Raw genomic sequence first — 57,005 nt, 5'->3', positions numbered from 1 at the left:
GAGCGCGATCACGGTCAGGGCGACCGCCACCACCCGGCGGATGCCGAAGCGGTCCATCAGCGCGGCGGCGAACGGCGCGGTGAGCCCGTACAGGGCCAGGTTGATCGAGACGGCCGCGCCGATCGTGCCGCGCGACCAGCCGAACTCCTGGTGCAGCGGGTCGATGAGCAGGCCGGGCAGCGAGCGGAAGGCGGCCGCGCCGATGATCGTGACGAAGGTGACGGCGGCGACGAACCAGGCGCGGTGGATACGGAAACGGGCGGGGGGCTTCTGTGCCTGTATGGCTGCGGGAGCCTCGCTTGTCTGGGTCACGTCACTAAGGGTCCGATGTCCGGCTCTCCGCCACCACTGGCCCGAAGGTCAGCGTTCGATAGGATCGGGCCATGAGCAGTCATGGCCGTGACGTCCGTCCGCACCGCGTCGTCGTCCTCGCCCTGGACGGCATCCTCCCCTTCGAGCTGGGCATCCCGCACCGCATCTTCGGCCGCCCCAAGGACGCCGAGGGACGCCCGCTGTACGAGGTCGTGACCTGCTCGATCCGGCCACCGGGCCCGGTCCACACCGACGCCGACTTCGCGATCATGGTGGAGCACGGGCCGGAGACCCTCGCCACCGCCGACACCGTCGTCGTGCCCGCCTCCTACGAACTCGGCCCGGTCTTCGAGGAGGGCGTGCTCACCGACGAACTCGCCGCCGCGCTCGCGCACATCCGCCCCGGCACCCGCCTCGCCTCCATCTGCACCGGGGTGTACGTCCTCGCCGCCACCGGCCGTCTGGACGGCCGCCCCGCCACCACGCACTGGGCCGACGCCGAGCATCTGCAGCAGCTCTTCCCGAAGATCGACGTCGACCCGGACGTGCTGTTCATCGACGACGGCGACATCCTCACCTCCGCCGGGGTCGCCGCCGGCATCGACCTGTGCCTGCACATGGTCCGCCGCGACCACGGCACCGCGGTCGCCAACGACGTCGCCCGCCGCACCGTCGTACCGCCGCACCGCGACGGCGGTCAGGCGCAGTACATCGAGCGGCCCGTGCCCGATCCGGAGCAGGCCGGCACGACCACCGCGCGCGCCTGGGCGCTCGGACGGCTGCACGAGCCGATCCAGCTGCGGGACATGGCCGCGCAGGAGTCCCTGTCCGTACGGACGTTCACCCGCCGCTTCCGTGAGGAGACCGGCGTCAGCCCGGGCCAGTGGCTCACCCAGCAGCGCGTCGAACGGGCCCGGCACCTGCTGGAGTCCACCGACCGGTCCGTCGACCAGGTCGCCCGGGACTCCGGGTTCGGCACCGCCCAGTCGATGCGGCAGCACCTACAGGCGGCCCTCGGGGTCACGCCCACCGCGTACCGCCGCACCTTCCGGACCGGCAGCGGCGGGACGGGCACCGGCGAGCGCGAGCGCCACGGCGGTGTCGGCGCCCCGAGCTGACCGGGCGGCGTGCCGGGCCTCGCCCCACCAGCCGATCCCGGTCAGCACCAACGTCAGCCCCACCCCGGCCAGGACGGCCGTGGACGGCGCCACCACCCGCAGCAGCGCGCCGGCCAGCGAACCCGTCGCCGCGTAACCCGCCCCCGCCGCCGCGTACATGACGGAGTAGCCCGCGGCCAGCGCGCCCGGCGGAAGGGCCTCGCGCAGGGACAGGTTGCGGGTGAGCATCGCGCCCGACTGGAGCATGCCGCCCACGGTCAGCGCCACCGCGATCCCCGCCGCGTGCGGTATCAGCGCGGCGGCCGTCACACACACCGAGGTGCCGGCCATCAGGACCGCGCTGCGCTCGCGCAGCCGCCCCGGCCAGGCCCGCAGTCCGTGGACGAACGCGCCGAGCCCGCCGCCCACCGCCATCCCGGTCAGCAGCGGGCCGGACCAGCCGACGCCGACGCCCCGCTGTTCGAGCAGGGCCGGCAGGACCAGTTCGGAGAGGCCGAGCAGGGTCAGGCTGGCCGCGCCCGTCACATACACCGGCCAGGCGCCGGCCAGGACGCGCGGCAGCGACACCCCCGGGCGGTCCGCGCCGGTGGCGCCGTCCGCGCCCCAGGCGGCCGGGAGCAGCCACAGGAACGCGACCGAGGCGGCCATCAGGGCGGCGGCGAGGAGCAGCGGGACGCGCGGCGCGACGCCGAGGGCCAGGCCGGCGACGGCGGCCGGGGAGACCGCCCACACGCCGGCCGTCAGTATCGACTCGGCGGAGAGCGCCTGCGCCGCCGCCCGCTCCGGGACCAGTTCGGTGAGCAGGGTGCGCAGGCCGCCGGTGGCGGCACCGGGCGCGGCACCGGCCAGGAACGCGAACCCGCCGAGCACGGCGGGATGCGCGCCCGGCAGGACACCCAGCCCGGCGAAGCCGACGGTCCCGGACCCGAGGCCGACGGCCAGGTGGGCGCGGGCCCGCTCGGGGCGCAGCCGCATCCCGAGGACGGGGGCGCCCACGATCTCGCCGAGGACGTAGGCCGCCGCGAGGATCGCCCCCAGGGAGTACCCGCCGGGGCGCTCCCGCACCAGGAACACCAGCGCGAGCGGGGCCATGGCGACCGGCATCCGGGCGCCGACGGCGGTGCAGGCCCAGGTCAGGACCTGTCGGGAGGCGAGGTCGCGGTAGCTCATGCTTCGACGGTACGGCGTGGGTCCGACAACGCCCCATGGATTTCCGGCCGGTCGTGGGGCCACCCGCCGTCACCCAGAACCTCACCCGACCCGCCCTCAGATGAACATGCCAAGATGCTTCTGCACCGGGGAACTCGCCCGGACTGGGAGCGCGAGCAGAGTCATGCCTGAGACAGAGACGATCCGCCGGTGGCTGCTCCCCGCACTGCTGGCGGCGGCACAGCTCGGCTGGCTGGCGATCGCGGGCCCCTGGCGGGACGGCGATCTGCGCGGAGCGGTCGCGTCCGGGGCGGTCGGGTGCGCCCTCGCGGTGGAGACGGCGGCCCTGGGGCGGCGCCGGCAGGCCCCGGTGAGCTCCCTGGCCTGGTCGGTCGCCACCATGACCGTCGGGCTGATCGCCTGGCAGGACGGCTACTTCGCGCTGGGCGCCATGGTGTCCCTGTACTCGGTCGCGGTGCGCTGCCCCCTTCCCGTGACACTGCGGGCCGTCGCCGCCGTCGTCGCCGCCGAGTGGCTCCTGTCGTTCGCGCGGGCGGGGTTCCGTACGGTGCCCGTGGCGGAATGGGCGGTCGCGGCCCTGCTGTACGTGCTCTGCGCGGGCCTGGGCGAGGCGCGCCGCAAGTGGCGAGCGAGGCGCCTGACCGCGGCCCGTCGGCTGGCGGGCGCCGAGGAGGGCCGGCGGCATGCCGCGGAGAACGAACGGCAGCGTCTCGCCCGTGAGTTGCACGATGTGAGCGCCCATCATCTGACCTCGGTGGTCGTCACCGTGGACGCGGCACTGAGGCTCGGCGGCACACGGCCGGAGCTGACGGCCGAGGCCCTGGAGTTCGCGGAACGCACCGGCCTCGAGACGCAGACGTCGCTCCAGCGGCTGGTGGGACTCATGCGGGACCCGGAACCGCGCGAGGCCGAATCGCTCACCGGCCGCATCCAGGAACTGGTCGCGGGCTTCGGCCGGCTGGGCCGCCCCATCGCCACGGAACTTCCCCCGGACCTGACCGGTCCGGTGGGGGAGGCCGTCCACGGGATCGTGCGCGAAGCCCTCACCAACGCCGTCCGGTACGCCCCCGGCGCGGCCGTACGGGTCTGTGCACGGCGCGACGAAGGGCGGTTGCTGCTGTCGGTGACCAACGGCCCCTCGGAGGCGCGGGGATCCCGTACGACCGGTATCACGGGGTCGGGTCGCGGCATCAAGGGCATGGGGCAGCGCGCGGCCGCGGTCGGCGGTGAGCTCGACGCCGGTCCGACGGCCGAGGGCGGCTGGCGGGTCGAGGCGGTGCTGCCCGACACGGGCCGGGCGCAGACCGCGCAGGGCTGGCAGCGGGACGTCCTGCGGGAGCAGTTGCTGGCCGACCCGGCCCTCGCGTTCACCGCCGCGGTGCTGCCGGTCTTCTTCGTCGTGGTCGGGGCCGAGGACTGGAGCCGGCCGGTCAGGCAGGCGGCCGTCCCCGGCATCGTCCTGGTCTCCGTTCTGTTCGCGCTCCACGGTCTTCCCCTGGTGTGGCGGCGGCGCGCGCCCCGGGCCGCGCTCGCGGGTGTCCTGGCGAGCTCCCTGCTCTGGCCCGTGGCGACCGCGCTGGCCCCTCTGTCGCGGTTGTCCCCCTACTTCGTCGTCGGGCTGGTCGCCGAATGTCTCGCGGTGAACGCGCTGGGCGCCTACAGCCATCGCGGCGCCCGCACCTGGCCGTGGCTGGTGGCGACGGGGACGGTGAGCACCGGTGCGCTGCTCGCCACGGCGGCCGCCGGCGGCGGTCTGCCGGCCGACCGGCTCACGTGGCTCACCGCAGCCGGGCTGATCGTGGCGTTCGGCGTGCCGGCGGGCGCGGGCTTCGCGCTCCTGTGGGGCACCGGACTGCTGGTCCGCCGGCGCCGGCTGCGCGTGCTCGCTCAGGACGACTTCGCGCTCGCCAGTTCCGCGTGGCAGGCCGACCGGTCCGCCGGAGCGGAACGGGAGCTGCTGGCCGGACAGTTGAGCGATGCCGTACTGCATCGCACGGCGCAGCTGGTGGAGCTGGCCCGCGCGAGGCGGCTGGACGAGGTCGCGGCCGAGGCCCGCTCGACGCTCGCCGCCATGCGCGAACTGCTGCACGGCCTCGACCGTCCGCCGCCCGCCTGACGCCCGTCTCCACCCACAGATACAGACGGGGTTCGTCCGCCCAGACGATGGGAACGGCTCCGTCCGCCGGAACACTGAAGGCATGTATCTCACCTTGGTCATCGTGCTCTGCGTCGTCGTGGCCCTCGCCGGCATCGTGGTGTGCGTCATCCACGAACCGCCGACGTGGGCCGTGGTCGTCGGCTTTGTGGGCGGGTTCGCCCTGGGCGCCGTGCTGTTGCGGATGCCGGCGTTCGCCGACATCGCGGCGTCCTCGGTGGGCTCCTGGAGCGTGCGGCTGGCCTCCTTCGCGGCGTTCGAGGCGCTGCTGACGCTCGCCGCGATCGCACGCGACCGCACCGAGCCGACCACTCCCTAGGCCGTGTCCGCAAAGTCCCGTCTGCCCCACGACGCCTGGTGCGCGGCCCGCCCTTCGGGCGGACGACGGGACTTTGCGGACACGACCTAGAACGTGAGCACCCCTCTCGCCACCCGTCCCGCCTCCGCGTCCGCCGCCGCCTTCTCGAAGTCCTCCACCGGGTAGGTCTGGGTGACGAGTTCGTCGAGGAGCAGTCGGCCCTCGCGGTACAGGTCGGCGTACAGGGCGATGTCCCGCTGGGGGCGCGAGGCGCCGTAGCGGCAGCCCAGGATGGACTTGTCGAGGTAGAGGGAGGAGACCAGGAAGGACGCCTCCGCGGTCGCCGGCGGCACGCCGAGCAGGATCGCCTGTCCGTGCCGGTCGAGCAGGTCGACGGCGGCCCGGATGAGCTCCACCCGTCCCACGCACTCGAAGACATGGTCCGCGCCCGTCGGCAGCACGTCCCGCACGCCTTCCGTGGACGTCAGGAAGTCGGTCGCCCCGAACCGCCGGGCCACCGCCTCCTTGGCCGGGTTGGAGTCGACGGCGACGATCCGCAGCGCGCCCGCGATCCGCGCGCCCTGGAGCACGTTGAGCCCGATCCCGCCCGTGCCGATGACGACGACGCTCTCGCCGTACCCCACCCGCGCGCGGTTGAGCACGGCGCCCACCCCGGTCAGCACCCCGCATCCGATCAGGGCGGCGGACGGCAGCGGGATGTCCTCGGGTATCCGCACCGCCTGGACGGCCTTCACGACCGTCCGCTCGGCGAAGGCGGAGTTGGAGGCGAACTGGTACACCGCCCGCCCCGCGCGCGTGAACGGCTTCTGCGGCCGTCCGATCGCCTGCCGGCACATCGTCGGCCGCCCCCGGTCGCACTCGGCGCAGGTGCCGCAGCTGGCGAGGGTGGACAGGGCCACATGGTCGCCGGGGGCGACATGGGTGACCCCGGCCCCCACGGCCTCCACCACACCCGCCCCCTCATGCCCGAGCACCACCGGCGCCGGGAAGGGGATCGTCCCGTCGACCACCGACAGGTCGCTGTGGCACAGCCCGGCCGCCGAGATCGCCACGAGCACCTCGCCGGGCCCCGGATCGCGTACGTCGAGGTCGTCGACGACCTCCGCCCGCTTCCCGTCGAACAGCACGCCTCGCATCAGACGACCCCCTTGCGCTCTCTGGGCAGGCCGAGCACGCGCTCGGCGATGATCGTGCGCTGGATCTGGTCCGAGCCGCCGTAGATCGTGTCGGCCCGGGAGAACAGGAACAGGTGCTGCGCGTCGTCCAGTTCGTACGGCGCCGCGGGCGTCCAGTCGGACGGGCCCGCGCTCGCGGACGCGCCCCGCACCCCCACCGCGGCCTCCCCGAGCCGCTGATGCCAGCCCGCCCACAGCAGCTTGGCAACGCTGGGCGCCCCCGGCCCGCCCGATCCGCCCAGGGTCCGCAGCGCGTTCCACCGCATGGTCCGCAGCTCGGCCCACAGCCGCACCAGCCGTTCGCGTACGACGGGATCGTCGGCGGCGCCCGTCGCCACGGCCGTACGGACCACGCGCCCCAGTTCCTCGGCGAACCCGATCTGCTGGGCGAGCGTCGACACCCCGCGCTCGAACCCGAGGAGACTCATGGCGACCCGCCAGCCGCCCCCCACGGCCCCCACGACATGCTCCGCACGCGCCTGTGCCCCGTCGAAGAAGACCTCGTTGAACTCGCTGGTGCCGGTCAGCTGCCGGATGGGCCGCACCTCGATCCGGCCCGGCTGGTCCATGGGCACGAGGAGGAAGGACAGCCCGTGGTGACGGGTGGAGTCGGGGTCGGTGCGGGCGAGCACGAAACACCAGTCGGCCTCGTGCGCGAGGGAGGTCCAGATCTTCTGCCCGGTGATGCGGTACGTCCGCCCGCCCTCGTCGGCCTCCGCCCGCGTCCGCACCCCGGCGAGGTCGGACCCGGCACCGGGCTCGCTGTACCCCTGGCACCAGAGCTCGACCCCGGCGGCGACGGGCGGCAGGAACCGGGCCTTCTGCTCGGCGGTGCCATGGGCGAGGAGGGTGGGCGCGAGCAGGTTCTCCCCGATGTGCCCGGACCGGGGCGGGGCGCCCGACCGCGCGTACTCCTCGGCCCAGGCGACCTGCCGAGTCAGACCGGCGGTCCGGTTGCCGTACCCCCCCTCCCCCCACCCCAGCCCGATCCACCCGGCAGCCCCGAGTGTGCGTTCCCAACCACGCCGGTCCGAAGCCCCCGGCACATGCTCACCGAGCCAGGCACGAGCTTCGAGGCGAAACTCGTCATCCGCCGGATCAAACCCGAAATCCACGTCCACCTCCCTGAGATACGCCACCAGCAACTCCGGCAGGGGCGCGGGGCTGTATCGATATGCGGCTCCGCCGCGGGGCGCGACCAGCCACAGGCGACCCGCACCCGCCGAACGACTCGGCCCCCGAGTCATTGGGCGTTCGGCCGGCTCCCTTCGGCCGCGGCCCGCCGCATCTCCTCCAGCCGCTCCAGCATCGGCATCGGATCCACCCCCACCGACCCCGGCAGCACCTCCGCGATCCGCGACGCCGTCCAGGAACCCCCCTCGGCATACGCGGCGCGCAGCTCCCGCGGCTGTGCCCACACAGCGATCTTCGCACCGGCGACCGTGTAGACCTGCCCGGTTATCCCCAGCTCCCGCGAGCGGTCCGACAAAAGGAAAATCACCATCGCGGCGACATCCTCCGGCTCCCCGATCTCCGCGAGCTCCATCGGCACCCCGGCCGACATCCGCGTCCGCGCGACCGGCGCGACCGCGTTGGCGGTCACCCCGTACTTGTGCAGGCCCAGCGCGGCGCTGCGCACCAGGGAGATGATCCCGCCCTTCGCGGCGCTGTAGTTGGCCTGCGAGACGGACCCCTGGTGGTTGCCGCTGGTGAAGCCGATGAGCGTGCCGGACCCCTGCCGGCGCATGACCGCGGAGGCCGCCCGGAAGACCGTGAAGGTGCCCTTGAGATGGGTGGCGACGACCGGGTCCCACTCCTCCTCGGACATGTTGAACAGCATCCGCTCGCGCAGGATCCCGGCGACGCAGACGACCCCGTCGAGCCGCCCGTACGCCTCCAGGGCGGTGTCCACGACCCGCTGTCCGCCCGCCATCGTGGAGATGTCGTCGGCGACCGCGACGGCCTGACCGCCCGCCGCCTCGATCTCCTTGACGACGGCGTCGGCGACCTCGCTCGTGGGCGACGCGCCGTCCACGCCCACCCCGTAGTCGTTGACGACGACCCGGGCGCCCTCGGCCGCAGCCGCGAGCGCCACCGCCCGTCCGATGCCCCGTCCCGCCCCGGTGACGGCGACGACCTTGCCGGCCAAGAAGTTCCCCACGCCCGGCCCCTTCCCGCGTTTTCTGACGGACGGTTAGATGCTTCCGAAGAACGTATCTGACGGACCGTTAGATTTTATGTCCCGCCGGACGGGCGAGGACAAGCCCCGGGGAGGCACCGGATGGCACTGCCGGAGGAGTTCCACGACATCGCCAAGCGCGTCAACAACTGGGGGCGCTGGGGGGCCGCCGACGAGATCGGCACGCTCAACCTGATCACCGACGAGGTGGTGCGCGGCGCGGCCGCCGAGATCCGCTCGGGGCGCCGGGTGCCGCTCGCCCTCCCCCTGCGCGAGGACGGGGTGCAGACCGGGATGATCCCGGGGCGGGTCAACCCGATGCACACCATGGTGCAGATCAATCAGGAGATCTTCGGCCCCGGCACGGTCGCGTGCAGCGACGACGCCGTGACCATGGGCCTGCAGGCGGCCACGCACTGGGACGCGCTGACCCATGTCTCGCACTCGGGGAAGATCTACAACGGCCGTCCGGCGTCCGGCATCACCGCGCACGCGGGCGCCGAGTTCAGCGGGATCGACAAGGCGCGGCACATCGTCTCGCGCGGGGTGCTCCTGGACGTGGCACGCGCGCGTGGCGTCGACCGACTGGCGGGCGGGCACCCGGTGACCCCGGAGGACCTGGAGGCGGCGGAGGAGCTGGCGGGTACGCGTGTGCGTGCCGGCGACATCGTGCTCGTACGGACCGGGCAGGTCCAGCTCTATCTGTCCGGTGACAAGCACGCGTACGCGTTCCCGTCGCCGGGGCTGTCGGTGCGGACGCCGGAGTGGTTCCACGCGCGCGATGTGGCGGCCGTCGCCAACGACACCATGACGTTCGAGATCTTCCCGCCGGAGATCGAGGACCTGTGGCTGCCGGTGCACGCCCTCGATCTGGTGGAGATGGGCATGCTGCAGGGCCAGAACTGGAATCTCGAAGAGTTGTCCACAGCCTGTGGACAAGAGCGCCGGTATGCGTTCCTGCTGTCGGCGATGCCGGAGCCGTTCGTCGGCGGCACGGGAACTCCGGTGGCCCCCGTGGCCGTCCTCTGACGTCCGACGACAGACGTCCGATGGCGGCGCGCCGCTGCCCGCCCCGAGCACGGCACCGCGCGCCGCCATCCGACTCGGCGTACCCTCCCCGGCTCCCCCTCCGGCCCTGAGGAACTCGACGCCGAATCACGATCCGCACTCGGCGAGGGCCCGTGTCACCGAAACCCTCGTCGTCCCCTCGCGGCGAATCGCTGACCACAAGCGTGATCAAACGGACACGCCGCGTCAACACCTGGATGGAGATTTGTTACTTACGCCCTATTTGCAACGGGCGCGCACGGAAGCACATCCGGGCGCACCGAGGCCGCGCCAGCTGAGGACGACAGCGCTTTCTGCGCCCCTGCACCGCAGACCGCCGCCCTTTCACGGGGATGCGCCCGTCGACCGACCCGCCGATCCGACCGCCTCCGCCGGGGCACTGCCCCATCGGCGGCCCCGTCGCGGCCCCACCACGGCCCCGTCTCGGCCCCACCGCGGCCCCACCGCGGTCCCACCGCGGTCCCGTCGCGGTCCCGTCGCGGCCCCACCGCGGTCCCGTCGCGGCACCGTCGCGGTCCCACCGCGGCCCCACCACGGTCCCGTCGCGGCCCCATCGCGGCCCCATCGCGGCCCCATCGCAGCACCGCGGACCTCACACCGCCTCGAACGCGCGCCCCTCGTAGGCGGGTTCCGGGCGGACCGGCGGCTTCGGGTACACGGGTGCCTTCGGGTACACCGGCTCCGGGTAGGCGGCGGCCTGCCGACCGGCCGTCAGGGCCCCGCGCTCGCCCTCGTTCTCGCCGCCCACCGCACCCTCGGCGGGCCGCTCACAGCGGTCCAGCTCGCACCAGATGCGCTTGCCGCCGCCCTCCACGCTCCAGCCCCAGCGGTCCGCGAGACAGTCGACGAGGGCCAGGCCCCGGCCGCCGGTGGCCTCGTCGCCCACGCAACGGGGCACGGGGGCACGGTCGCTGGTGTCCGCCACCTCCAGCCGGACGGTCGCCGCCCCGTCCGCCACGCCCGGTCCGCCGCCCGGCAGGGCCAGCCGCACCACGGCCGGTCGGCCGGTGTGCACCACGGCGTTGGTGACCAGTTCGGAGACGAGCAGGATCAACGTCTCGGCGAGCGGTTCGTCGTCCCCTATGCCGCACCCGGCCAGGCGCGACCGGGCCCACCTCCGGGCGCGCCCCACTTCTGCGGGGTCGGGCCGGATCTCCAGCTGCACTTGAAGCACCTGCACCGCTCACACCATCCGAACCGGCGGACACATGGCCGTGCGCCACGCGAGCCACGCTTGTCGCGTGGGCACCATGACGACGGGGGCCACGATCGTAGCCATTTTCTGCATGGCCAGAACAACAGCCAGAGGCAGCGTGACGGAACGTGAATCCCTTACGAGACAGCTTGGTTGACGTACAGTCACCTCAACAAGCGCTTCGGGCATATTCCAGCGCGAAGGAGTACCCGTGCGGCATACTGTGCGACGCCCGCGCCGGGGAGTCGAACAGGCGGGGACCTCGGGCCCGTCCGCCCTGCGAGCAGCGGCGTGCACCGCCGGTTTCGGCACCGCCCCAGGGGCACCACCGGCATGGCTCGTGCTCGGAACCACTCGCATCCCACAGAAGGTACCGGAGGGGCCGGTCGACTCCGGGCCGTGACGGGTCACGCATCGGACACAACCCGGTATCAACGCTCCGTGAAACCGGTGTGCCACAATCCGCGACACCCGTACGGCAGTCCGAGCCGCGCTCATGCCATCGGCGCAGGCAGCGGCGCTACCGGCCCGCTTCGGTCAGCAGTTCCCGCGCGAGCAGTTCCTCACTCTCCGTGCCGCCCCCCGCACGCCGGGTGCGCACCCAGGCGCGTTTCAGCAGCAGATGGACGTCCGCCTCCCAGGTGAACCCCATGCCGCCGTACACCTGGAGACAGTCCCGCGCACCGCGTACGGCGGCCTCGTCGGCGAGGAGCCGGGCCGCCGCGATGTCGGCCGGATCGGCGGTGACGGCGGCCGCGTAGACCGCCGCACGGGCCACCTCGGCCCGTACCAGCAGCTCCGCGCAGAGATGCTTGACGGCCTGGAAGGCGCCGATCGGCCGACCGAACTGCTCGCGTGTCCGCGCGTGTTGCACGGCCAGCTCGCACGCGCGCGTGGCCGTGCCGAGCTGCTCCGCGGCGGTGAGGAGGACGGCGACGGGTTCGGCGACCGGTTCGGCGACGGGATCGGCGACCGGCTCAGGTGCCGTGCCCGCCGAGCCCCTCGGCACCCGGTGCAAGGGTGTCAGCGGATCCACCGACCGCAGCGCCACGGCCCGCGAGGCGTCCCCGACCACGACGTCGGCCTCGTCCAGCCACTCCACCAGCCCGCCGCCGTCCACGGCCGTCACCACGGTCTCCCCCTCCGCCGCTCCGGGCACCCGGCCCGCCGCGAGGTGGGTGGCGACCAGGGGGCCCGGCAGGAGTGCCCGGCCGGCCTCCTCGAAGGCCAACACCGCCTCGGGCAGCGCGAGTCCGACCCCGCCCTCCGCCTCCGGCAGCCGCAACGCGAAGAAGCCGGCCGCGCCCAGCTCCCGCCACAGCGCCCGGTCGAGCGCGGGCCGCTCCACGGCCGCCCGCAGCGCGTCCCGGTCGAAACGCCGGGCGAGCAGGTCCCGTACCCCTTGTCTCAACGCCCGCTGGTCGTCGGTCAGTCGGAAACGCACGGAGAGGTCTCACCGCCCTTTCGGCAGCCCGAGGATCCGTTCGGCCACGATGTTGCGCTGGATCTGCGAGGTGCCGGCCGCGATGGTGTACGACAGCGAGGAGAGGCGGTCGAGCACCCAGGGCCGGTCGAGATCGAGGGCCGCGTCGCCCAGGACGTCGGCCGCGGCGTCGTACAGCTCCTGACGGGCCTGCGAGTACCTCAGTTTGAAAACCGAACCCCCGACGCCGGGCACCCCGCCCGCCGAGGCCTCGCTCACGTTCCACTGGGTCAGCCGCCACAGCGCCCGGAACTCGGCCTCCAGGAGGGCGAGCCGGCGCCGCAGGACGGGGTCGTCCCAGCGGCCGTTGGCGCGGGCCTCGCGGGCCAGTTCGCCGAGCACGCGCCGGCAGGCGACGACCTCGCCGACGAACGCGGTGCCGCGTTCGAAGGACAGCGTGACCATGGTGACCCGCCAGCCGTCGTTCTCGTCGCCGACCCGATGGGCGACGGGCACCCGCACCTCGTCGAGGAACACCTCGGCGAACTCGGCGGACCCGGCGAGCGTCCGCAGCGGCCGTACGGTGATCCCGGGGGCGTCCATGGGCATCGCCAGCCAGGTGATGCCGCGGTGTTTCGCCGCGGTGGGGTCGGTCCGCACCAGCAGTTCGCACCAGTCGGCGACTTCGGCGTGGGAGGTCCAGATCTTGGACCCGCTCACCACGTAGTCGTCGCCGTCGCGCCACGCGCGCGTGCGCAGCGCCGCGAGGTCGGAACCGGCGTCCGGTTCGCTGAAGCCCTGGCACCAGACCTCCTCGCCGCGCAGGATCGGCTCCAGCCAGCGCGCGCGCTGGGCGTCCGTGCCCTCCGCGGCGATCGTGGGCCCCGCGTGCAGCAGTCCGACGAAGTTGGCCCCCACATAGGGCGCGCCGGCCCGTTCGGTCTCCTCCAGGAAGATCAGCCGGGTGGTCGGGGCGGCGTCCCAGTGCACGTGCGCGTACCCGGCGTCGTACAGCGTCCGCTGCCAGCCGAGGTCGTAGGCGCGGCGGCCCGGCCAGTCGTCGGGGGACGGCTTCGGCGGGAGCGCGGGCAGCGCCTTGCCGAGCCACTCCCGCAGCCGGGCGCGGAAGTCCTCCTCCTCGGGCGTGTACGACAGGTCCATCACTTGTCGAAGTCCAGGTCCAGCATGCGGATCGCGTTGCCGCGCATCAGCTTGTAGACCGTCTCGTCGTCGAGGCCCTCGACGTGGTCGAGGGCGACCTCCTTGGTGTGCGGGAAGGTGGAGTCCACGTGCGGGTAGTCGGTCTCGAAGGTGGCGTTGTCGCGGCCGACCACGTCCAGGGAGGCCACCCCGTGCTTGTCGCGGAAGAAGCAGCAGTAGATCTGCCGGTAGTAGTACGTGGACGGCGGCTCGGGGATCAGGTCCCTGACACCGCCCCAGGCCCGGTGCTCCTCCCAGACGTCGTCGGCGCGCTCCAGGGCGTACGGGATCCAGCCCATCTGGCCCTCCGAGTAGGCCAGTTTCAGCGCCGGGAACTTCACCAGGACCCCGCTGAACAGGTAGTCCATCATCGAGGCCATGGCGTTGTTGAAGGACAGGGAGGCCTGGACGGCGGGGGGTGCGTCGGGGGAGGCGGCCGGCATCTGCGAGGACGAGCCGATGTGCATGTTGACGACCGTCCCGGTCTCCTCGCACACGGCGAAGAACGGGTCCCAGTAGCCGGAGTGGATGGACGGCAGCCCCAGGTGGGTGGGGATCTCGGAGAAGGTGACCGCGCGCACCCCGCGGGCGGCGTTGCGCCGGATCTCCGCGACCGCGAGGTCGATGTCCCACAGGGGGATCAGGCACAGCGGGATGAGGCGGCCGCCGCTGTCGCCGCACCACTCCTCGACCATCCAGTCGTTGTAGGCACGCACGCACGCGTGCGCGACCTCCTTGTCGTGCGCCTCGGCGAAGGTCTGGCCGCAGAAGCGCGGGAAGGACGGGAAGCACAGGGACGCCTCGACGTGGTTGAGGTCCATGTCCTCGAGCCGGGCCTTCGGGTCCCAGCAGCCGCGCCGCATCTCCTCGCGGGTGATGCCCTCCAGGGTCATCTCGTCCCGGTCGAAGCCGACGGCGGCGATGTTGCGCTTGTACGGGAACTTCAGGTCCTCGTAGATCCACCAGTCGGTGGGCTGGCCGTCCGGGTCCATGGTGATCTGGTACTTCCCGGCCACGTACGCGAGTTCGCCGATGCCCGCGGTGAGCGGCTGCGGCCCGCGCTCGCGGTATTTGGCCGGGAGCCAGGTCGCGAAGAGGTGCGCGGGCTCGATGACATGGTCGTCGACGCTGACGATGCGGGGCAGTTCGTTCGCCATGGGTCCCCTCCGCCGGACGGATTCTTATCTGATGGTCCGTCAGATAGCATGGCACCTGACGGGTCGTCAGCCAAGCAGGGGGCATACGTGAACGAGACCCCGCACTCCTTGAGTTCCTCCCGCACGCTGTGGGAACTGGTGGACCGCCGCGCGAGCCTCACCCCCGACCGGCCGGTGTTCCTCCAGGAGGACCGCACGCTGACCTTCGACGAGCTACGCGCGCGTGCCGAACGGACCGCGGCCGGGCTGTACGGCATGGGGGTGCGCCCCGGCACGGTCGTCGCCTGGCAGCTGCCCACCCGCATCGAGACGGCCGTGCTGTCCTTCGCGCTGGCCCGCCTGGGCGCCGTGCAGAGCCCCGTCATCCCGTTCTACCGGGACCGCGAGGTCGGCTTCGCGCTCAGGGAGTCACGGGCGGAGTTCTTCGCCGTACCGGGCGTCTGGCGCGGTTTCGACCACGGCGAGATGGCGCTGCGGCTCGGCGCGAAGGGCGTGTTCGACGCCTACGACGACCTGCCCGAGGGCGATCCGGCCGTGCTGCCCCCGCCGCCCTCCGACGGCACCTCGGTCCGCTGGATCTACTGGACCTCCGGGACGACCTCCGACCCCAAGGGCGTCCTGCACACCGACCGCTCCCTCCTCGCGGGCGGCTCGTGCCTCGCCCACGCGCTGGAACTGACCGCCGACGACGTCGGCTCGATGGCCTTCCCGTACGCGCACATCGCCGGGCCCGACTACACGGTCATGCTCCTGCTGTACGGCTTCCCGGCGGTGATGTTCGAGCAGTTCGCGCTGCCGGACGCGCTCGCCGAGTACCGCCGGCACGGGGTGACGGTGGCGGGCGGGTCGACGGCGTTCTACTCGATGTTCCTGGCCGAGCAGCGCAAGCAGCCGGGCGTCCCGGTGATCCCCTCGCTGCGGCTGCTCGCCGGGGGCGGGGCGCCGAAGCCGCCCGAGGTGTACCACGCCGTCGTCCGGGAGATGGGCGTGCAGCTCACCCACGGCTACGGCATGACCGAGGTGCCGATGATCACCATGGGGGCGCCGGACGACACCGTCGAGAACCTCGCCACGACCGAGGGACGGCCGCCGGAGGGGATGGAGATACGGATCGCCGAGGGCGGCGAGGTACGGCTGCGCGGGGAGGCCGTGTGCCGCGGCTACCTGGACCCGGCGCAGACGGCGGAGGCCTTCGACGAGGACGGGTTCCTGCGCACCGGGGACCTCGGGCGGCTGACCGGGAGCGGGCATCTGGTGCTCACCGGTCGGCTGAAGGACGTCATCATCCGCAAGGGCGAGAACATCTCCGCCAAGGAGATCGAGGACCTGCTGGCCGCCCGCCCGGACGTCGGGGACGTGGCGGTGATCGGGCTGCCGGACGCCGAGCGCGGGGAGCGGGTGTGCGCGGTGGTGGAGCGGGCGGCGGGGGCGGCGGATCCGACGCTGGGCGAGCTGACGTCGTATCTGCGCGCGGCGGGACTGTCCGTGCACAAGCTGCCGGAGCAGCTGGAGGTGGTGGACGCCCTGCCGCGCAACGACACGCTCCGCAAGGTCCTGAAGTACAAGCTGCGCGAGCGCTACTCGGAGACGGTGAAGTAGCGGGCGAGCGCGGGGACGATGTCCGGCTCGCCGACCCTGCCGTCGCCGTCGCTGTCGAGGGCGGCGGCGACCGTGCGAACGAGGTCCTCGCGGACGCCCAGGACGCGCAGCACGCGCGCGGTGTCCTCGACCGTGGCCAGGCCGTCGGCGTCGGCGTCCGCGATGTCCAGGGCGGCGTGCAGGAAGGGGCGGGCGATCTCGGCGAAGCGGCCGGGGTTGTCGTGCAGCCGCTTGACCGCGCCGCCCACGAACTCGTCCCGGGTGATGCGCTGGTCGCCGTCCCGGTCCGCGATGCCCGCCATGCCCTGCCAGAAGGCCTCAGCGCCCGCGTACAGCGCCTGGCCCTTGTCGGAGCGGGCCGCGGTGCCGAACTCGGCGAGCAGCGCCTTGGCGGCCGCGCCGAAGTCCTCGCGGTCGATGTAGCCGTTGCCGTCCTGGTCGAAGGTGGCGAACCGGTCCGCGATCCTACGTTCGTACTCGCTGCTGACCATCTGTCCTCCGACCGCCTGACGTCCTCGCGTGGGAATCGTTCCGGCAGGGAGCGTACGACGCCGGCGGCGCCGCGGCAGCGGAAGCGCCGGGACTGTGCCCGGACCGGGGGGATTTCGGTACACCCTTGTCGCAGAGCAGGGCATGTTCGTCTACGCCACGTACGCCGACGGCTCTTACGCCGTCCTACGCCGACAGCGGTTCCGGGCCGTCCTCGGTCACGGCTTCCGTGAGGTCGCCGTAGACGTCGAAGAGGCGCCGGACGCCGAGCGCGCCCAGGACGCGGTTGACGTGGGAGTCCTCCGCGGCCCCGCGCGCGGGCAGGATCAGCCGCAGCCGTCCCCGGCAGGAACGGATGAGTCTGCGCGCCGCGATGAGCACGCCGACCCCGCTGGAGTCGCAGAAGTACACCTCGGAGAGATCCAGGACGAGACGGTGGCGTCCCTCGGCCACCTCGTCGTGCACCCGCTGCCGCAGCACCGGTGACGTCACCAGGTCCAGCTCGCCCGACACATGGAGCACGGCCCAACCGCCCCGCTCGCCGCCGGTCACATTGAAGGCCACCACCACGCCTTTCCCTCGCCGTAAACGGAAGCCGTCCCTACGCTTCCTTGCAGCGCGGCTGCCCAGCGGCGTTGCCCCGAAACACCTGGCGAAAAACAGGCCCGCGACGGAAGAGGCTTGATTCCGTCGCATCCAGTCCTGTTCGATCCACACCAGTCTCACATCAGTCAGAAACAGAACACACTCGATCCGGATTGGTCAGGATGAGTCTGGGTAGGCGCGGCCTCATACCATCGCCCGGCCGATCAGGGGCGCACATTGAAACAAAGGGGCGTGCGTTCTCGTACGTGCCGACTACATTCGAGGTGACGGTGGACGCAGGCTGGGCCGAGGCACGGGCACAGGTGAGGGGGCCGCATGGCGAAGAAGGACGCACCGCCCCGCTGGGACCGCAAGATGCAGCAGCGACTCGCGCGCGGTGAGGCGGCCGCCCTCGGTGAGCTCTACGACCGGTTCGCTTCGCTCGTGCACGGCCTCGCCCACCGTGTGCTCGGAGACGAACACGCGGCCGACCGCGTCACCCGCGAGGTCTTCGTCCACGTCTGGCAGCACCCCGACGCCTACGACCCCCAGCAGGGCCCCCTGCGCACCTGGATAGCCGCGCTGACCCACCGGCTCGCCGTGCAGCGGCTGCGCGCCACCGAGACCGCCGCGCTGGCCGAGGGCGGCCCCGGCACCACCGAGGACCTGGAGCGGAAGGTGCGGCACGCCTCGGTCGCCGCCCGCGCCGACTACATCGTCCAGGCCATGCCCGCCCCGCTGCGCGCCGCCCTGGAACTGGCCTACTTCCAGCGCCGCGACTACCGCCAGACCGCGGCCGACCTCGGCGTCACCGAGGACGAGGCCCGCCGCCGGCTCCGCCTCGGCCTGCAACTGCTGTCCACCGCCCACGACTCCCCCGCCGCCGGAACCCCACCCGAATACGGGGGTGCGGCGTGAGCGAGGCGGACGGCTACGAGGGCTACGACGGCGAGAACGGCGACGGCAAGAACGGCCGGGACGACGGAAACAGCCGGGACGGCAAGGACGGCAAGGACGGCTGCGAAGGCTACGACGGCTCCATGGACGACCACACCGCGAGCGGCGGCGAAGCGAACGGCGACGAAGCGAACGGCGACGAGGCGAGCGGCGGGGACGGCGTTCGCCGTGCGCCCCGTATCCCGCTCCCCCGTGCCTCCGTCGAGGACACCGGGCTGCCGCTGCCCGCGCTGGAGGCGCTCGCCGTCGTGGAACCGCTCCGGCTGGAACACCCCGTGCTGAAGGCCCTGCTGGGCGCATGGGCGCTGGCGGCCTGCTCGGCCGAGGAGACGGCGGCCGTCGAGGACCACCTCGGCGACTGCGGCGCCTGCGCGGACGAGGCCCGGCGGCTGCGCGAGGCGGTCGGTCTGCTCCAGCGCCCCGAGAGCCTCGACCTCGACCCCGGCCTGCGCACCCGCGTCCTGGAGTCCTGCCTCGACCGCCGCCCGCCGCGCATCCCGGTACCGCCGTGGGCGACCTCGTACGACGCCGAGACCGCGCGACTGGACGCCCTGCTCCAGGACTTCGGCGACGCCGAGTGGCACGCGCCCGTACGGCTGCGCTGGTTCCGCGGCGACGGGGAGACCACCCGGCGCACCACCGTCGCCGGGGTCATCGCCCATCTCCTCGCCGTGGACGGCCTGGTCGCGGTGGCCCTCGGTCTGGAGGACCCGCTCGGCCCCGCCGACGACCACAAGGAGACCGACGGCGTCCGCGGCCCCGCCGAGCGCACCGAGGCGTTCTGGGAGGCCTCGCACTTCCCGCCCACCCGCTCGGTGCGTGGCCCCTGGCGCGAACAGAGCCACGCGCTCGTGCGCACGGTGTCGTTCACCGGCAGCGGCCCGGGCACCCTGCCGATCTCCTACGGCGACTTCGAGCTGCCCCTGCGGGACGCGATGCTCGACCGGGCGTTCGAGTGCTGGGTGCACGCCGAGGACATCGCGGAGGCGGTCGACTATCCGTACGCGCCGCCCGCGCCCCGCCATCTCCACGGCATGATCGACCTGGCCGCGCGGATGCTGCCGACGGCGCTCGCCGCGCGCCGGCGCGCGGGGCTGGCCGCGCCCGCGTCGAGCGCCCGCCATCTGGTGAGCGCGGGCAGCCCCGGTCGCAGTCTGCGGCTGGAGATCGAGGGCGACGGCGGAGGCCAGTGGCTGATCCCCCTGGACTCCCCCGCGGCGGTGGGCTCCGCCGACTACGAGGTGGCGCACGTGGCGCTGGACGACGTGGAGTTCTGCCGGCTGGCGGCGGGTCATGTACCGCCGGAGGAGGCTGCGGCGGGGCAGGTGGGGGATCGGGGGGCGATCAGGGATGTGCTGTTCGCTGCGGCGTCGCTGAGCCGGATGTAGGGGTGGTTACGGTGCGTCGGCGACTGCGGGTGCTCTGTGGCTGGTCGCACGCACCCGCACCCGCCCACGAGACGGAACCCCCCGAACCCCTAGGCGAACACCACCGTCCGGTGCCCGTTGAGCAGAATCCTTCGCTCCGCGTGCCACTTCACGGCCCGCGCCAGCGCCTGGCACTCCACGTCCCGGCCGACCGCGACCAGCTGGTCGGGGGTGGCGTCGTGGCCCACCCGCTCGACCTCCTGCTCGATGATCGGCCCCTCGTCGAGATCGGCGGTGACATAGTGCGCCGTCGCCCCGATCAGCTTCACGCCCCGCGTGTGCGCCTGGTGGTACGGCTTCGCGCCCTTGAAGCTCGGCAGGAAGGAGTGGTGGATGTTGATGATCCGGCCGCTGAGCTGCTTGCACAGGTCGTCGGAGAGCACCTGCATGTACCGGGCGAGCACCACCAGCTCGACGTCCTGCTCGCGCACGATCTCGAGCAGCTTCGCCTCGGCCTCCGCCTTCGTCTCCCTCGTCACCGGGATGTGGTGGAAGGGGATGTCGTACGAGCCCACCAGCTCGGTGAAGTCGGTGTGGTTGGACACCACCGCCGCGATCTCCACCGGCAGCGCGCCGATCCGGGCGCGGAACAGCAGGTCGTTCAGGCAGTGGCCGAACTTGCTGACCAGCAGGACGATGCGCATCTTCTCGTCGGCCCGGTTGATCTGCCAGTCCATGTGGAAGGAGTCGCCGATCGCCGCGAAGCTCGCGCGCAGCTTGTCCACGGTCTGCGGCGACTCGGCCGAGAAGTGGACCCGCATGAAGAACAGTCCCGTGTCGTGGTCGCCGAACTGCTGGCTGTCCTCGATGTTGCAACCGGTCATGAACAGGTAGCTCGACACGGCGTGCACGATGCCCTGCTTGTCCGGGCAGGAGAGGGTGAGGACGTACTGGTCGGCGGGGGTCGCCGCGGTTCGGGCGGACTGCTCACTCATGCAGCACAGGGTCTCACGTCCACCCCGGCACGGAGTATGGCCGTCCGCTACGCGGACCTCGTCATGATCCGCAGTACTTCCAGCGTGCGCGGCGGCGCGTCCGGGTCCTCGCCGTCGGCCACCGCCAGGCGGATGTGCGCGTCGCGTGCCGCCTGGACCGCCTCGGGCCAGCCGGGGTGGGAGACATAGGTGGAGACGGGCGCGTCCGGGCCGACCTGGTGCATGATCCGCAGGACGCGCAGCACGGCGGTGTCGACGAGGGCCGCCTCCTGCGGGTCGCGGAAGATCGTGCCGACGTACTTCTCGGCGGACCAGTTGTCGAGCCAGGTGTCCTCGACCAGACGGTAGACGGCGTCGGTGACGTCGCCGTAGCCGTCCGTGCCGGCCAGCCAGACGTTCTGCTGGAACACCGGGTCGGAGAGCATGTGCAGCGCGGAGCGCACATTGCTGCGCCAGCGCCACCACGGCATGTCGTTGAGTGGCATGCCGCCCATGGTGGAGGAGCGACGGCCGCGACGGGAAGTGTTCTCCGAACCTTGCACGGTCATCGATCGTACGTTTTCCCGTCCCCGGGTCCTCACGGACCCCTGTAATTCACCCTCGCGTCACCCGTCGTTGACCGTGGGTCACTCCGAGGTTAGTGATGTGACGGAATCGTGCGTGTTCATGACCGGCAGGCGACGCACCTTCTCGCGAAGTACCTTCCTCCCCAGGTTCCTCCGCAGTACCGGCAACGTCAGAGCGGCCGCCCTCGCGGCGGGCGCACTGGCCGCCGTTGCGTCGCTGACCGCCGGATGCGGTGTCGTCCCCGGAGTCACGGGGGGTTCCGGGGACGACGCGATCGTCGTGATGACGTGGGCGCCCGTGGGGACGGCCGCCACGAACAAGCCCGGCATGCCCGCCTTCGCCCGCGCCTACGCCCGCTGGATCAACGCCAAGGGCGGCATCGACGGCCACAAGCTCACCGTGCTGACCTGCAACGACCACAACGACGCGGTGTCCGCGGCGGCCTGCGCCCGGCGCGCGGTCAAGGAGAAGGCGGTCGCCGTCGTCGGCTCCTACAGCCAGCACTCCGACGCGTTCTTCCCGCATCTGGAGGGCGCCGGCATCCCCTACATAGGCGGCTACGGCGTCACGACCTCCGAGTTCACCAGCCCGCTGTCCTATCCCGTCAACGGCGGCCAGCCCGCGCTGCTCGCCGGTCTCGGCAAGGTGCTGGCCGGTTCCTGCTCCGGGCCCGTCTCGCTCGTACGCCCCGACACCATCGCGGGCGACACCCTGCCGCCGATGCTCGACGCCGGTCTGAAGGCGGGCGGGCACGACAAGGCCGAGGACCAGCGGGCGGCGGAGGACGCCACCGAGTACTCGGCGCAGGCCGAGAAGGCCCTGCGGGCGGCCACCGGCGGCTCGGCCGGCGGCGGCACGGCCGGCACGGCGGGCAGCGGCACGGCGTCCGGTGGCGGCAAGGGCTGTGTGGTGCCCGCGCTGGGCGACCGCAACGGCACCTTCATGGACTCCTTCCGCCGCAGCCGCGAGGACTATCCCGCGGTGAACACCGGAAGCGTGCTGGGCAGCGTCGACCAGACCGTGATCGACGCCAGCGGCGGCGGCTCCGGGCCGTACGAGGGGGCGTACGTCACCGGCTGGTACCCGGTGGAGAGCGACAAGCGGTGGGCCGGGATGAAGAAGGTGATCAGCGAGTCCGCCTTCTCCGACACCAGCATCGACCCCTCCGACACCGGGGTGCAGACCACCTGGATCGCCTACAACGTGCTCCGGCAGGCCGTGGAGTCGCTGGGCGACGGCGAGGTGAGCGCCGACACCGTCCGCGGCGCCCTCAACAGCGGCCGGGAGTTCACCACCGGCGGACTCACCCCGACCCTGCGCTGGAAGTTCACCAGCCGGCTCGCCGCCGTCGGCTTCCCCCGGCTGTCCAACGCCGAGGTGACCGTGCAGCAGGTGCGCAAGGGCGTGCTGGTGGCCGCGCAGAAGGACTTCGTCGACGTCACGGGCACCATGGAGAACGCGGACGTCGGCTGAGGCCCGCCCGGCTCACAGCTGGGTGGGCTGGCGCTGCGTCAGGCCGTACTTCTGGGCGATCCCGTTCCACAGCCGGGCGGCCTGGTTCTTCTGGGCGCTCGCGGTGCCGCTCTCCCGGTTGCCCTGCTGGGTGGCGGCCGTGGTGCGGGCCCCGCCCTTCTTGCAGGCCTTGCGCTTGTCGCCGGCGACCTCGTCGGCCCAGTCCGCGTAGTGGTTGTCGGCGGCCGCCGACGCCTGCCAGGCCTTGGTGAGGGCGCCGGTCAGCGCGGCGTGGTCGGGCAGCTGGTCGACGTCGAGCGCGGCCAGCTTGGTGACCAGCTCGGTGCGCTGGCCGGCGGCGGCCCGCAGGTCCGAGGCGGCCTGGCCGAGGTTGTTGCACGCCTTCACGTTCGCCACCGCGGCGATCACACTGGCCCGGCTGCTGCCGCTGTCCGCGAGCAGCTTGTCCAGGGCGGTCGCCTGCTGCTCGGCCGCGTCGCCGGAGGGGTCCGACGAGGCGCTCGCGGAGGCGGACGCGGCGACGGTCGTGCTGCCGTCGCCCTTGTCGTCGTCGCCGCCCCCGCCGCCGAGCAGCGCGCCCGCGCCGATGCCGACGACGGCGATCGCGACACCGACCGCCGCGAACAGCGGGAGCCGCGAGCCGGTACGGCCGCCGCGGCCCCGCTCGTCCCCGTGGTCGTCGGGGCGCACGGGCGGCACATAGGTGGGCTGGGGGGCGCGCGCAGCGGGCGCCCCGCCGTAGCCGTGCGGGCCGCCGCCGTAGCCGGGGGTCTCCGGCTCGGTGATGCGCGGCAGCTGCTGGGTGGCCCCGGCCGGGGCGCCGTGGCCACCCGGTCCGTCGCGGAAGAGGTTCTCGAACCCGGCGGGCGGCTGCGCGCCCCCGGCGGCCGCCGGATGGCCCTGGGCGGGCACGGGCGGTATGTACTGCGTGGCCTCGGCGTCGGAGTGCGCGGCGCCCGCCATCGGGCCCGCGCCGTGCCCGCCGGTGCCCAGGAAGTGCGTCGACTCGGCGGGGCTCTCGGGCGGCAGCGCGCCCGGCCGGACCGGCGGGATGTACTGCGTCGCGCCCTCGTCGCCGCCCGGCACGGGCCCGGCGGCGGGGATGGGCGGCAGCATCTGCGTACGGCCGTCGTCGACCGGCCCCGCGGGGACCGGCGGTATGTACTGGGTGGCCCCGTCAGCGCCGGCGGCCCCAGCAGCACCATTGAGGATCGGCGGCATCGGCGCCCCGGGCCCGCCCTGGGGGTACGTCGGCGGCGCGGCCGACACCTGCGGGTTCTGGCCGTAGGCGTAGGCGGAGTGGTCCTGCGGGCTCGGGTCGTACGACGGCTGCGGCGCCACCGGGGCGCTCTGGTCGTACGACGGCTGCGGCGCCACCGGGGGGGCGCTCTGGTCGTACGACGGCTGCGGCGCCGCCGGCGCGTTCTGGCCGTACGTGTGCGCCGGCGCGCCCTCGGGCGGGAGCGGGCCCGCGCCCCACGCGTCGGGCTGCGCGGCGCCCCACTGCTGGGGCTGCTGGTCCACGGGCAGCGGCCAGCCCTGCTCCGGCTGCCCGGCCGGGGCCTGCTGGTCGGGGCCCCACGGCTGGCCCCAGGTCTGACCGCCGGTCGGCGGCTGCGCGGGCTGCTGCTGCCCGTACGGCTGAGCCCCGTACGGACCGGGCTGCCCGCCCTGGTGCCGGCCCGGCTGCGGTCCGCTGGTGGCCGTCAGCCCCGGGATGAGGGGCTCACCACCGTCGGAGGGCAGCACGATGCCTTCGCGCGCGGGCCGCGCCGAGGGCTCCTCGCCCTGTCCACTCTGCGTCACCGGGACTCCTACGAATGGGGGACTTTCGGAATCGTCGGCTCACGCTACCGGGTCCCCGGAACCCCGTGCCACGCAGCTCAGGACGTGATCTGCCTCCCAGTGACGTCCGTAACAGATCCGGAGCGCCGTGCGCTGTGTCCGCCGCTTCCTGTACGGGGCCTGTCCGTTTCCCGTACGTTCACGCAACGGCGCCCCGTCCGTTCACGCCGCGACCTGCAGCTCCAGGCGCGCCCCGAACTCCCGTACCACCGGCTCCTCCCGGTACGGCTCCAGCCGCTGCTGGAGGTCCTCCAGATACTCCGCGCCCCGGTTGGAGCGCAGGGTCTCCAGGAGTTCCACCGCCTTCAGACCGGTGCTGCACGCCTGCTCGACCTCGCGCTGCTGCACCTGCGCGGTGGCGAGGAGGACGTACCCGATGGCCCGGCGGCGCGCCCGGCTCTCCGGATGCCCGGCCAGCGACTGCTCGGCGCACCGCACCGCCGCCTCCGCCTGGCCCAGGTCGCGGTGGCAGTGCGCCAACTCGTCGGCCAGATAGGCCTCGTCGAAGTGCGCGATCCACGCCGGGTCGTCGCCCGCGGACGGATCGGCCTCCTCCAGCGCCGACACCGCCCGCCCCGAGGCGAGCTGCGCGGACCGGATGTCGCCCATCAGCGCGTGGCCCCGGGCCTCCGCCGCGTGGAACATCGCCTCCGCGCGCGGAGTGACCCGCCCCCGCGCCCCTTCCTGGGCCGCGCGCGCCAACTGGGCGATCTCGCGCGGGTTTCCGAGCTGGGCGGCGAGATGGCTCATGGACGCGGCGAGGACGTACCCGCCGTAGCCGCGGTCGCCCGCCGCCTGCGCCAGCCGCAGGGCCTGGATGTAGTACCGCTGGGCCAGGCCCGGTTGGCCGGTGTCGACGGCCATGTATCCGGCGAGCTCGGTCAACCGGGCGACGGCGGCGAAGAGTTCACGGCCCACCGCCTCCCGGTAGGAGCCGGCCAGCAGGCCCGAGACGACACTGTTGAGGTAGTGCACGACCACCGGGCGGACGTGCCCGCTGCCGTACTGGTGGTCCAGGTCGACCAGGGCCTGGGTCATCGCCTTCACGGCCGCCACGTCGGACAGGCCCACCCGCGGTCCCGCCGACCGCGCCACCTGGGCGTCGGCCGACGAGATCAGCCAGTCGCGGCTGGGCTCGACCAGCGCCGAGGCGGCGACGGAGGAACCGGAGAGGAAGTCGCGCCGGCCCACGTCGCTGCGCCACAGCTCGCAGACCTGCTCGATGGCCCCCAGCACCGTCGGCGAGAACTGGAGACCCACGCCCGAGGCGAGGTTCTTGCCGTTGGCCATGCCGATCTCGTCGATCGTGACCGTACGGCCGAGCTTGCGGCCCAGGGCCTCGGCGATGATCGCCGGGGCGCGCCCGCGCGGCTGCTGTCCGCGCAGCCAGCGGGCCACGGACGTCTTGTCGTAGCGCAGGTCGAGACCGTGCTCGGCACCGCACATGTTGACCCGGCGGGCGAGCCCGGCGTTCGAGCACCCCGCCTCCTGGATGAGCGCCTGCAGCCGTTCGTTCGGCTGCCGCGCGACGAGAGGCCTTGCGGCCATTGGCACTACCCCCTGTGGAGTTCCGCACCGAAAAGTTCCGGCCGAGAAGATCAATGCCCCACGGACACAGCGAAAATGCGAGGCATGTGCTGATTGCACGAGAATTGCCGGGATATCGGCGGAAGCCCGCCCCCCGTCGGTGACTACCCGCTCCCGCGCCCGTTCCTTCCACGCGCCCCCTGGGATGCACCCATGCGCCCCGGAGGCGGAAGCGGTGCTCCTCCCCCGCGCACAGTGGCGTGCGTAACCCCCGGTGACCGCTAGAGTTGTGCTCATCGTGGAAGAGACCATCGCGGGCGCCGACGCCACTCAAATCCCGAAGCAGCGCGGGGAATCGCTGCTGGAGACCGCTGTTCGCTACGCCGAGGAACGTCATTGGGACGTCTTCCCCGGCACCTGGCTGGAAGCCGTCGACAGCGTGCAGCGCTGCTCCTGCGGCGACACGGCGTGTGCGGCACCGGGGGCGCATCCCGCGCGGCCGGACTGGGCGACGCAGGCGACGGGCAGTGCGACCGTCGCGCGCCGGATGTGGCAGAACCAGCCGACCGCCTCGATCCTGCTCCCCACCGGGCGTACGTTCGACGCGATTTCCGTTCCGGAGACGGCCGGGTTCCTCGCGCTGGCGCGGATGGAGCGGATGGAACTGACGCTGGGGCCGGTGACGTTGACACCGGACCGCCGGATGCAGTTCTTCGTGCTGCCGGGGGCATCGGCGAAGGTGCCGGACCTGGTGCGCAAGCTGGGCTGGTCTCTCGGGTCGTTGGACCTCGTGACGTTGGGCGAGGGGATGTACGTGGCGGCGCCGCCCACGCGGTTCGGGTCCCGGGGCGCCGTGCAGTGGGCCTGCCGGCCGACCGCCGCGAATCGGTGGCTGCCGGATGCGGAGGAGTTGATCTCGCCGCTCGCTTATGCGTGCGGGCGGGATCGGTAGCCGTTCGGCGTCGTTGTCGGGTGCGGGTGCGTCGGGGTCGTTCGCGCGGTTCCCCGCGCCCCTGAGAACACCTCACCTGAACGTAGGCTTCTGGCATGACGTCTGCCGTGCGCGTTCGTGGGCTGTGGAAGCGGTTCGGGCAGCAGGTTGCGGTTGCCGGGATCGATCTTGATCTGCCCGCCGGGAAGTTCATCGGGCTCGTCGGGCCGAACGGGGCCGGGAAGACGACCACCCTCTCCATGGTGACCGGGCTGCTGCGGCCCGATCAGGGGTCCGTCGAGGTGGTCGGGCGGGACGTGTGGCGGGATCCCGTGGCGGTGAAGGCGCGGATCGGGGTGCTGCCGGAGGGGCTGCGGCTGTTCGAACGGCTGTCGGGGCGGGAGCTGCTCGCGTACAGCGGGCGGTTGCGCGGGCTGCCCGGTGCCGAAGTCGACCGGCGGGCCACGCAGTTGCTCGACGTCCTGGATCTCGCCGGGGCGCAGCACAAGCTCGTCGTCGACTACTCGACCGGTATGCGCAAGAAGATCGGGCTGGCGACCGCGCTTCTGCACAATCCCGAGGTGCTCTTCCTCGACGAGCCGTTCGAGGGCGTCGATCCGGTGTCCGCGCAGACCATCCGCGGGGTGCTGGAGCGGTACACCGCCTCCGGGGCCACCGTCGTCTTCTCCTCGCATGTGATGGAACTCGTCGAGTCGTTGTGCGACTGGGTGGCGGTGATGGCGGCGGGGCGGATCCGGGCGCACGGGACGCTGGCGGAGGTCCGCGGGTCGGCGCCCTCGCTGCAGCGGGCGTTCCTGGAGCTGGTCGGCGCCGGCGGGCGCGACGGCGGGGCGGATCTCGATTGGCTGGGCGGCGGGGCGGCCCGATGACCGCGCTGACCGCCACCGTCGTACGGCTGAAGCTGTCGCTGTTACGCAATGGGCTCAGGCAGTCCGGTGGGCGGCGGGCCGCGTACGTGGGGTCCGCCGTGCTCGTGCTGGTGTTCGCGGTGTTGCAGCTGCTCGGGCTGATCGCGCTGCGGGGGCATGCGCACGCCGACGCGCTCGTGGTGCTGCTGGTGGGTGTGCTGGGGCTGGGGTGGGCGGTGATGCCGCTGTTCTTTCCCGGTGGGGACGAGACGCTGGATCCGACGCGGCTGGTGATGCTGCCGCTGCGGCCCCGGCCGCTGGTCCGGGCGTTGCTGGCGGCCTCGCTGGTGGGGATCGGGCCGCTGTTCACCGTGCTGATGCTGGTGGGGTCGGTGATCGCGGTGGCGCACGGGGCCGCGGCGTACGTCGTCTCGGTCGGCGCCGTCCTCCTGGGGCTGCTGGTGTGCGTGGCGCTCGCGCGGGCCGTCGCCGCCGCCAATGTGCGGCTGCTGACCAGCCGCAGGGGGCGCGATCTGGCGGTGCTGAGCGGGCTCGTGATCGCGGTGGGCGTACAGGTCGTCAACTTCACGGCGCAACGGCTGGGCACGGCCGGGCTCGGGCAGCTCGATCCCGTGGCGGACGTGGTGCGGTGGCTGCCGCCGGCCTCCGCGGTGGGTGCGGTGGACTCGGTGAGCGAGGGGGCGTACGGCCGCGCGGCGGGGCAGCTGGCGGTCGGTGCGATGGTGCTGGCGGGGCTCGTGGGGGTGTGGGCGCGGAGTCTGGAGCGGCTGATGACCGCGCCGGACGGGTCGACGCTGGGGACCGCCGAGGGGGACGCGCGGGACCGGCGGGGCGGGGCCGGCTGGGCGCGGCTGCTGCCGGGCGGGCGTACTGGGATCGTCATGGAGCGCAGCCTGCGCTATGTCTGGCGCGATCCGAAGACGAAGGCGGCCTGGGTGACCTCGCTCGCGATCGGGCTGATCGTGCCCGTGTTCAACGCGCTGCAGGGCACCGGCTCGATCTATTTCGCGTGCTTCGCCGCCGGGATGCTCGGCATCCAGATGTACAACCAGTTCGGGCAGGACACCTCGGCGTTCTGGATGGTCGCGCTGACGATTTCCTCGCCCCGGGACGCCTACGTCGAACTACGCGCGCGTGCCCTCGCGCTGCTGGTGATCACCCTGCCGTACGCGACGCTGGTGACCGTGGTGACGACCGCGCTGCTCGGGGACTGGCCGCGGCTTCCCGAGGTGCTGGGGCTGTCGCTGGCGCTGCTCGGCGCGATGCTGACGACCGGCGCCTGGACGTCGGCCCGCTTCCCCTACTCGATCCCGCAGGAGGGCTACAAGAACGTGGCTCCCGGGCAGACCGGGCTGGCCTGGATCTCCATCGTCGGCGGGATGGTCGCGGCCGCCCTGCTGTGCGCTCCGGTCATCGCGCTGACGATCTGGCTGAACATCACCGTGGACGGCGAGATGTGGAGCTGGGTGCTGTTGCCGGCGGGCGCGGTGTACGGGACGGCGATCACCCTGCTGGGCCTGCGGCTGGCGTCCCCCCGCGTGGCGGACCGCCTGCCGGAGATCCTGGCGGCGGTGAGCAAGGGCTGAAGCGAAGCCCGTGCCCTCGCGCGCGGGCTGCCCTAGGGCGCCAGCACGCCGTCCAGGAACGGTTCGATCGCCGTGCGCCAGGCCTCCGGCTGGTCGTAGTGGACGAGGTGGCCGGCGTCGGCGACCTCCGCGTACTCGCCGCGCGGGAGCACCCGGACCATCTCCTGGGCCTCGGCCCGGCCCAGCTCGCCGTCCAGCCCGCGGACGACCAGCGCGGGGCACTGGACCTGGGTGAGCTCCTCCCAGTGGGCGTCGTAGACCCAGGTCTCGCGGGACTTCAGCATCTGCTCGGGTGCGAAGACGGGGCGCCAGCCGTCGGGGGACTCCTGCATGACCTCGGCGTAGAACTCGCCGCGGGAGGGGTTGGGGCGCTCCACCCAGGGGTCGTCCTCGCCGAACCACTTGCGGACGTCGGCGAGGGTGGCGAAGGGGAGGGGCCAGGACTTGAACCAGTCGGCCCACTCGCGCTGCGAGGCCGAGCCGAGCGCGGAGGCCCGCATGTCGCAGAGGATCACGGCGCGCACCAGGTCGGGGCGTCTCGCGGCGAGCTGCCAGGCGGTGAGCGCTCCCATCGCGTGGCCGATGAGGACGGCCGGGGTGAGGCCGAGCTGCTCCAGGGCGGCCTCCGCGTCCTCGACATACGCCTCACGGGTGAAGGCGGCCTCGGGGGGCTTCTCGCTCTGGCCGTGGCCGCGCTGGTCGAGGGCCACAGCTCGATGCCGCTCGGAGAGCCAGCGGGCCGTGGACGCCCAGTGCGAGGCGCGGCCCATCAGCCCGTGCAGTAACAGGACCCCGGAGGTGCCCTCGGGGTCGGCGCCGGACGCGGAGGCGGTGCCGTGGTGGCCGTCCCGGCCGCCGGTCGACTGGGCGGGGATCATGGCGTCCGGTCCGCTCCTGGGCTGATCGGCCTTGGGAGGGTCGCCGAACTCCCAGGCCGCCAGGCGTACGCCCCCCGCCCCGGTCACGTCGATGCGTCGCGCCATGGATCCTGGCACCCCCCTAGCCGTCGTACCGCTGTGCTGCCGATGCCCTAGTGCTGCCTTCGCTCTGCCCTCGATCACCCGCAGGCTATCGAATGCCCTTTCGAGAAATGCACTCTCCGCGACCAAGACCCCTCGTTCGAGTGACCTTCCCCAAGGAATGATCGCCGCTGTCGAGGGGAGATCTTCAGCGGGAGGCGGACCGCTCGGGGAAAACGGTCCGAGGGGAACGACCCTGGGAGCTCGGGGCTCCGGGTCGAAACAGGGGAGGACAGGCCCCGGTGCCGAACGGCACCGGGGCCCTCCACTGCTCTGCGGCACATCATCCCCGCCCCCCTCAGGTCATATGCCTCACGCGACAGCGTGGCACGCGAACGGTCCGCGCGCTGCCATTCGACACAGGGAATCTGCGATTCGACAACATCGCCGGGATGTATCAACTACCCCAGGAGCAACAGGAGTTGAACATCGCTCAGCATTTCAACAAGCGCCGGGCGACTGCCGGGCGATCGTTCACCGCTTGGCGACGAACACATGGGACGCGACGTCCGACTCCAGCTCGGCCGCCTCGCCACCGCTGCCGACCAGCACCCCGCCCGCCGACTCCGTCACGCTCACCACCGAACCGGGCTGCACGCCCGCCCGGCGCAGCGTGTACATCAGCTGCGCGTCCGTCTGGATCGGCTCGCCGATCCGGCGTACGACGACCGTCTTGCCCTCCGCGCCCGGGTCCAGGTCGGCCAGCGAGACCATGCCCTCGTCCAGGAACGGATCGGCGCCGTCCTTCTCGCCCAGCTCCTCCAGGCCCGGGATCGGATTGCCGTACGGCGACTCGGTGGGGTGCCGCAGCAGCTCCAGCACCCGGCGCTCCACGGCCTCGCTCATCACATGCTCCCAGCGACACGCCTCGGCGTGGACCTGCTCCCACTCCAGGCCGATCACATCGACGAGCAGACACTCGGCCAGCCGGTGCTTGCGCATCACGCGCGTGGCCAGCCGGCGGCCCTCGTCCGTCAGCTCCAGGTGCCGGTCACTGGCCACGGAGACCAGGCCGTCGCGCTCCATGCGCGCCACCGTCTGGCTCACCGTCGGCCCGCTCTGGTCGAGGCGCTCGGCGATCCGGGCCCGCATGGGGACCACACCCTCCTCCTCCAGCTCGAGGATGGTGCGGAGATACATCTCCGTGGTGTCGATCAGTCCGGACATTCGTGTGCCCCTCGATGAGATCTGCCGAAGGCTCGACGGCTCTCCGGCGCGTGCGCTGGCCCTGGCTCCAATTCTGCCGGATACCACTGACAACCGTGCCTCGCCGGGGAAACCGGGCGGTTACGCGGAGCCCCCGGCCGTATTGACACGGCAATGGTCCAGACCGCACGGTGATCAGCGACACGGACCCCGACGGCGAAGGAGCCCCCTCGGATGAGCGCCCGCAGCGACCAGGAACTCGCCGCCCGCTTCCTCGACGCCGCGATCGGCCTGCTGGAGCGGGTCCGCGACGAGGAGGCCGACGCCGTACGGGCCGCCGGCACGCTCCTCGCCGACACCGTGGCCGCCGGCGGCCGGCTCTTCGCCTTCGGCGCCGGGCACTCCTCCCTCCCCGCCCAGGACCTCGTCTACCGCGCGGGCGGCCTCGCCCTGATGAACCTGCTCGCCGTCCCCGGACTCGTCGGCGTCGACGTCATGCCCGCCACCCTCGGCTCCGCCCTGGAACGCGTCGACGGCCTCGCGAGCACCGTCCTCGACACCTCCCCGCTCCGCGCCGGCGACGCCCTCGTGATCATCTCGCTCTCCGGCCGCAACGTCCTGCCCGTCGAGATGGCCCTCAAGGCGCGCGCCCTCGGCGTGAAGGTCATCGGCGTGACCTCGGTGGCGTACGCCGCCGAGACCGCACCCCGCAACCCCACCGGCACCTTCCTCAAGGACCACTGCGATGTCGTCCTCGACTCGAAGATCGCCGTGGGCGACGCCGAACTCACCCTCGACAGCGTCCCGGCCCCCTTCGCCCCCGCCTCCACCGTCGTCACCTCGGCCCTCCTCCAGGCCGTCATGGCCACCGCCGCCGGCACCCTCGCCGACCGCGGCGTCCAGCCCCCCATGCTGCGCTCCGGCAACGTCGACGGCGGCCACGACTGGAACGCGCGCGTGCTGAAGGAGTACGCCGACCGGATCTTCTACCAGCGCTGAACGTCCGGCGTTGAACGACTGGCGTTGAACGTCCGGCACTGAACGACCGGCACGCGCGCGTGCGTGCGTCAGGCGGGGTCGCCCCGCCCCGCCAGGTCCGCCAGGTCCAGCGCCGAAGCTATGCGCACCGCGACATCCTCGGCGTACATCGCGTCCGATCGCTCGAAGGAGGTACGGCCGGCGCCCCGCAGGAACGTCACCACACCCAGCGTGCGGCCCCGGCTGCGCAGCACCGCGCACAGCGCGTGCACCGTGTCCTGCGGCCACTGCCGCGCCCGCGCCCACTCCCGCGTCTCCTCGGCCGGCCCGCTCCCCGCGCCCGCCCGCACCGAACCGGCCCGCGCGACGCACTGCAACGCCGGATGCCCCTCCGGATACCGGACCGGCAGACCGGCGTAACCGGTCAGCGCGCTCGGGCCCGGGCCACCCGACGGCGTGGCCGCGACCCGGACCAGCCGCAGCGGCACCACCGTCTCCGCGTCCGCCGCCGCGCCGCCCGCGATCCGGTCGACCAGCGCGTGGTCGGCGAACCCCGCCAGCGCGAAGTCGAGATGGACCGTGGCCGCCTCCGCCGGGTCCTCGCACTCGGCCGCCGCACGCGCCGCCCGGTGCAACTGGTTCGTACGGAACCGCAGCAGCGCCGCCTCCTGCTCGCCCTGCCTGGCCTCCGTGACGTCCTGGAACAGCCAGCCCACACCGAGCGGCACCGGCTCCTCCGCGAGCGGCGAGGCCAGCCGCAGAAAACCGCTCCGCCAGCAGCGCCGCCGCTCCCCCTCCGGGGTGCGCACCCCCACCCACACCTCTGCCGGAGCGGGCGGGGCTCCCTCCGCGAGGACATGCGTCAGCGCGTTCTCCAGCTCCTCCACACCCTGGGTCAGCAGCTCGCCCAGCGGACGGCCCAGCACCGCCGTACGCCCCGTGCCGAGCGCACGGGCGGCGTGCGCGTTGACCACGGCGGGCCGCAGGTCCGCGTCGACGAGGACGACCCCCCAGGCGGCGTCGTCGAACAGCGCCTCGCTGAGCGCGATGGACCGCTCCAGATCGATCTGGGCATGCACCTCGCTGAAGGCGCAGTACAGTCCGGCCGGCTTGCCGTCCGGACCGCGCACGGCGGCCGACTGGGTACGGACGAGCACCCGGCCCCCGTCCTTCGTCAGCAGCGCGAACTCGTGCACCTGGCGGCCCGACGCGTGCATCGCCGACATCAGCCGCGTCTCGACCTCCTCGGCGTCCGCCTCCCGCACCGCCCACCCGGCGAAGCCCTGCCGGCCCACGGCCTCCGCCGCGCTCCAGCCGAGGATCCGCTCCGCCTCGCGGTTCCAGTGGGTGACGACCCCGTCGGCGTCGAAGGCGCACAGGGCCGCGTCCATGCCGTCGAGCAGCGCGGCAAGGAGATCAGCACCGTCGGGGCCGCCGGGGCCGCCGGGATCCTCCGACCGGTCGTGCCCGTCCGGCTGCTCGGGCTCGTCCGGCCCCAGTTCGTCGGTGGTCCCCTTACGTCGGGAAGCACTCACCTGGACCCCCTGCAGGTTCGCTCACTTGCCCCCATTCAACTCGAACGTGACGCAGCCCACATATGGTTCCCGCAAGATTGCATGGGAATCGTTGCACCGCCGCCGTCGCCGCCGTCACACCGGAACGGGCATCAGCCTCAGGTCGACCCATTCCGCCGTCTCGCCGTCCAGCACATACCGATCGACCTCGGTGAAGCCACGCGCGCGTGCGAAACGGAGCCCGTCCTCGTTGACGGCCAGAACACACGTCTCGACCGCACCGGCGCCCAGCACACGCGCGTGCCCGAGAGCATGCTCGTAGAGCTCCGCCCCGTACCCCCGCCGACGGAACTCGGGCAGCACGCGCGCGATGACGGTCACCACCCCGTCCTCGGCCGGCGGCCGCACCGTGGAGCAGCCGACCAGCACCTCACCGACGTACGCGTTCTCCAACCGGTTGCGTCCCGCCCGCTCCCGCACCTCGGCCGGCAACATCGCGGCCGGCGGCACGATCACGTTGTGGACGTAACGCCACTGCTCCAGCGCGGTCTCACCAGCGACCGTCTCGACACGAAGATCACTCACCGCACAAGCGAACCGCGCCCCCACGCGCGCGTCAACGCCGCGGCTCGTCGACGTCTCGGAAAAAAGACTTGAGCGGCCCGGCACAGCTTCCTAAGGTGGCGGGCATCGCAGAAAGGAGGTGACCGGTAGATGCATGACAACCGGACGCGCGAGGTGGCTGCGGGCTAGCGGCCCGCCACCACACCCTGTGCGGTGCCGGACCAGCGTGTGCGAGACGCACGCGGCCGGCCAATCCAACGCAGTCACCCGACCCGCGAGTCGCCGGTACGTCCGGCCGGCCCCTCCATATGGAGGACCAGACTCGCGGGTCGTCTGCGTTTCCGATGCCACCAGGGCGTTTCGGAGAAGATTTCGCAGGCAGTACGCTGGGGAACATGCTTTCGCTCGTTCGACGCCGCCACGTGGACTTCGTCCGCGTCACGAGCATGGGCTGTCGGCGCTCCGCCTGACCCAGCCCCCTTCTCTGCTTCTCCCCTTTCGGCAGCTGGGCTCCGCCCTACCCTCGGCGGCCGCCCGTGCCCCGTACACCCCGCGGACGCATTCCATGACGCACATCGCGACGGCATCGTCGTACGACCAACTCCCCCTCATCGATCTGTCGGCCGCCGACCGTGGCCCCCAGGCGCGTGCGCTGCTCCACGGGCAGCTGCACAGTGCCGCCCATGACGTGGGTTTCTTCCAGCTCGTCGGGCATGGGGTCGGCGCGGAGGAGACCGCCCGGCTCGTCGGAGCCATGCATGCCTTCTTCCGGCTGCCGGAGGCCGAGCGGCTCGCCCTCGACAACGTGAACTCGCCGCACTTCCGGGGGTACACGCGCACCGGCGACGAGCGGACCGGAGGGCGGCAGGACTGGCGGGACCAGCTCGACATCGGGGCGGAGCGGGCGGCCCGGGTGCCGGGGCCCGGCGAGCCCTCGTACTGGTGGCTGCAAGGGCCCAACCAGTGGCCGGGCGGACTGCCCGAGCTGCGGGAGGCCGCGCTGGGGTGGATCGACCGGCTCAGCGGGGTCGCCGAGCGGCTGTTGCGGGAGCTGCTCGCCTCCATCGGCGCCGATCCCGCGTTCTACGACTCCGTCTTCGGGGACCACGCGCATCCGCATCTGAAGCTGGTGCGCTATCCGGGGAGCTCGGGGGACGGGGCCGGGCAGGGGGTGGGCGCCCACAAGGACTACGGGTTCCTGACGCTGCTGCTCCAGGACCGGGTCGGCGGGCTCCAGGTGCAGCGGGAGGACGGGCTGTTCCATGACGTGCCCCCGGTGGAGGGGGCCTTCGTGGTGAACCTCGGGGAGCTGTTGGAGGTGGCGACCAACGGGTATCTCGTCGCCACCAACCACCGGGTCGTGTCCCCGCCGGACGCGGTGGAGCGGTTCTCGGTGCCGTTCTTCTACAACCCCCGGCTGGACGCCCGCGTGGAGCCGCTGCTCTTCCCGTACGCCTCCGCCGCTCCCGGGGTGACGGACGATCCGGGGAACCCGCTGTTCGCGGAGTACGGGTACAACGAGCTGAAGGGCAAGCTGCGGGCGCATCCGCTGGTGGCGCGGCGGCATCACGCGGAGCTGCTCAGCCCCGCGTGAGCACGCCGCGTACGGCTCAGTGCGCGATGTCCTCGTAGCCCTCGATCTCCCGGGGGCCACGGGTGCCCGGGCCGATGTAGCGGGCGGAGGGGCGGACCAGGCGGCCGGTGCGCTTCTGCTCGAGGATGTGGGCCGACCAGCCGGCGGTGCGGGCGCACGTGAACATCGAGGTGAACATGTGCGCCGGGACCTCGGCGAAGTCGAGGACGATCGCCGCCCAGAACTCGACGTTCGTCGCCAGCACGCGGTCGGGGCGGCGGGCGTGGAGTTCGGCGAGGGCGGCCTTCTCGAGGGCTTCGGCGATCTCGAAGCGGGGGGCGCCGAGTTCGCGGGCCGTGCGGCGCAGGACGCGGGCGCGGGGGTCCTCGGCGCGGTAGACGCGGTGGCCGAAGCCCATGAGGCGTTCACCCTGGTCGAGGGCGCGCTTGACGTAGGCCTCGGCGTCGCCGGTGCGCTCGATCTCCTCGATCATGTGCAGGACGCGGGAGGGCGCGCCGCCGTGGAGGGGCCCGGACATGGCTCCCACGGCGCCGGAGAGGGCGGCGGCCACGTCGGCGCCGGTGGAGGCGATGACGCGGGCGGTGAAGGTGGAGGCGTTCATGCCGTGTTCGGCGGCGGAGGTCCAGTAGGCGTCGACGGCCTTGACGTGCTTGGGGTCGGGCTCGCCGCGCCAGCGGATCATGAAGCGTTCGACGACGGAGTGGGCCTTGTCGATCTCGCTCTGCGGGACCATGGGGCGGCCCTGGCCGCGGGCGGACTGGGCGACGTAGGACAGGGCCATGACGGCGGCGCGGGCGAGGTCCTCGCGGGCCTGTCCGGCATCGATGTCCAACAGCGGCTTGAGGCCCCAGACCGGGGCGAGCATGGCGAGGGCGGACTGGACGTCGACGCGGATGTCGCCGGAGTGGACGGGGATGGGGAAGGGCTCGGCGGGCGGCAGGCCGGGGTTGAAGGCGCCGTCGACGAGGAGGCCCCAGACATTGCCGAACGAGACGTGGCCGACCAGGTCCTCGATGTCGACGCCCCGGTATCGCAGGGCGCCGCCTTCCTTGTCCGGTTCGGCGATCTCCGTCTCGAACGCGACGACTCCTTCGAGTCCGGGTACGAAGTCGGACATCAGGCGGCTCCTCGTGAGGGTGTGCGGCGGGTTGTGGCGCCGGCGGGTCCACAGCGCCGGTGGGGCACTCGTCGTGGCATCTGCACCATATCCCCGAGTGTCACCCTTGGGGAGAGGTGCGGCACTCAGTGCCACGCGGTCCCCGGAGGTGTCCCATACGGCAGGATGGCCACGTGACCGCTCACGACTCCGTCTACTCCGGGCCCGTGCCCGATCCCGCCGGTATGCGCAAGCAGTACCGGGCGGAGGGGCTCGACGAGGCGGATCTGGCCGCCACGCCCGTGGAGCAGTTCGCGCGCTGGTTCAAGGACGCGGCTGTCGAGGCGCATCTCTTCGAGCCGAACGCGATGGTCGTGTCCACCGCGGACGCGGAGGGGCGGCCCAGTTCGCGGACGGTGCTGCTGAAGCAGTTCGACGAGCGGGGGTTCGTCTTCTACACGAACTACGAGTCCCGCAAGGCCCGTGATCTCGCCGAGAACCCGTATGTGTCGTTGCTCTTTCCGTGGCATCCGATGGCCCGGCAGGTCATCGTGCGGGGGGTGGCCCGGCGGACGGGGCGGGACGAGACCGCGGCGTACTTCCGGACCCGGCCGCACGGGTCGCAGCTGGGGGCGTGGGCGAGCGGCCAGTCGTCGGTGATCGCCGGGCGTGCCGAGCTCGATGCCTCCTATGCCGAGCTGAGGGCGCGGTATCCGGAGGGTGAGCAGGTGCCGGTGCCGCCGCACTGGGGTGGGTTCCGGGTGGTGCCGGAGTCGGTGGAGTTCTGGCAGGGGCGGGAGAACCGGCTGCACGACCGGCTGCGGTACGCGGCCCGGGCGGACGGCGCCTGGTCGGTGGAGCGGCTCAGTCCCTGAGGGGCGCCGACCTTCGCGGCGGGTTCAGAGCCTGCCCCAGACGTCCAGGTCCACGATCACCTGGAAGTGGTCCCCCGTCAGCGCTCCCTCGTGTCCAGCAGCCCGTCCAGGAGTCCCGCCCACTGTGCCACGACGCGTGCGCGGCGGCCGGTGTCGTCGGTGAGGAGGTTGGCGAGGCCGAGGCCGCGGGCCATGTCGAGGAGGCCCTGGACGGTTTCGCGGACGCCGGGGACGGATTCGTCGGCGCCGAGGAGTTCGAGGGCGACGCGGTGGGTCTCGCGGCCGACGCGGGCCTCCAGTTCGGTGACGCGGGGGCCGAGCTGTTCCTCGTTGGAGGCGGCGACCCAGAGGTGGAGGGCGGCGCGGAAGAGGGGGCCGGTGTAGACGTCGACGAGGGCGGTCAGTACCTCGCGGCGGTCGGCGCCGCCTTCGGGGAACAGATCGCGCAGGGCCAGGCAGCGTTCCTCGGCGACGTACTCGACGGCCGCGGTGAAGAGGTCTTCGCGGGTGGGGAAGTGGTGCTGGGCGGCGCCGCGGGAGACGCCCGCGCGTTCGGCGACGACGGAGACCGTGGAGCCGGCCCAGCCGTGTTCGGCGAGGCAGGCGACGGCGGCCTCCAGGAGGCGCTGCCGGGTGGCCCGGCTGCGGTCCTGTTTGGGGACACGGTCGCCGGAGGGCCGGTCACCGGAGGGCCGGTCGGCCGCGGTCACAGCACCCATGCGGGATCCCGTCGTTCGAGGAAGGCCGTCATGCCCTCGCGGGCGGGCGCGGAGGAGAACAGCCGGGCCGAGAGTGCGGTGAGCTGGGCCGCGTCCCGGTCGAATGTCTCCAGCACCCTAGCCGTGAGCAGCTGTTTCGTCTCGGCGAGGGCCTGGGGGGCGGATCTGCGCAGTCCGTCGAGGACGGGGGCGAGGACGGCGTCGACGTCGTCGCCGGTGGTGGTGAGCAGGCCGATGCGGGCGGCCTCGGGGGCGTCGAAGCGTTCACCGGTGAGGTAGTAGCGGGTGAGGGCGCGGGGGTCGGTGCGGGGCAGCAGGGGGAGGGAGATGACGGCGGGGGCGACGCCGATGCGGACCTCGGTGAACGCGAAGGTGGCCGGGGTGGCGGCGGCGGTGATGTCACAGGCGGCGAGCAGGCCGAGGCCGCCGGCCCGGACATGGCCGGTGACGCGGGCGACGACGGGCCGGGGCAGTGCGACGAGCTGCCGGAGGAGGGCCACGAAGGTGTCGGGGGCGGGCGGGTCGCGCAGGTCGGCTCCGGCGCTGAAGGTGTTTCCGGTGTGGGTGAGGACGACGGCGCGGACGCCGGGGTCCTCGGCGCAGTCGGTGAGCGCGGCGGTGAGTTCGCCGACGAGGGCGGCGGAGAGGGCGTTGCGGGTGTCGGGTGCGTCGAGGGTGAGGGTCTCGACGCCCCGCTCGCGGGTGCGGCCGACCAGGGTCATGGGGTCGTCTCCCTGAGCTGCCGGCGCAGGATCTTGCCGGAGACCGCGCGCGGTACGGCGTCGAGGAAGGTGACGTGGCGGACGCGTTTGTAGGGGGCGACGCGTTCGGCGACGTACATCGCGATCTCTCCCTCGGAGAGGTCGGGGGCGGTGGGCTGGCGGACGACGAAGGCGTGCGGGACCTCGTTGCCGTCGTCGTTGTAGACGCCGATGACGGCCGCGTCGGCGACGGCGGGGTGGGTGAGGAGGAGGGCCTCGAGTTCGGCGGGGGCGACCTGGAAGCCCTTGTACTTGATGAGCTCCTTGACGCGGTCGACGACGAAGAGCCAGCCGTCGTCGTCGACGCGTCCGATGTCGCCGGTGTGCAGCCAGCCGTCGGGGTCGATCATGGCGGCGGTGGCGTCGGGGCGGCCCAGGTAGCCCTTCATGACCTGGGGTCCCCGGATGAGGATCTCGCCGTCCTCGCCCGGGCCGAGGTCCTTGGCGGGGTCGTCGAGGGAGACGATCCGCATCTCGGTGCCGGCGATGAGCCTGCCGACGGTTCCGGCGGGGGCGGCGCGCATGGCGTCGAGGGGGACGACATGGGTGCCGGGGGACAGTTCCGTCATGCCGTACGCCTGGCCGACGGGCGGCAGGTTCAGGCGGTCGGCGCAGGCGGCGGCGAGGCCGGCGTCCAGGGGTGCGGCGGCGCTGATGACGTACCGCAGGGACGACAGGTCGTACTGGGCGACCGCCGGGTGTTTGGCGAGGGCGAGGACGATCGGCGGGGCGACGTACAGGCCGGTGATGCGGTGGTTCTGGATGGCGGCGAGGAAGGTGTCGAGGTCGAAGCGGGGCAGGACGACGACCGTGGCGCCCTGCCTGAGGGGCGCGTTCATCAGGGCGGTGAGGCCGTAGATGTGGAAGAAGGGGAGGACGGCGAGGATGCGGTCGCCGGGGCCGGCCGGCATCGACGGTTCGAGCTGGGCGAGGTTGGTGGCGATCTGCCGGTGGGTGAGCATGACGCCCTTGGGCGTGCCGGTGGTGCCGGAGGAGTACGGCAGGGCGGCCACGTCCTCCACCGGGTCGATGTCGATCCGCGGCTCGGGGGCGGCGGAGGCGAGCATGTCGATCAGGGACCGGTGACCGGGCGCGCTGTCGCAGACGAAGATCTCCTGGACGCCGCCGGCGAGTTCGGCGGCGCGGCGGGCGGTCTGCAGGAACGGTGAGACGGTGACGATCCAGCGGGCCCGGGAGTCGTCGAGCTGTTTGGCGAACTCCTCGGCGGTGGCGAGCGGATGCACGGTGGTGACGGAGGCGCCCGCGCGCGTGGCGGCGTAGAAGGCGAGGGGGAAGGCGACGGTGTTGGGGCTGTGCAGGGCCAGTACGTCGCCCTTGCGGACCCCGGCCTCGGCGAGGGCGGCGGCGACACGCCGGTGGAACCGGTCCACCTGCTCGTAGGTGAGGGTGGTGCCGTCCGTGCCGTCGATCAGCGCGGGCAGCTCGCCGAAGGCGGCGGCGCGGCCCAGGACGGCGTCGTGGATGGGGAGTTCTACGGGCGGGACGTCTGCGTACGCGCTGCGGAACACGGTTCCTCCAAGACGGTTCAGCCAGACGGTCAGTACGACTTGGGCAGGCCCAGGGTCTGGTGGGAGACGTAGTTGAGAATCATCTCCCGGCTCACCGGGGCGATACGGGCCACGCGCGAGGCCGTGATCAGTCGGGCGAGGCCGAACTCGGCGGTGAGGCCGTTGCCGCCGAGGGTCTGCACCGCCTGGTCCACGGCCCGCACACAGGCCTCCCCGGCCGCGTACTTGGCCATGTTGGCGGCCTCGCCCGCGCCGACGTCGTCGCCCGCGTCGTAGAGGTGGGCGGCCTTCTGCATCATCAGGCGGGCCAGTTCGAGCTCGATGTGAGCCTGGGCGAGGGGGTGGGCGATGGCCTGGTGGGCGCCGATGGGGGTCTTCCAGACCGTGCGGTCACGGGCGTACTCGACGGCCTTGGCGAGGGCGTGGCGGCCCATGCCGATCGCGAAGGCGGCCGTCATGATCCGCTCCGGGTTGAGGCCGGCGAAGAGCTGGAGGAGGCCGGCGTCCTCGTCGCCGACGAGGGCTTCGGCGGGCAGCCGGACGTCGTCCAGGACCAGTTCGAACTGCTTCTCCACGCTGTGCAGTTCCATGTCGATCCTGCGGCGGGTGAAGCCGGGGGCGTCGCGCGGGACGATGAACAGGCAGGGTTTGAGGTTGCCGGTGCGGGCGTCTTCCGTGCGGCCGACGATCAGGGTGGCGTCGGCGATGTCGACGCCGGAGACGAAGACCTTGCGGCCGGTGAGCAGCCAGTCGGCGCCGTCGCGGCGGGCGGTGGTGGTGATGCGGTGGCTGTTGGAGCCGGCGTCGGGTTCGGTGATGCCGAAGGCCATGAGGCGGGTGCCGTCCGCGAGGGCGGGGAGCCACTGCTGTTTCTGGGCTTCCGTGCCGAAGCGGGCGATGACCGTGCCGCAGATCGCCGGGGAGACGATCATCATGAGGAGGGGGTTGCCCGCGGCGCCCATCTCTTCGAGGACGAGGGAGAGTTCGGTGATGCCGCCGCCGCCTCCTCCGTAGGTCTCGGGGAGGTTGACACCGATGTAGCCGAGTTTCGCCGCCGCCTGCCAGAGGTCGCCGGTGTCGGTGTGGGCCTTGGCGAAGGAGGCGACCGCCTTGCGGAGTGCCTTGTGCTCGTCGGATTCGATCAGGGTCGTCACTGTGGCTCCTTCGGGTGCGGGTCGTATGTGGTTGGTCGCGCAGTTCCCCGCGCCCCTGAGGTCAGTTGCTCTCGACGACCGCCAAGAGCGCACCGACCTGCACCTGCTGTCCTTCCGTCACCTGGACCTCCGTCACCGTTCCTGCCGCCGGGGCCGAAATGACGTGTTGCATCTTCATCGCTTCGACCCACACCAGCGGTTCGCCCGCTTCGACACTCGATCCGGTGATCAGAGCTGGCGCCAGTTTGACGACCGTGCCCGGCATCGGGGCCAGGAGCGAGCCGGGGGCGTGCTGGGTCTCCGGGGCCGGGAAGCGTGGGAGGGCCGTCAGGGTGGTGGCGTTCACATGGACGCGGTCGCCGTGGCGGGCCACCTCGTAGCGGTGGCGTACGCCGTCTATCTCCAGGACGACCAGGGACGGGTCCGCGTGGACGACCTGGACGCCCTCGGCCGTGAGGCCGGCCCGGCCGTGTGTGTACGCGACCTCGATCTCCTCGCCCCCCATCGCGTACCGCTTGGTCTGCGGCTGGGACGGCAGGTTGCGCCAGCCGCCGAAGCGCGACCCCCGGCAGGCCTCCGCGAGCGCGGCGGCGAGCGGGGCGTGCGGGTCGGCGGTCGAAGAGGTCAGGTCGGTGAGGTGACGGTCGTAGAAACCCGTCGTCATCCGGGCCGACGTGAACTCCTCGTGCCGCAGGGAGCGGATCAGGAGGTCGCGGTTGGTGGGCGGGCCGTGGAGGACGGTGCGTTCCAGGGCGCCCGACAGTTTCCGCAGGGCCTCCGCGCGCGTGGGCGCGTGGGCGACGATCTTCGCGAGCATCGGGTCGTAGTGGACGCCGATCTCGTCGCCGTCGGCGTAGCCGGTGTCCAGGCGGACGGCGTCCGGGACGGTCAGCCGGTGCAGGGTGCCGGTCTGGGGGGTCCAGCCGGTCGCGGGGTCCTCGGCGTAGAGGCGGGCCTCGACCGCGTGGCCACGCGCGCGTGGCGGTTCGGGGGTGAGGGCGGCGCCTTCCGCGACGCGGATCTGCTCGGCGACGAGGTCGAGGCCGAAGACGGCTTCGGTGACGGGGTGTTCGACCTGGAGGCGGGTGTTCATCTCGAGGAAGTGCGCGCGGCCGCCCTCGACCAGGAACTCGACCGTGCCCGCGCCGACGTAGGAGACGGCGTGCGCGGCCCGTACGGCCAGCTCCCGCAGTTCCTCGTCCAGGGCCGCGGGGAGTCCGGGCGCCGGCGCCTCCTCGATCACCTTCTGGTGGCGGCGCTGGAGGGAGCAGTCGCGGGTGCCGAGCGCCCACACCGTGTCGTGGGTGTCGGCGAGGATCTGGACCTCGACATGGCGGCCGTTCTCGACGTACGGCTCGATGAACACCTCGCCGTCGCCGAAGGCGCTCGCGGCCTCCGCGCGGGCGGCCTCCAGGGCGGCCGGCAGGTCCGCCAGGCGGCGTACGACCCGCATGCCGCGGCCTCCGCCGCCCGCCGCCGCCTTCACCAGCACCGGCAGGTCGGATTCCCCGACGTCCGTGAGCGGCGCCAGCCCCATCAGCCGCTTGGCGCGCGTCTTGGACGCCATCGCCTCGATGGCCTGCGGCGGCGGGCCGATCCAGACGAGTCCCGCGTCCAGGACTTCCCGGGCGAAGTCCGCGTTCTCGGAGAGGAAGCCGTAGCCGGGGTGCACGGCGTCCGCACCGGCCGCGACGGCCGCCTTCACGATCAGGTCGGCGCGCAGGTAGGTGTCCGCGGGGGCCGCCCCCGGCAGTCGTACGGCCGTGTCGGCCACGCGCGCGTGGAGGGCGTTCGCGTCGGCGTCCGAGTGCACGGCGACCGTCCGGATTCCCGACGCACCGCAGGTGCGGAAGATCCGGCAGGCGATCTCGCCGCGGTTCGCGACCAGGACAGAAGTAATCATGGGCCTCACATCCGGAAGACGCCGAAGCCACCGCGCACGCCCTCGTAGGGCGCGGTGTGGATCGCGGACAGGCACATTCCCAGGACCGTGCGGGTGTCGCGCGGGTCGATGACGCCGTCGTCGTAGAGCCGCCCGGACAGGAACATCGGCAGCGACTCGGACTCGATCTGCTGTTCCACCAGGGCGCGCAGGGCGGCGTCGGCGTCCTCGTCGTACGGCTGTCCCTTCGCGACGGCCGACTGGCGGGCGACGATCGACAGGACGCCGGCGAGCTGCTGCGGGCCCATGACGGCCGACTTGGCGCTGGGCCAGGCGAAGAGGAAACGGGGGTCGTAGGCGCGGCCGCACATGCCGTAGTGGCCGGCGCCGTAGGAGGCGCCCATGAGGACGGACAGGTGCGGGACGCGGCTGTTGCCGACCGCGTTGATCATCATCGCGCCGTGCTTGATGATGCCGCCCTGCTCGTACTCCTTGCCGACCATGTAGCCGGTGGTGTTGTGCAGGAAGAGGAGCGGGATGTTCCGCTGGTTGGCGAGCTGGATGAACTGGGCGGCCTTCTGGGACTCGGCGCTGAACAGGACGCCCTGGGCGTTGGCCAGGATGCCGACCGGGTAGCCGTGCAGCGCGGCCCAGCCGGTCACGAGGCTCGTCCCGTACAGGGGCTTGAACTCGTCGAAGTCGGAGCCGTCGACGATCCGGGCGATCACCTCGCGCGGGTCGAAGGGGATCTTGAGGTCGCCGGGGACGATGCCGAGGAGGTCCTCGGGGTCGTACTTGGGGGGCTCGGCCGGGTCCGGGTCGTCGTACGCCTTGCGGTGGTTGAGGCGGGCGACGACCCGGCGGGCCTGGCGCAGCGCGTCCCGTTCGTCGACGGCGAAGTAGTCGGCGAGACCGGACACGCGCGCGTGCATCTCGGCGCCGCCCAGCGACTCGTCGTCGCTCTCCTCACCGGTGGCCATCTTCACGAGCGGCGGTCCGCCGAGGAAGACCTTCGCCCGCTCCTTGACCATGATCACGTGGTCGGACATGCCGGGGATGTAGGCGCCGCCCGCCGTGGAGTTGCCGAAGACGACGGCGACGGTGGGGATGCCGGCGGCGGAGAGCCGGGTCAGGTCGCGGAAGATGGCGCCCCCGGGGATGAAGATCTCCTTCTGGGACGGCAGATCGGCGCCGCCGGACTCCACCAGGCTGATGCAGGGCAGCCGGTTGGCGAGGGCGATGTCGTTGGCGCGCAGGGCCTTCTTCAGCGACCAGGGGTTGCTGGCGCCGCCGCGCACGGTGGGGTCGTTGGCGGTGATCAGGCACTCGACGCCCTCGACGACCCCGATCCCGGTGACGAGGGAGGCGCCGACCGTGTAGTCGCTGCCCCAGGCGGCGAGCGGGGACAGCTCCAGGAACGCGGTGTCGGGGTCGAGGAGCAGCTCGATGCGTTCGCGGGCGAGGAGTTTGCCGCGGGCGCGGTGCCGTTCGACGTACTTGGGGCCGCCGCCCGCGAGGGCCTTGGCGTGCTCGGCGGCCAGGTCGGCCAGCTTGGCGAGCATGGCCTCGCGGTGGGCGCGATGGTCGGGGCCGGTCGTGTCCAGCGCCGACGGCAGGACGGTCACAGGAGTGCCTCCGGGAGGTCCAGCTGACGGGAGCGCAGCCATTCGCCGAGCGCCTTGGCCTGCGGATCGAAGCGGTGCTGTGCGGCGACTCCGGCGCCGAGGACGCCCTCGACGACGAAGTTCAGGGCGCGCAGGTGCGGGAGGACGTGCCGGGTGACCTTCAGCTCCGCCGTCTCCGGCAGGAGTGCGCGGAACCGGTCGACGGTCAGCGTGTGGGCGAGCCAGCGCCAGGCCTCGTCGGTGCGGACCCACACCCCGACGTTGGCGTCCCCGCCCTTGTCCCCGCTGCGGGCCCCGGCGAGGAGACCGAGGGGGGCCCTGCGGACGGGGCCGGGGGGCGGCGGCTCGGGCGGACCGGGCTCCGGCACCTCCTCCGGTACGAGGGTGTCGGCGGCCGGGGGGACGGGGATCCGGCGTCCGTCGTCGAGGACGGCGGTGTGCGTGACCTCGTCCCGGGGGACGTAGGCGGCCTCGAACACCCCGTAGGGGGCGCCCCTGCCGGGTGGGGCGAGGACGTGGAAGCCGGGGTAGCTGCCGAGGGCCAGTTCCACGGCGGCGCCGCTCAGGGCCCGGCCCACGACGGCCTGTTCGGGGTCGCGGACGACGAGCCGCAGCAGGGCGCTCGCGGTCTCCTCGGTGGCGGCGTCGGGGCGGTCGGTGCGGACCAGCTCCCAGCGCGCCTCGGCGGCCTTCGCCAGCGAGGGGGCCAGCTGTTCGCGCACCAGGTCCGCCTTGGCCTCGATGTCGAGGCCGGTGAGCACGAAGACGACCTCGTTGCGGAAGCCGCCGAGCCGGGTCCGGCCGACCTTGAGGGTGGGTGGCGGGGCCTCGCCGCGCACGCCGTCGATCCGGACGCGGTCGGGGCCGTCCTGGGTGAGCCGTACGGTGTCGAGGCGGGCGGTGACGTCCGGTCCGGCGTACCGGGCGCCCGTCGTCTCGTACAGCAGCTGTGCGGTGACCGTGCCGACGTCGACGAGTCCGCCGGTGCCGGGGTGCTTGGTGATGACGCTGCTGCCGTCGGCGTGCAGCTCGGCGAGCGGGAAGCCGGGCCGGCGTACGTCCGCCTCCCGGAAGAAGGCGTAGTTGCCGCCGGTGGCCTGGGTCCCGCACTCCAGGACGTGCCCGGCGACGACCGCGCCAGCGAGGCGGTCGTGGTCGTGCGGCCCCCAGCCGAAGTGGGCGGCGGCGGGCCCGGTGACCAGGGCCGCGTCCGTCACGCGCCCGGTGACGACGATGTCCGCGCCCTCGCGCAGACAGGCCGCGATGCCGAAGCCGCCGAGGTAGGCGTGGGCGGTGAGGGCGGCGGGGAACCGGGCGCCGAGGTCGTCGCCCTCGACGTGCGCGACGCGGACGGGGACGCCGAGCCGGTCGGCGAGGGTGCGTACGGCGTCGGCGAGGCCGGCCGGGTTGAGGCCGCCGGCGTTGGTGACGATCCGCACGCCCCGCTCCCGGGCGAGCCCGAGGCACTCCTCCAGTTGGCGCAGGAAGGTGCGGGCGTATCCGGCGGAGGGGTCCTTGAGCCGGTCGCGGCCCAGGATGAGCATGGTCAGTTCGGCGAGGTAGTCGCCGGTGAGGACGTCGAGTTCGCCGCCGGTGAGCATCTCGCGCAGGGCGTCGGCGCGGTCGCCGTAGAAGCCGGAGAAGTTGCCGATGCGCAGGGGTGCCGGGGGCGACGGCGTCACGCGGACTCCCCTCGCGGCGCGCGCCCCTTGCCGGGCGGGCCCGCGAAGGCCTGGGCGATGTCCAGCCACCGGTCCGCGTCCTCGCCCTCGGCGCGCAGGGCGAGGTCGGCGCGGTGGGCCCGCTGGGTGACGAGGAGGCAGAAGTCCAGGGCGGGGCCGGTGACACGGTCGGTGGCGTCGTCCGGGCCGTACGCCCATGTCTCGCCGGAGGGGGCGGTGAGTTCGACGCGGAAGTCCTCGAACGGCGGGGTCAGTCCCTGCACGCCGAAGGCGTAGTCGCGGGTGCGGACGCCGAGGCGGACGATGTGCCGCAGCCGGTCGGTGGGGATGCGGGTGACTCCGAGCGCGTCGGCGACGTCCAGGCCGTGGGCCCAGGTCTCCATCAGGCGGGCGGTGGCCATGGAGGCGGTCGACATGGGCGGCCCGTACCAGGGGAAACGGGCGCCCTCGGGGGCGGTGCGCAGGGCGTCGGCGAGGGCCGCGCGGCCGGTCCGCCAGTCCTGAAGGAGCCGCGCGGGCGGCTTGCGGGCGCCTTCCTCGGCGCCGTTGTCCACGAAGTCCCCGGGCTCGGTCAGCGCGGCCTCGACCTCACGGGCGAAGGCCCGCTGGTCGGTCACGGCGAGCAGCGAGGAGTGGTCGGTCCAGGCGAGGTGGGCGATCTGGTGGGCGACGGTCCAGCCGGGGGCGGGGGTCGGGAGCGTCCACTGCTCCGGCTCCAACTCGGCGACGAGCAGATCGAGTTCGTCGCTTTCGGCACACAGGTCGTCGATCACGGGCGTCGGGTCGGCCATGGGGTGGAGCATGGCAGGGCCCCCAGAAACAAGCAAGCATGCTTGCATTAATTCCTGGCCTGAATGCCGGGGCCGGTGCCGGAGCCTGTCAGCTCTCCGGTACGGCCGTCTTCCCGCGGCCCGTCTGGGTGCGCACCGCGCCCATGCTCGCCGCGACCACCAGGGCGATCGCGGCCGTCTCGGGCAGGGTCAGCGACTGGCCGAGGACGAGGAGGCCGGCTGTGGCGGCGATGGCCGGTTCCAGGCTCATCAGAATGGCGAAGGTGGACGCGGGCAGCCGGCGCAGGGCCAGCAGTTCCAGGGTGTACGGCAGCACGGAGGAGAGGAGGGCGACCGCCGCGCCCAGGCCGAGCGTCACCGGGTCGGTGAGTTTCGCACCGGACTCCGCGACGCCCAGCGGGAGGAAGAGCAGCGCGCCCACCGCCATCGCCAGCGCCAGGCCGTCGGCCTGCGGGAAGCGGCGGCCCGTGCGGGCGCTGAACACGATGTACGCCGCCCACATCGCGCCCGCCCCCAGGGCGAACGCGACGCCCCACAGGTCGAGGCCGGCGAAGCCTCCGCCGCCGAGCAGGAAGACCCCGGCGAGGGCGAGCCCGGCCCAGACCAGGTTGAGGGCGCGGCGGGAGGCGAGGACGGAGAGGGCGAGGGGGCCGAGCACCTCCAGGGTCACCGCCGTGCCCAGCGGGATGCGGTCGACGGCCTGGTAGAAGAGGCCGTTCATCGCGGCCATGGTGACGCCGAAGGCGACGACCGTGCCCCAGTCGGCGCGGGAGTGGCCGCGCAGCCGGGGTCGGCAGACGACGAGCAGGACCACCGCGGCGGCCGTCAGCCGCAGGGCCACCACACCGAGCGCGCCCGCCCTCGGCATCAGCGTCACCGCCAGCGCGGCGCCGAACTGCACCGAGATACCGCCGGCGAGGACGAGGCCGACGGGGCCGAGGGAGCCGGGGCGACGGGGGCCGCCGGCCGGGACGGGGGTGGCGGCGAGGGAGGCGGCGGAGGTTTCCGAGGTGGTGGTCACGGGCGGTCCAAGGGCTCGTATGTTCATCGTGGTGAACTATCAAGTCCAGAGTAGTGAACCGAGACAGGTGCGTAAACCGCTGACGCCTCTGTCTCGCGCCGTGAGACGTTCAGATACCGGGCCAGTACGCCTGATGGTCCGGGTTGTACGGGTTGTACGGGTTGTAGGGGTCATAGGGGACGTGGGGGCCATAGGAGTCGTAGCCGTACGCGCCCCAGTCGCCGCCGTACTCGGCGGCGGGCACCGGGACCGGCACCTGCTGCTCCACGAACAGCGGCAGCCGCAGCTCGCCGGTGTCCATCAGGGCGTTGTTCTGCGAGCGGTGCAGCCGTGCGTACGCCCCGCCCCAGGACAGCAGTTCCTCGTGGCGGCCCGTCTCCACGATCCGGCCCTGGTCGACCACGAGGATGCGGTCGGCGTCGGGGGCGAGGTTGAGATCGTGGGTGATCATGATGGTCGTGCGGCCGGCCATCAGGCGGCGCAGCGGCTTCACGATCCGCCGGGCGGCCATCGCGTCCAGGCCGGTGGTCGGCTCGTCCAGGACCAGGACCGGGGCGTCCCGCAGGATCGCGCGGGCGATCGCGAGGCGCTGGAGCTGGCCGCCGGACAGCCGGGCCGAACCCGGGTCGATCCTCGTGTCGTAGCCCTCGGGCAGCCGGGCGATGAAGTCGTGGGCGTCGGCCGCGCGGGCCGCCTCCTCGATGGCCTGGTCGCTCGCGCCGGGCCGGCCGCAGGCGATGTTCGCGCGGACGGTGTCGTGCAGGACGAGCGTCTCCTGCGGCAGCAGGGTCAGGTACTCCCGCAGCCGCGCCAGCGGGAAGTCGCGCACGGGCACGCCGTCCAGCAGCACCTCGCCGGCGTCCGGGTCGTAGAAGCGCAGGAGGAGCTTGGAGACGGTGGACTTGCCCGCGCCGCTCGGCCCGGTGATGATCACCAGCTCGCCGGGGTGCACGGCGAAGGAGAGCCCCTCCAGGGCCTGCCGGTCCGCGCCGGGGTAGCGGAAGGAGACGTCCCTGACCTCGACGGTGCCGTCCGGGCGGCCGGGGGGCTCGGCCACGCGCCGGGGGTCGGTCACCGAGGGCCGTACGTCGAGGATCTCGATCAGCCGCTCGGCGCCCGCCGTCGCCGCCGTGATCGTGAGGCCGAGCTGGGCGAGGCCCCGCACCGGTGGGTACAGGTAGCCGAGGAAGGCCGCGAAGGCGAGCAGTTGGCCGAGGGTCATCCGCCCGGTGGAGATCTCCCAGGCGCCGATGCCGATCACCGCGAGCACGCACACCGTCTCGATGACGGTCACGAGCTGTTCGTACGCCTCGTTCAGCCGGGTGGAGCGCACGGAGGCGCGGAACCAGGCGTTCGCCTCCTCGCCGAGCCGGCGGCGCTCGGCGTCGCGCCGGTCGTACGCCTGGGTCAGCACGATGTTGCCGAGGGACTCCTCGACGACGGAGGTGATCGCGCCGTCGGCGACCCGGCCCTCGCGCGAGACGTCCTTGATGGAGCCGGAGAAGCGGCGCGCGGCCAGCCAGAAGAGGGGGGCGAGGACGAAGGTGGCGGCGGCCAGGTCCCAGCGCAGCCAGAACGCGGCAGCCGCGTAGAAGATCGCGGAGAAGGCGGCGGAGGCGGCGCCGACCAGGCCCGACACGACCATCGTCTCGATGGCCTCGACATCACTCGTCAGCCGGGACAACAGGTCGCCCTGGCGGTGGCGTTGGAAGAAGTGCGGGGGCAACTGCTGGACGTGGTCGAAGACATGCTCGCGCAGCCGCATCACGAACCGTTCGGTCGCCCAGGCGGCCAGGGAGTTGCCCGCGTAGGCCACGATCGCGCCGACCACGGCGACCGCGAGCCACTTCACGGCCGGCGCCCAGAACGCGGCGAGCGAGCCCTCGCGCAGGGCGTTGTCGGTGAGGTCGCCGAAGAGGAGGATGGCCTCGGTCTCGGCGAGCGCGGCGAGGATCGTGCACACCCAGACGACGAGCAGCCATTTCCGCAGGCCCCGGGTGAGCGGCCAGAAACGGCGGAACGCTACACGCGCGGGAATCGTGGGGGTGTCGTACTCATATTCTTCATCCCCTTCTTCCAGTTCTTCCGATCCCTCCAGCAAGAATTCCCCTCCTTGAAAAAGCCCCCTGCTTTTCGACCTGATTTTCAAAAGAAAAGGGGCCGACGGTGCACCGTCGGCCCCTTTTCAGTGTGTCGGCGTGGGCTCAGCCGTCCTGGCCCGGCAGCGGCGGAACCGGCTTGAGCTTCTTCTTCGGCTTGGGCTTCGGCGGGGGCGGGAGCTGCTTCGACTTGGGCTTGGGGGGCAGCGGGGCAAGCTTCTTGAAGCTCATTCCAACTCCTTGCGGGGATTGCGCTGTGCTTTCGTCGTTTCGGGCTTTCCGCGTCCGGCTCCCGACATCGAGAAACTTACACGCTTCTCATCTCTGCAAACGGCAAAAAGAGCAAAGGTGCGCTGTGAATACCCTGGGAGAAGCTGGCAGTTGCTTGAGCAAGCCGTGGAACCTTAATCCAGCGCGTCCGCGAGCACTTCCGCCAGATGCCGGGCCCGTACGCCGGCCAGTTGGTCGAGCTGGGTCCGGCAGGAGTAGCCGTCGGCGAGGACGACCGTGCCCGGCGGGGACTGCCGTACGGCGGGCAGCAGTTGCTCCTCCGCGCACGCCGCCGACACCTCGAAGTGGCCTTTCTCGAAGCCGAAGTCGCCCGCCAGACCGCAGCAGCCGCCGCTCAGTTCGCCGGTGAGTCCGGCGGCCTCGCGCAGCCGCCGGTCGGGCGCGTCGCCGAGCACCGCGTGCTGATGGCAGTGGGTCTGGCCGACGACGGGACGGTCCAGCCGGGGCGGCGCCCAGCCGGGCGCGTACCGCTCCAGCGCCTCCGCGAAGGTCACCACCCGCGCCGCGAGCCGCTCCGCGCGCGGGTCGTCGGGGAGCAGCTCCGGGAGGTCCGTCCGCAGGGCGGCGGCGCAGCTGGGCTCCAGGACGACGAACGCTCCCTGTGCCGGCTCTTCCCGCGTCAGGAGCGGCTCCAGCAGATCCAGGGTGCGCCGCATGACCTCCCGTGCCCGGTCCAGCTGGCCCGTCGAGACGTACGTCAGCCCGCAGCACACGCGGCCGCGCCGCGCCGCGAGCGGATTGAAGGTGTACGACACCCCGTCGCCGACCGCCGGCTTCGTCCACCGCCGGGTGGGCGGGGTGAGCACGTCGAGCCCCGCCGCTTCCAGGACCCGTACGGCCGCCTCGCCGACGGACGGGGAGAGGTGCTCGGTGAAGGTGTCCGGCCAGAGGAAGACCGCCTGCCGGGGCCCGCCCGCTCGCCGTTCCCCTCCCGGCCGCCGTTCCCCGCCCGCCTCCGCCCGTGCCCGCGCCACCAGCCGCCGCCCCCACCACCGGCTGAACGTCTCCGGGGCCAGCGGCGGGATCGCCCGCTCCGGCGCGATCCCGGCCGCCCGTTTCGCCGCCCACGCCAGGGGCCGCACGCGCGCGAGGGCGTTCACGAGCCGGGTCGCACGCGTGCGGGACGCCCAGCGCAGCCACTGCGGCAGCCGGCCCAGCGCGTAGTGGGCGGCGGGGCGGCGCCGGCCCGCGTAGTGGTGGTGCAGGAACTCCGCCTTGTAGGTGGCCATGTCGACCCCGACCGGGCAGTCGGAGCGGCAGCCCTTGCAGGACAGGCACAGGTCCAGGGCGTCCCGGACCTCCGTCGACCGCCAGCCGTCGGTCACCACCTCGCCGGCGAGCATCTCGTGCAGCAGACGGGCCCGCCCGCGCGTGGAGTGCGCCTCCTCGCCCGTCACGCGGAACGACGGGCACATCACGGCGGACCCGGTCGCCGTCGTCGTACGGCACTTGGCGACGCCCACACAGCGGCGTACGGCGGCCGAGAAGTCACCGCCGTCGGACGGGTAGCCGAAGACGACCGGCAGGGGCGCGCGGGGCAGCACGGAGAAGCGCAGCCCGGAGTCCAGGGGCGCCGGGCGGACGAGCATGCCGGGGTTGAGCAGGTCGTCGGGGTCCCACACGCCCTTGGCCCGCTCGAACAGGGCGACCAGCTCGGGGCCGTACATCCTCGGCAGCAGCTCGGCGCGCGCCTGCCCGTCGCCGTGCTCCCCGGACAGCGAGCCCCCATGGGCGACGACCAGGTCGGCGAGCTCCTCGGAGAAGCGGCGGAAGCGCGCCACGCCCGGCCCGGTCAGCAGGTCGAAGTCGATCCGGACGTGGATGCAGCCGTCGCCGAAATGGCCGTACGGCGTCCCGTGCAGCCCGTGCGCCGCGAGCAGCGACCGGAAGTCCCGCAGGTAGGCGCCGAGCCGGGCGGGCGGCACCGCGCAGTCCTCCCAGCCGGGCCAGGCCTCGGAGCCCCCGGGCATCCGGGTCGCGGTGCCACTGGCGTCCTCGCGGACGCGCCACAGCGCGCGCTGCGCGGCCGGGTCGGTGACGACCAGGGCGTCCACGGCGTCGGCCGAGGCCGCCCGCACGATCGTCTCCGCACGCGCGCGTGCCTCGCCCTCCGACGCGCCGCCGGTCTCCACGAACAGCCAGGCACCCCCGCGGGGCAGCCCCGCCGCCGACGGCACCAGGTCGGCCGCCATGCCCTCCACGGTCAGCGGCGCGTACGCCAGCAGCCCGGCCGCCGCCTCGGCCGCGGCGCCCTCGTCGCCGTACCCGAGCACCGCGAGCGCACGCGCGCGTGGCGCCTCGACGAGCCGTACGACCGCCTCCGTGAGCACGCCGAGCGTGCCCTCCGAGCCGCAGAAGGAGCGGGCGACGTCGGCGCCCTTCTCGGGCAGCAGCGCGTCCAGCGCGTACCCGGAGATCCGGCGGGGCAGCTCGGGGAAGCCGGTCCGCAGCCGCGCGAGGTCGCCCTCGACGAGCTCCCGCAGCCCGTCGGGCGCCCCGGACCAGCCCTGCCCGAGCCGCAGCCGCCGCCCGCGCGCGGTGACGACCTCCAGCTCGCGCACGCTGTCCGCGGTGGTCCCCCACGCCACCGAGTGCGCGCCGCACGCGTTGTTGCCGATCATCCCGCCGAGGGTGCAGCGGCTGTGCGTGGCCGGGTCGGGTCCGAAGCGCAGCCCGTGCGGGGCCGCGGCCTCCTGGAGCCGGTCGAGGACCAGCCCGGGCTGGACGACGGCGGTGCGCGCCCGCGGGTCCAGGGCGAGCACCCGGTTCATGTGCCGGGTGAAGTCCAGCACCACGCCCGTGCCGGTGGCCTGCCCGGCGATCGAGGTGCCGCCGCCGCGCGCGACGACCGGCACGCCGTGGGCCCGGCACACCGCGAGGACGGCGGTCACGTCGTCGGCGTCCCGGGGGGCGACGACACCCAGCGGGATCCGCCGGTAGTTGGACGCGTCCATGGTGACCAGCGCCCGGGAGGTGGCGTCGAAGCCCACGTCCCCTCGGACGACCTTGCGCAGCTCGGCTTCCAGCTCAGTCATGACGTCCACCCATCAGCGACCTGTGAGCCACCTGTCGGAACACCGTCTCACCCGACGGACGAGGTTTCGCCGAGGTTTCCCCCACCCGATAACCTCCTGCCGTGGCTGAGATCCAGATTCCCTCTGACATCAAGCCCGCCGACGGACGTTTCGGCGCGGGCCCCTCCAAGGTGCGGACGGAGGCGCTGGACGCCCTCGCCGCCACCGGCACCTCCCTCCTCGGCACCTCCCACCGCCAGGCCCCGGTGAAGAACCTGGTCGGCAAGGTGCGCGAGGGCATCTCCGAGCTGTTCTCCCTCCCCGAGGGCTACGAGGTGATCCTCGGCAACGGCGGCTCGACCGCGTTCTGGGACGTCGCGACCCACGGGCTGATCGAGAACAAGTCGCAGCACCTCACGTTCGGCGAGTTCAGCTCGAAGTTCGCGAAGGCCGCCAAGCTGGCTCCCTGGCTGGCGGAGCCCACGGTCGTCTCCTCGGACCCGGGCACGCACCCCGAGCCGCGGGCCGAGGCGGGCGTGGACGTGTACGCGTTCACCCACAACGAGACCTCGACGGGTGTCGCGGCCCCGCTGAAGCGCGTCCAGGGTGCCGACGAAGGCGCGCTGGTCCTGGTGGACGCCACCTCCGGCGCGGGCGGCCTGCCGGTCGACATCGCCGAGACGGACGTCTACTACTTCGCCCCGCAGAAGTCGTTCGCCTCCGACGGCGGCCTGTGGATCGGCGTGTTCTCCCCGGCGGCGATCGAGCGCGCCGAGCGGATCCACGCGTCCGGCCGGCACATCCCGGAGTTCTTCAGCCTGCCGACGGCGATCGACAACTCGCGCAAGAACCAGACGTACAACACCCCGGCGCTCGCCACCCTCTTCCTGCTGAACGAGCAGCTGGAGTGGATCAACGGCCAGGGCGGTCTGGCCTTCTCCACGGGCCGCACCAAGGACTCGTCGACCCGCCTGTACAGCTGGGCCGAGGAGTCGAAGCACGCGACGCCGTTCGTCACCGACCCGGCCAAGCGTTCGCAGGTCATCGGCACGATCGACTTCGCGGACGAGATCGACGCGGCCGCGATCGCCAAGGTCCTGCGCGCCAACGGGATCGTCGACACCGAGCCCTACCGCAAGCTCGGCCGCAACCAGCTGCGCGTCGCGATGTTCCCGGCGATCGACCCGGCGGACGTCGAGGCGCTCACGCGGTGCATCGACTACGTGATCGAGAAGCTGTAGCGGCTTCCGCGACGACGTGAAGGGCGCCCGCCGGAATCGCGGGCGCCCTTCGTGCCGTCAGTCCCCGGCGATGAGCTTCTCGTACGCCTTGGCGTCGAGCAGCCCGTTGGAGGACGCCGTACCCTTGCTCTTGATCTTGAAGAGCCACATGCCGTACGGGTCGGAGTTGACGTCCTCCGGGTTGTCGGTGACCTCCTCGTTGATCGCGACGATCTCGCCGGTGAGCGGGCTGTACAGCTCGGACACCGACTTGACCGACTCCACCGTGCCGACGGGTTCCCCGGACTCAAACATCCTGCCGACCTCGGGCAACTCGAAGAAGACGATGTCGCCGAGGTTCTTCTGGGCGAAGTCGGTGATGCCGACGGTCACGACGCCGTCGGTCCCGGTCTCGACCCATTCGTGTTCTTCGGTGTAGCGGAGGTGGGTGGGCACCTGGGACATGTCTGCTCCTTCAGTGGTCGCGACGCGATCGGGAACAGCCTCGCCCCACAAGCACACAGAACCTGACATTTCCCGCGCAACGGTCCACCCCCACTGGGCCTGTCGGGCGAATCCCGTCCGGGTGGAGGGTGCGTTCGGGTGACGGCGGCGCATCGCTGCCCTCACCACCGCTGGGTCCCGGCGAGGGCTACGCGATCGATGTCACCGTCGACGCGCCCTGAGGCCACACGGACGGAGGGCGCCCGGTGGTCATCACCGGGCGCCCTTCTTGTCGCGGATCAGGCGGGTTCGCTCAGCCGCGGACGCCGACCAGCCCGTGCAGGGTGTCGGCGGGCGTGGCTCCGGCCGACCGGTCCGCGGTCAGGGCGGACTGCGTCGTGGCGGGCGGCACGGGGTCCGCGGTCTTCTTGCAGGTCGCGTCGGCCACGCCGCTGCCGCGCGGGACCGTGCCGTCGGTGAGGTACTTGACCAGGTACTTGTCCAGGCAGGCGTTGCCGCTCAGCGTGATGCCGTGGTTGCCGCCGCCCTGCTCGACCACCAGGCTGGAGTGCTTGAGCAGACGGTGGACGGCGACACCGCCCTGGTACGGGGTGGCCGCGTCGTTCGTCGCCTGGAACAGCAGGACCGGCGGGAGCTTGCTGTTGGCGACGTTCACCGGCTTCAGCGTCTTCGTGGGCCAGTACG

49 protein-coding genes (2 of these 49 running past the window's edge) are annotated in these 57,005 nt (G+C 72.7%); 15 read left to right on the top strand and 34 right to left on the bottom strand.

Annotated elements, in window-relative coordinates; translation table 11 throughout:
- Positions 1-312 carry the beginning of an MFS transporter gene (locus tag ABZ464_RS11525; protein ID WP_359274359.1) on the bottom strand. 996 nt of this gene lie to the left of the window's left edge, so 312 of the gene's 1,308 nt are visible here — the first part of the coding sequence; it begins with the start codon at positions 310-312; its stop codon lies beyond the left edge, outside the window.
- A 71-nt stretch (positions 313-383) separates the two neighbouring features.
- On the opposite strand from ABZ464_RS11525, the gene ABZ464_RS11520 reads away from it, so the two are divergent.
- Entirely contained in the window at positions 384-1,430 is a 1,047-nt protein-coding gene (locus tag ABZ464_RS11520; protein ID WP_359274357.1) for a helix-turn-helix domain-containing protein, read from the top strand.
- Here the strand turns inward: ABZ464_RS11520 and ABZ464_RS11515 are convergent.
- Positions 1,314-2,600, bottom strand: coding sequence for an MFS transporter (locus ABZ464_RS11515; protein ID WP_359274354.1), 1,287 nt, complete (start codon positions 2,598-2,600; stop codon positions 1,314-1,316). The two genes, ABZ464_RS11520 and ABZ464_RS11515, sit on opposite strands and share 117 nt — an antisense overlap.
- A 163-nt stretch (positions 2,601-2,763) precedes the next feature.
- Here ABZ464_RS11515 and ABZ464_RS11510 point away from each other — a divergent pair, with 163 nt between their 5' ends.
- Positions 2,764-4,716, top strand: a complete 1,953-nt coding sequence (locus tag ABZ464_RS11510; protein ID WP_359274351.1) for a histidine kinase — start codon at positions 2,764-2,766, stop codon at positions 4,714-4,716.
- Between the two features lie 82 nt (positions 4,717-4,798).
- Entirely contained in the window at positions 4,799-5,074 is a 276-nt protein-coding gene (locus ABZ464_RS11505; protein WP_359274349.1) for a hypothetical protein, read from the top strand.
- A gap of 86 nt (positions 5,075-5,160) precedes the next feature.
- Here the strand turns inward: ABZ464_RS11505 and ABZ464_RS11500 are convergent, their stop codons facing one another.
- The 3 genes from ABZ464_RS11500 to ABZ464_RS11490 all read right to left on the bottom strand — a co-directional run bounded on the left by ABZ464_RS11500 (position 5,161) and on the right by ABZ464_RS11490 (position 8,410).
- The gene (locus tag ABZ464_RS11500; protein WP_359274346.1) at positions 5,161-6,210 is read right to left on the bottom strand and encodes a Zn-dependent alcohol dehydrogenase; all 1,050 of its coding nucleotides are present in this window, start codon (positions 6,208-6,210) and stop codon (positions 5,161-5,163) included.
- Entirely contained in the window at positions 6,210-7,364 is a 1,155-nt protein-coding gene (locus ABZ464_RS11495; protein ID WP_359274343.1) for an acyl-CoA dehydrogenase family protein, read from the bottom strand. Before ABZ464_RS11495 ends, ABZ464_RS11500 begins: the two co-directional genes overlap by 1 nt.
- Before the next feature lie 128 nt (positions 7,365-7,492).
- On the bottom strand, positions 7,493-8,410 hold the full coding sequence (locus tag ABZ464_RS11490; protein WP_359274340.1) for an SDR family oxidoreductase: 918 nt from the start codon (positions 8,408-8,410) through the stop codon (positions 7,493-7,495).
- Positions 8,411-8,530: 120 nt separating this feature from the next.
- Here ABZ464_RS11490 and ABZ464_RS11485 point away from each other — a divergent pair, with 120 nt between their 5' ends.
- On the top strand, positions 8,531-9,457 hold the full coding sequence (locus ABZ464_RS11485) for a cyclase family protein (RefSeq protein WP_359274337.1): 927 nt from the start codon (positions 8,531-8,533) through the stop codon (positions 9,455-9,457).
- A gap of 631 nt (positions 9,458-10,088) precedes the next feature.
- Here ABZ464_RS11485 and ABZ464_RS11480 read toward each other — a convergent pair.
- From ABZ464_RS11480 to ABZ464_RS11465, 4 genes are all read right to left on the bottom strand, one after another.
- Entirely contained in the window at positions 10,089-10,661 is a 573-nt protein-coding gene (locus ABZ464_RS11480; RefSeq protein WP_359274390.1) for an ATP-binding protein, read from the bottom strand.
- Positions 10,662-11,211: 550 nt separating this feature from the next.
- Positions 11,212-12,135, bottom strand: coding sequence for an acyl-CoA dehydrogenase family protein (locus ABZ464_RS11475; RefSeq protein ID WP_359274334.1), 924 nt, complete (start codon positions 12,133-12,135; stop codon positions 11,212-11,214).
- Positions 12,136-12,144: 9 nt separating this feature from the next.
- Positions 12,145-13,275, bottom strand: a complete 1,131-nt coding sequence (locus ABZ464_RS11470) for an acyl-CoA dehydrogenase family protein (RefSeq protein WP_359274331.1) — start codon at positions 13,273-13,275, stop codon at positions 12,145-12,147.
- Positions 13,275-14,471 carry an amidohydrolase family protein gene (locus tag ABZ464_RS11465; RefSeq protein ID WP_359274328.1) on the bottom strand — a complete coding sequence of 399 codons (1,197 nt, stop codon included), beginning with the start codon at positions 14,469-14,471 and terminating at the stop codon, positions 13,275-13,277. The genes ABZ464_RS11470 and ABZ464_RS11465 overlap by 1 nt, the downstream gene beginning before the upstream one ends.
- A gap of 87 nt (positions 14,472-14,558) precedes the next feature.
- Between ABZ464_RS11465 and ABZ464_RS11460 the strand changes: the two genes are divergently transcribed.
- On the top strand, positions 14,559-16,070 hold the full coding sequence (locus ABZ464_RS11460; RefSeq protein WP_359274325.1) for an AMP-binding protein: 1,512 nt from the start codon (positions 14,559-14,561) through the stop codon (positions 16,068-16,070).
- Here the strand turns inward: ABZ464_RS11460 and ABZ464_RS11455 are convergent.
- Together ABZ464_RS11455 and ABZ464_RS11450 are read right to left on the bottom strand one after the other, a co-directional pair.
- Positions 16,049-16,561, bottom strand: coding sequence for an EF-hand domain-containing protein (locus tag ABZ464_RS11455; RefSeq protein ID WP_359274322.1), 513 nt, complete (start codon positions 16,559-16,561; stop codon positions 16,049-16,051). The two genes, ABZ464_RS11460 and ABZ464_RS11455, sit on opposite strands and share 22 nt — an antisense overlap.
- Positions 16,562-16,745: 184 nt before the next feature.
- Positions 16,746-17,129 carry an STAS domain-containing protein gene (locus ABZ464_RS11450; RefSeq protein ID WP_359274320.1) on the bottom strand — a complete coding sequence of 128 codons (384 nt, stop codon included), beginning with the start codon at positions 17,127-17,129 and terminating at the stop codon, positions 16,746-16,748.
- 351 nt (positions 17,130-17,480) lie between these two features.
- Between ABZ464_RS11450 and ABZ464_RS11445 the strand changes: the two genes are divergently transcribed.
- Positions 17,481-18,062, top strand: a complete 582-nt coding sequence (locus tag ABZ464_RS11445; RefSeq protein ID WP_359274317.1) for a sigma-70 family RNA polymerase sigma factor — start codon at positions 17,481-17,483, stop codon at positions 18,060-18,062.
- Positions 18,059-19,489: a maleylpyruvate isomerase N-terminal domain-containing protein gene (locus tag ABZ464_RS11440; protein ID WP_359274315.1), complete on the top strand. Its 1,431-nt coding sequence runs from the start codon at positions 18,059-18,061 to the stop codon at positions 19,487-19,489. The genes ABZ464_RS11445 and ABZ464_RS11440 overlap by 4 nt, the downstream gene beginning before the upstream one ends.
- A gap of 89 nt (positions 19,490-19,578) precedes the next feature.
- On the opposite strand, the gene purU is transcribed toward ABZ464_RS11440, so the two are convergent.
- Positions 19,579-20,463 (bottom strand): formyltetrahydrofolate deformylase, encoded by an 885-nt coding sequence (gene purU, locus ABZ464_RS11435; protein WP_359274313.1) that lies wholly within the window; start codon positions 20,461-20,463, stop codon positions 19,579-19,581.
- Between the two features lie 47 nt (positions 20,464-20,510).
- Entirely contained in the window at positions 20,511-21,011 is a 501-nt protein-coding gene (locus tag ABZ464_RS11430; protein ID WP_359274311.1) for a hypothetical protein, read from the bottom strand.
- A 118-nt stretch (positions 21,012-21,129) separates the two neighbouring features.
- Between ABZ464_RS11430 and ABZ464_RS11425 the strand changes: the two genes are divergently transcribed.
- Positions 21,130-22,503, top strand: coding sequence for an ABC transporter substrate-binding protein (locus ABZ464_RS11425; protein ID WP_359274308.1), 1,374 nt, complete (start codon positions 21,130-21,132; stop codon positions 22,501-22,503).
- A 12-nt stretch (positions 22,504-22,515) separates the two neighbouring features.
- On the opposite strand, the gene ABZ464_RS11420 is transcribed toward ABZ464_RS11425, so the two are convergent.
- Both ABZ464_RS11420 and ABZ464_RS11415 read right to left on the bottom strand, forming a co-directional pair.
- Positions 22,516-24,309, bottom strand: coding sequence for a hypothetical protein (locus ABZ464_RS11420; protein ID WP_359274305.1), 1,794 nt, complete (start codon positions 24,307-24,309; stop codon positions 22,516-22,518).
- A gap of 201 nt (positions 24,310-24,510) precedes the next feature.
- The gene (locus ABZ464_RS11415) at positions 24,511-25,896 is read right to left on the bottom strand and encodes a transcriptional regulator (RefSeq protein ID WP_359274302.1); all 1,386 of its coding nucleotides are present in this window, start codon (positions 25,894-25,896) and stop codon (positions 24,511-24,513) included.
- A 268-nt stretch (positions 25,897-26,164) separates the two neighbouring features.
- Between ABZ464_RS11415 and ABZ464_RS11410 the strand changes: the two genes are divergently transcribed.
- From ABZ464_RS11410 to ABZ464_RS11400, 3 genes are all read left to right on the top strand, one after another.
- The gene (locus ABZ464_RS11410; protein ID WP_359274299.1) at positions 26,165-26,827 is read left to right on the top strand and encodes a bifunctional DNA primase/polymerase; all 663 of its coding nucleotides are present in this window, start codon (positions 26,165-26,167) and stop codon (positions 26,825-26,827) included.
- A 95-nt stretch (positions 26,828-26,922) separates the two neighbouring features.
- Positions 26,923-27,696: an ABC transporter ATP-binding protein gene (locus ABZ464_RS11405; protein WP_359274296.1), complete on the top strand. Its 774-nt coding sequence runs from the start codon at positions 26,923-26,925 to the stop codon at positions 27,694-27,696.
- Entirely contained in the window at positions 27,693-29,282 is a 1,590-nt protein-coding gene (locus tag ABZ464_RS11400) for a transporter (protein WP_359274293.1), read from the top strand. The genes ABZ464_RS11405 and ABZ464_RS11400 overlap by 4 nt, the downstream gene beginning before the upstream one ends.
- A gap of 32 nt (positions 29,283-29,314) precedes the next feature.
- Here the strand turns inward: ABZ464_RS11400 and ABZ464_RS11395 are convergent, their stop codons facing one another.
- Together ABZ464_RS11395 and ABZ464_RS11390 are read right to left on the bottom strand one after the other, a co-directional pair.
- Positions 29,315-30,265 (bottom strand): alpha/beta hydrolase, encoded by a 951-nt coding sequence (locus ABZ464_RS11395; RefSeq protein WP_359274290.1) that lies wholly within the window; start codon positions 30,263-30,265, stop codon positions 29,315-29,317.
- 510 nt (positions 30,266-30,775) lie between these two features.
- Positions 30,776-31,468 carry a metal-dependent transcriptional regulator gene (locus ABZ464_RS11390; protein ID WP_355877414.1) on the bottom strand — a complete coding sequence of 231 codons (693 nt, stop codon included), beginning with the start codon at positions 31,466-31,468 and terminating at the stop codon, positions 30,776-30,778.
- Positions 31,469-31,681: 213 nt separating this feature from the next.
- Between ABZ464_RS11390 and ABZ464_RS11385 the strand changes: the two genes are divergently transcribed.
- On the top strand, positions 31,682-32,446 hold the full coding sequence (locus tag ABZ464_RS11385; protein ID WP_359274286.1) for an SIS domain-containing protein: 765 nt from the start codon (positions 31,682-31,684) through the stop codon (positions 32,444-32,446).
- Positions 32,447-32,514: 68 nt separating this feature from the next.
- Here ABZ464_RS11385 and ABZ464_RS11380 read toward each other — a convergent pair whose 3' ends face one another.
- Together ABZ464_RS11380 and ABZ464_RS11375 are read right to left on the bottom strand one after the other, a co-directional pair.
- Entirely contained in the window at positions 32,515-33,960 is a 1,446-nt protein-coding gene (locus ABZ464_RS11380) for a PAS domain-containing protein (RefSeq protein WP_359274283.1), read from the bottom strand.
- A gap of 114 nt (positions 33,961-34,074) precedes the next feature.
- On the bottom strand, positions 34,075-34,524 hold the full coding sequence (locus ABZ464_RS11375; protein WP_359274281.1) for a GNAT family N-acetyltransferase: 450 nt from the start codon (positions 34,522-34,524) through the stop codon (positions 34,075-34,077).
- A gap of 544 nt (positions 34,525-35,068) precedes the next feature.
- On the opposite strand from ABZ464_RS11375, the gene ABZ464_RS11370 reads away from it, so the two are divergent.
- Entirely contained in the window at positions 35,069-36,097 is a 1,029-nt protein-coding gene (locus ABZ464_RS11370) for a 2-oxoglutarate and iron-dependent oxygenase domain-containing protein (RefSeq protein ID WP_359274279.1), read from the top strand.
- 16 nt (positions 36,098-36,113) lie between these two features.
- On the opposite strand, the gene ABZ464_RS11365 is transcribed toward ABZ464_RS11370, so the two are convergent.
- Positions 36,114-37,214: a citrate synthase 2 gene (locus ABZ464_RS11365; protein WP_359274278.1), complete on the bottom strand. Its 1,101-nt coding sequence runs from the start codon at positions 37,212-37,214 to the stop codon at positions 36,114-36,116.
- A 224-nt stretch (positions 37,215-37,438) separates the two neighbouring features.
- Between ABZ464_RS11365 and pdxH the strand changes: the two genes are divergently transcribed.
- Positions 37,439-38,068 (top strand): pyridoxamine 5'-phosphate oxidase, encoded by a 630-nt coding sequence (gene pdxH / locus ABZ464_RS11360; RefSeq protein WP_359274388.1) that lies wholly within the window; start codon positions 37,439-37,441, stop codon positions 38,066-38,068.
- 77 nt (positions 38,069-38,145) lie between these two features.
- Here pdxH and ABZ464_RS11355 read toward each other — a convergent pair whose 3' ends face one another.
- The 12 genes from ABZ464_RS11355 to ABZ464_RS11300 all read right to left on the bottom strand — a co-directional run bounded on the left by ABZ464_RS11355 (position 38,146) and on the right by ABZ464_RS11300 (position 54,657).
- A complete protein-coding gene (locus ABZ464_RS11355) occupies positions 38,146-38,787 on the bottom strand; it encodes a TetR/AcrR family transcriptional regulator (protein WP_359274274.1) in 642 nt (213 codons plus the stop codon).
- Positions 38,775-39,509, bottom strand: coding sequence for an enoyl-CoA hydratase family protein (locus tag ABZ464_RS11350; protein ID WP_359274271.1), 735 nt, complete (start codon positions 39,507-39,509; stop codon positions 38,775-38,777). Before ABZ464_RS11350 ends, ABZ464_RS11355 begins: the two co-directional genes overlap by 13 nt.
- A complete protein-coding gene (locus ABZ464_RS11345) occupies positions 39,506-41,077 on the bottom strand; it encodes a 4-coumarate--CoA ligase family protein (protein WP_359274267.1) in 1,572 nt (523 codons plus the stop codon). Before ABZ464_RS11345 ends, ABZ464_RS11350 begins: the two co-directional genes overlap by 4 nt.
- Positions 41,078-41,106: 29 nt before the next feature.
- A complete protein-coding gene (locus ABZ464_RS11340) occupies positions 41,107-42,231 on the bottom strand; it encodes an acyl-CoA dehydrogenase family protein (protein ID WP_359274264.1) in 1,125 nt (374 codons plus the stop codon).
- A gap of 61 nt (positions 42,232-42,292) precedes the next feature.
- The gene (locus ABZ464_RS11335; RefSeq protein WP_359274262.1) at positions 42,293-44,134 is read right to left on the bottom strand and encodes a biotin carboxylase N-terminal domain-containing protein; all 1,842 of its coding nucleotides are present in this window, start codon (positions 44,132-44,134) and stop codon (positions 42,293-42,295) included.
- Between the two features lie 5 nt (positions 44,135-44,139).
- Positions 44,140-45,738, bottom strand: a complete 1,599-nt coding sequence (locus ABZ464_RS11330; RefSeq protein WP_359274259.1) for a carboxyl transferase domain-containing protein — start codon at positions 45,736-45,738, stop codon at positions 44,140-44,142.
- A complete protein-coding gene (locus tag ABZ464_RS11325) occupies positions 45,735-47,420 on the bottom strand; it encodes an acyclic terpene utilization AtuA family protein (RefSeq protein WP_359274256.1) in 1,686 nt (561 codons plus the stop codon). Before ABZ464_RS11325 ends, ABZ464_RS11330 begins: the two co-directional genes overlap by 4 nt.
- Positions 47,417-48,211: a TIGR03084 family metal-binding protein gene (locus ABZ464_RS11320; protein WP_359274253.1), complete on the bottom strand. Its 795-nt coding sequence runs from the start codon at positions 48,209-48,211 to the stop codon at positions 47,417-47,419. Before ABZ464_RS11320 ends, ABZ464_RS11325 begins: the two co-directional genes overlap by 4 nt.
- 88 nt (positions 48,212-48,299) lie before the next feature.
- Positions 48,300-49,232, bottom strand: coding sequence for an EamA family transporter (locus ABZ464_RS11315; protein ID WP_359274251.1), 933 nt, complete (start codon positions 49,230-49,232; stop codon positions 48,300-48,302).
- Positions 49,233-49,341: 109 nt separating this feature from the next.
- On the bottom strand, positions 49,342-51,312 hold the full coding sequence (locus ABZ464_RS11310) for an ABC transporter ATP-binding protein (protein WP_359274385.1): 1,971 nt from the start codon (positions 51,310-51,312) through the stop codon (positions 49,342-49,344).
- A 124-nt stretch (positions 51,313-51,436) separates the two neighbouring features.
- Complete coding sequence (locus tag ABZ464_RS11305; RefSeq protein WP_359274248.1) at positions 51,437-51,562, bottom strand: hypothetical protein; 126 nt, start codon at positions 51,560-51,562, stop codon at positions 51,437-51,439.
- Positions 51,563-51,735: 173 nt separating this feature from the next.
- Positions 51,736-54,657 carry an FAD-binding and (Fe-S)-binding domain-containing protein gene (locus tag ABZ464_RS11300; protein ID WP_359274245.1) on the bottom strand — a complete coding sequence of 974 codons (2,922 nt, stop codon included), beginning with the start codon at positions 54,655-54,657 and terminating at the stop codon, positions 51,736-51,738.
- A 101-nt stretch (positions 54,658-54,758) separates the two neighbouring features.
- Between ABZ464_RS11300 and serC the strand changes: the two genes are divergently transcribed.
- Positions 54,759-55,877, top strand: coding sequence for a phosphoserine transaminase (gene serC / locus ABZ464_RS11295; protein ID WP_359274243.1), 1,119 nt, complete (start codon positions 54,759-54,761; stop codon positions 55,875-55,877).
- A 57-nt stretch (positions 55,878-55,934) separates the two neighbouring features.
- Here the strand turns inward: serC and gcvH are convergent, their stop codons facing one another.
- Entirely contained in the window at positions 55,935-56,321 is a 387-nt protein-coding gene (gene gcvH, locus ABZ464_RS11290) for a glycine cleavage system protein GcvH (RefSeq protein WP_359274240.1), read from the bottom strand.
- A 292-nt stretch (positions 56,322-56,613) separates the two neighbouring features.
- Positions 56,614-57,005 carry the final stretch of an alpha/beta hydrolase gene (locus ABZ464_RS11285; protein ID WP_359274238.1) on the bottom strand. It continues 1,210 nt past the right edge of the window, so 392 of the gene's 1,602 nt are visible here — the last part of the coding sequence; its start codon lies off the right edge, out of view; its stop codon occupies positions 56,614-56,616.

It is taken from the genome of Streptomyces sp. NPDC005820, assembly GCF_040630255.1.
Lineage (GTDB): Bacteria > Actinomycetota > Actinomycetes > Streptomycetales > Streptomycetaceae > Streptomyces.
Note: the sequence above shows the minus strand (reverse complement) of the source record. Positions and strands in the feature narration are given on the sequence as shown.

What these genes read in the sequence shown, in the direction of transcription:
- ABZ464_RS11520 (WP_359274357.1), top strand. Translation starts at nt 384, where the DNA reads ATGAGCAGTCATGGCCGTGACGTCCGTCCGCACCGCGTCGTCGTCCTC.
- ABZ464_RS11515 (WP_359274354.1), bottom strand. Translation starts at nt 2,600, where the DNA reads ATGAGCTACCGCGACCTCGCCTCCCGACAGGTCCTGACCTGGGCCTGC.
- ABZ464_RS11510 (WP_359274351.1), top strand. Translation starts at nt 2,764, where the DNA reads ATGCCTGAGACAGAGACGATCCGCCGGTGGCTGCTCCCCGCACTGCTG.
- ABZ464_RS11505 (WP_359274349.1), top strand. Translation starts at nt 4,799, where the DNA reads ATGTATCTCACCTTGGTCATCGTGCTCTGCGTCGTCGTGGCCCTCGCC.
- ABZ464_RS11500 (WP_359274346.1), bottom strand. Translation starts at nt 6,210, where the DNA reads ATGCGAGGCGTGCTGTTCGACGGGAAGCGGGCGGAGGTCGTCGACGAC.
- ABZ464_RS11485 (WP_359274337.1), top strand. Translation starts at nt 8,531, where the DNA reads ATGGCACTGCCGGAGGAGTTCCACGACATCGCCAAGCGCGTCAACAAC.
- ABZ464_RS11470 (WP_359274331.1), bottom strand. Translation starts at nt 13,275, where the DNA reads ATGGACCTGTCGTACACGCCCGAGGAGGAGGACTTCCGCGCCCGGCTG.
- ABZ464_RS11465 (WP_359274328.1), bottom strand. Translation starts at nt 14,471, where the DNA reads ATGGCGAACGAACTGCCCCGCATCGTCAGCGTCGACGACCATGTCATC.
- ABZ464_RS11455 (WP_359274322.1), bottom strand. Translation starts at nt 16,561, where the DNA reads ATGGTCAGCAGCGAGTACGAACGTAGGATCGCGGACCGGTTCGCCACC.
- ABZ464_RS11445 (WP_359274317.1), top strand. Translation starts at nt 17,481, where the DNA reads ATGGCGAAGAAGGACGCACCGCCCCGCTGGGACCGCAAGATGCAGCAG.
- purU (WP_359274313.1), bottom strand. Translation starts at nt 20,463, where the DNA reads ATGAGTGAGCAGTCCGCCCGAACCGCGGCGACCCCCGCCGACCAGTAC.
- ABZ464_RS11430 (WP_359274311.1), bottom strand. Translation starts at nt 21,011, where the DNA reads ATGACCGTGCAAGGTTCGGAGAACACTTCCCGTCGCGGCCGTCGCTCC.
- ABZ464_RS11425 (WP_359274308.1), top strand. Translation starts at nt 21,130, where the DNA reads ATGACCGGCAGGCGACGCACCTTCTCGCGAAGTACCTTCCTCCCCAGG.
- ABZ464_RS11415 (WP_359274302.1), bottom strand. Translation starts at nt 25,896, where the DNA reads ATGGCCGCAAGGCCTCTCGTCGCGCGGCAGCCGAACGAACGGCTGCAG.
- ABZ464_RS11405 (WP_359274296.1), top strand. Translation starts at nt 26,923, where the DNA reads ATGACGTCTGCCGTGCGCGTTCGTGGGCTGTGGAAGCGGTTCGGGCAG.
- ABZ464_RS11400 (WP_359274293.1), top strand. Translation starts at nt 27,693, where the DNA reads ATGACCGCGCTGACCGCCACCGTCGTACGGCTGAAGCTGTCGCTGTTA.
- ABZ464_RS11395 (WP_359274290.1), bottom strand. Translation starts at nt 30,265, where the DNA reads ATGGCGCGACGCATCGACGTGACCGGGGCGGGGGGCGTACGCCTGGCG.
- ABZ464_RS11390 (WP_355877414.1), bottom strand. Translation starts at nt 31,468, where the DNA reads ATGTCCGGACTGATCGACACCACGGAGATGTATCTCCGCACCATCCTC.
- ABZ464_RS11385 (WP_359274286.1), top strand. Translation starts at nt 31,682, where the DNA reads ATGAGCGCCCGCAGCGACCAGGAACTCGCCGCCCGCTTCCTCGACGCC.
- ABZ464_RS11370 (WP_359274279.1), top strand. Translation starts at nt 35,069, where the DNA reads ATGACGCACATCGCGACGGCATCGTCGTACGACCAACTCCCCCTCATC.
- ABZ464_RS11365 (WP_359274278.1), bottom strand. Translation starts at nt 37,214, where the DNA reads ATGTCCGACTTCGTACCCGGACTCGAAGGAGTCGTCGCGTTCGAGACG.
- pdxH (WP_359274388.1), top strand. Translation starts at nt 37,439, where the DNA reads ATGCGCAAGCAGTACCGGGCGGAGGGGCTCGACGAGGCGGATCTGGCC.
- ABZ464_RS11355 (WP_359274274.1), bottom strand. Translation starts at nt 38,787, where the DNA reads ATGGGTGCTGTGACCGCGGCCGACCGGCCCTCCGGTGACCGGCCCTCC.
- ABZ464_RS11350 (WP_359274271.1), bottom strand. Translation starts at nt 39,509, where the DNA reads ATGACCCTGGTCGGCCGCACCCGCGAGCGGGGCGTCGAGACCCTCACC.
- ABZ464_RS11335 (WP_359274262.1), bottom strand. Translation starts at nt 44,134, where the DNA reads ATGATTACTTCTGTCCTGGTCGCGAACCGCGGCGAGATCGCCTGCCGG.
- ABZ464_RS11320 (WP_359274253.1), bottom strand. Translation starts at nt 48,211, where the DNA reads ATGGCCGACCCGACGCCCGTGATCGACGACCTGTGTGCCGAAAGCGAC.
- ABZ464_RS11305 (WP_359274248.1), bottom strand. Translation starts at nt 51,562, where the DNA reads ATGAGCTTCAAGAAGCTTGCCCCGCTGCCCCCCAAGCCCAAGTCGAAG.
- ABZ464_RS11300 (WP_359274245.1), bottom strand. Translation starts at nt 54,657, where the DNA reads ATGACTGAGCTGGAAGCCGAGCTGCGCAAGGTCGTCCGAGGGGACGTG.
- gcvH (WP_359274240.1), bottom strand. Translation starts at nt 56,321, where the DNA reads ATGTCCCAGGTGCCCACCCACCTCCGCTACACCGAAGAACACGAATGG.